General features: G+C 45.8%; 39 protein-coding genes (1 of these 39 cut by a window edge). 36 read left to right on the top strand and 3 right to left on the bottom strand.

From position 1 onward, the window contains the following. The 17 genes from ftsH to ANCC_RS17155 all read left to right on the top strand — a co-directional run. Positions 1-160, top strand: partial view of an ATP-dependent zinc metalloprotease FtsH gene (gene ftsH, locus ANCC_RS17235; RefSeq protein ID WP_006568170.1) — the end only. 1,832 nt of this gene lie to the left of the window's left edge; the window shows 160 of its 1,992 coding nt (coding positions 1,833-1,992); the start codon falls outside the window, past its left edge; its stop codon occupies positions 158-160. A gap of 113 nt (positions 161-273) precedes the next feature. Further along, positions 274-519 carry a Veg family protein gene (locus ANCC_RS17230; protein ID WP_006568171.1) on the top strand — a complete coding sequence of 82 codons (246 nt, stop codon included), beginning with the start codon at positions 274-276 and terminating at the stop codon, positions 517-519. Positions 520-608: 89 nt separating this feature from the next. Continuing rightward, entirely contained in the window at positions 609-2,168 is a 1,560-nt protein-coding gene (locus ANCC_RS17225) for a DUF3794 and LysM peptidoglycan-binding domain-containing protein (protein ID WP_006568172.1), read from the top strand. 89 nt (positions 2,169-2,257) lie between these two features. Further along, complete coding sequence (gene ispE, locus ANCC_RS17220) at positions 2,258-3,130, top strand: 4-(cytidine 5'-diphospho)-2-C-methyl-D-erythritol kinase (RefSeq protein ID WP_006568173.1); 873 nt, start codon at positions 2,258-2,260, stop codon at positions 3,128-3,130. 16 nt (positions 3,131-3,146) lie between these two features. Next, positions 3,147-3,827 (top strand): GntR family transcriptional regulator, encoded by a 681-nt coding sequence (locus tag ANCC_RS17215; RefSeq protein ID WP_006568174.1) that lies wholly within the window; start codon positions 3,147-3,149, stop codon positions 3,825-3,827. An 85-nt stretch (positions 3,828-3,912) separates the two neighbouring features. Then, a complete protein-coding gene (locus ANCC_RS17210) occupies positions 3,913-5,436 on the top strand; it encodes a spore germination protein (RefSeq protein ID WP_006568175.1) in 1,524 nt (507 codons plus the stop codon). Continuing rightward, the gene (locus ANCC_RS17205) at positions 5,417-6,475 is read left to right on the top strand and encodes a GerAB/ArcD/ProY family transporter (RefSeq protein ID WP_006568176.1); all 1,059 of its coding nucleotides are present in this window, start codon (positions 5,417-5,419) and stop codon (positions 6,473-6,475) included. Before ANCC_RS17210 ends, ANCC_RS17205 begins: the two co-directional genes overlap by 20 nt. Next, positions 6,456-6,989 carry a Ger(x)C family spore germination protein gene (locus ANCC_RS17200; RefSeq protein ID WP_006568177.1) on the top strand — a complete coding sequence of 178 codons (534 nt, stop codon included), beginning with the start codon at positions 6,456-6,458 and terminating at the stop codon, positions 6,987-6,989. The genes ANCC_RS17205 and ANCC_RS17200 overlap by 20 nt, the downstream gene beginning before the upstream one ends. A gap of 207 nt (positions 6,990-7,196) precedes the next feature. Beyond that, a complete protein-coding gene (nrdD, locus tag ANCC_RS17195) occupies positions 7,197-9,317 on the top strand; it encodes an anaerobic ribonucleoside-triphosphate reductase (protein WP_009290187.1) in 2,121 nt (706 codons plus the stop codon). 10 nt (positions 9,318-9,327) lie between these two features. Then, on the top strand, positions 9,328-9,720 hold the full coding sequence (locus ANCC_RS17190; protein WP_006568179.1) for a DUF3592 domain-containing protein: 393 nt from the start codon (positions 9,328-9,330) through the stop codon (positions 9,718-9,720). A gap of 11 nt (positions 9,721-9,731) precedes the next feature. Then, complete coding sequence (gene nrdG, locus ANCC_RS17185) at positions 9,732-10,223, top strand: anaerobic ribonucleoside-triphosphate reductase activating protein (protein ID WP_006568180.1); 492 nt, start codon at positions 9,732-9,734, stop codon at positions 10,221-10,223. 96 nt (positions 10,224-10,319) lie between these two features. After that, positions 10,320-10,484, top strand: coding sequence for a 50S ribosomal protein L33 (gene rpmG / locus ANCC_RS17180; RefSeq protein ID WP_207727542.1), 165 nt, complete (start codon positions 10,320-10,322; stop codon positions 10,482-10,484). A 27-nt stretch (positions 10,485-10,511) separates the two neighbouring features. After that, positions 10,512-10,709, top strand: a complete 198-nt coding sequence (secE, locus tag ANCC_RS17175; RefSeq protein WP_006568182.1) for a preprotein translocase subunit SecE — start codon at positions 10,512-10,514, stop codon at positions 10,707-10,709. A 15-nt stretch (positions 10,710-10,724) separates the two neighbouring features. Further along, the gene (gene nusG / locus ANCC_RS17170) at positions 10,725-11,273 is read left to right on the top strand and encodes a transcription termination/antitermination protein NusG (RefSeq protein ID WP_006568183.1); all 549 of its coding nucleotides are present in this window, start codon (positions 10,725-10,727) and stop codon (positions 11,271-11,273) included. Positions 11,274-11,350: 77 nt separating this feature from the next. Further along, on the top strand, positions 11,351-11,776 hold the full coding sequence (gene rplK / locus ANCC_RS17165; protein ID WP_006568184.1) for a 50S ribosomal protein L11: 426 nt from the start codon (positions 11,351-11,353) through the stop codon (positions 11,774-11,776). Between the two features lie 180 nt (positions 11,777-11,956). Further along, positions 11,957-12,649 carry a 50S ribosomal protein L1 gene (gene rplA, locus ANCC_RS17160; RefSeq protein WP_009290185.1) on the top strand — a complete coding sequence of 231 codons (693 nt, stop codon included), beginning with the start codon at positions 11,957-11,959 and terminating at the stop codon, positions 12,647-12,649. A 97-nt stretch (positions 12,650-12,746) separates the two neighbouring features. Continuing rightward, the gene (locus ANCC_RS17155; protein WP_233458282.1) at positions 12,747-14,078 is read left to right on the top strand and encodes an MATE family efflux transporter; all 1,332 of its coding nucleotides are present in this window, start codon (positions 12,747-12,749) and stop codon (positions 14,076-14,078) included. Positions 14,079-14,112: 34 nt separating this feature from the next. On the opposite strand, the gene ANCC_RS17150 is transcribed toward ANCC_RS17155, so the two are convergent. Next, positions 14,113-15,546, bottom strand: coding sequence for a helix-turn-helix domain-containing protein (locus ANCC_RS17150; protein ID WP_006568187.1), 1,434 nt, complete (start codon positions 15,544-15,546; stop codon positions 14,113-14,115). A gap of 267 nt (positions 15,547-15,813) precedes the next feature. Here ANCC_RS17150 and ANCC_RS17145 point away from each other — a divergent pair, with 267 nt between their 5' ends. The 10 genes from ANCC_RS17145 to ANCC_RS17100 all read left to right on the top strand — a co-directional run bounded on the left by ANCC_RS17145 (position 15,814) and on the right by ANCC_RS17100 (position 30,416). Next, complete coding sequence (locus tag ANCC_RS17145) at positions 15,814-16,620, top strand: LytTR family transcriptional regulator (protein WP_006568189.1); 807 nt, start codon at positions 15,814-15,816, stop codon at positions 16,618-16,620. 222 nt (positions 16,621-16,842) lie between these two features. Next, on the top strand, positions 16,843-19,587 hold the full coding sequence (locus ANCC_RS17140) for a DUF6603 domain-containing protein (RefSeq protein ID WP_233458283.1): 2,745 nt from the start codon (positions 16,843-16,845) through the stop codon (positions 19,585-19,587). A 12-nt stretch (positions 19,588-19,599) separates the two neighbouring features. Next, positions 19,600-20,880, top strand: a complete 1,281-nt coding sequence (locus ANCC_RS17135; protein ID WP_006568192.1) for a hypothetical protein — start codon at positions 19,600-19,602, stop codon at positions 20,878-20,880. Then, complete coding sequence (locus ANCC_RS17130; RefSeq protein WP_006568193.1) at positions 20,852-21,670, top strand: hypothetical protein; 819 nt, start codon at positions 20,852-20,854, stop codon at positions 21,668-21,670. The genes ANCC_RS17135 and ANCC_RS17130 overlap by 29 nt, the downstream gene beginning before the upstream one ends. Beyond that, complete coding sequence (locus ANCC_RS17125; RefSeq protein WP_006568194.1) at positions 21,667-25,065, top strand: PDDEXK family nuclease; 3,399 nt, start codon at positions 21,667-21,669, stop codon at positions 25,063-25,065. The genes ANCC_RS17130 and ANCC_RS17125 overlap by 4 nt, the downstream gene beginning before the upstream one ends. Beyond that, on the top strand, positions 25,005-26,354 hold the full coding sequence (locus ANCC_RS17120; RefSeq protein ID WP_233458284.1) for a hypothetical protein: 1,350 nt from the start codon (positions 25,005-25,007) through the stop codon (positions 26,352-26,354). Before ANCC_RS17125 ends, ANCC_RS17120 begins: the two co-directional genes overlap by 61 nt. A gap of 14 nt (positions 26,355-26,368) precedes the next feature. Further along, the gene (locus ANCC_RS17115; RefSeq protein WP_006568196.1) at positions 26,369-27,130 is read left to right on the top strand and encodes a hypothetical protein; all 762 of its coding nucleotides are present in this window, start codon (positions 26,369-26,371) and stop codon (positions 27,128-27,130) included. A 10-nt stretch (positions 27,131-27,140) separates the two neighbouring features. Beyond that, a complete protein-coding gene (locus tag ANCC_RS17110) occupies positions 27,141-28,229 on the top strand; it encodes a hypothetical protein (protein ID WP_006568197.1) in 1,089 nt (362 codons plus the stop codon). Positions 28,230-28,243: 14 nt separating this feature from the next. After that, on the top strand, positions 28,244-29,782 hold the full coding sequence (locus ANCC_RS17105) for a Hint domain-containing protein (protein WP_006568198.1): 1,539 nt from the start codon (positions 28,244-28,246) through the stop codon (positions 29,780-29,782). 19 nt (positions 29,783-29,801) lie between these two features. After that, on the top strand, positions 29,802-30,416 hold the full coding sequence (locus ANCC_RS17100; RefSeq protein ID WP_006568199.1) for a hypothetical protein: 615 nt from the start codon (positions 29,802-29,804) through the stop codon (positions 30,414-30,416). A 65-nt stretch (positions 30,417-30,481) separates the two neighbouring features. Here the strand turns inward: ANCC_RS17100 and ANCC_RS17095 are convergent, their stop codons facing one another. Then, the gene (locus ANCC_RS17095) at positions 30,482-31,366 is read right to left on the bottom strand and encodes a DMT family transporter (RefSeq protein ID WP_006568200.1); all 885 of its coding nucleotides are present in this window, start codon (positions 31,364-31,366) and stop codon (positions 30,482-30,484) included. A 118-nt stretch (positions 31,367-31,484) separates the two neighbouring features. Here ANCC_RS17095 and pdxR point away from each other — a divergent pair, with 118 nt between their 5' ends. The 3 genes from pdxR to ANCC_RS17080 all read left to right on the top strand — a co-directional run bounded on the left by pdxR (position 31,485) and on the right by ANCC_RS17080 (position 34,826). Further along, on the top strand, positions 31,485-32,900 hold the full coding sequence (gene pdxR, locus ANCC_RS17090; protein WP_006568201.1) for a MocR-like pyridoxine biosynthesis transcription factor PdxR: 1,416 nt from the start codon (positions 31,485-31,487) through the stop codon (positions 32,898-32,900). Positions 32,901-33,013: 113 nt separating this feature from the next. After that, positions 33,014-33,454, top strand: a complete 441-nt coding sequence (locus ANCC_RS17085) for an HIT family protein (protein ID WP_006568202.1) — start codon at positions 33,014-33,016, stop codon at positions 33,452-33,454. A gap of 184 nt (positions 33,455-33,638) precedes the next feature. Beyond that, positions 33,639-34,826: a MerR family transcriptional regulator gene (locus ANCC_RS17080; RefSeq protein ID WP_006568203.1), complete on the top strand. Its 1,188-nt coding sequence runs from the start codon at positions 33,639-33,641 to the stop codon at positions 34,824-34,826. A gap of 162 nt (positions 34,827-34,988) precedes the next feature. On the opposite strand, the gene ANCC_RS18095 is transcribed toward ANCC_RS17080, so the two are convergent. Then, complete coding sequence (locus ANCC_RS18095) at positions 34,989-35,084, bottom strand: putative holin-like toxin (RefSeq protein WP_156340705.1); 96 nt, start codon at positions 35,082-35,084, stop codon at positions 34,989-34,991. Between the two features lie 215 nt (positions 35,085-35,299). On the opposite strand from ANCC_RS18095, the gene rfbA reads away from it, so the two are divergent. From rfbA to ANCC_RS17045, 6 genes are all read left to right on the top strand, one after another. Further along, a complete protein-coding gene (gene rfbA, locus ANCC_RS17070; protein WP_006568204.1) occupies positions 35,300-36,181 on the top strand; it encodes a glucose-1-phosphate thymidylyltransferase RfbA in 882 nt (293 codons plus the stop codon). A gap of 17 nt (positions 36,182-36,198) precedes the next feature. Then, complete coding sequence (rfbB, locus tag ANCC_RS17065) at positions 36,199-37,236, top strand: dTDP-glucose 4,6-dehydratase (RefSeq protein WP_006568205.1); 1,038 nt, start codon at positions 36,199-36,201, stop codon at positions 37,234-37,236. After that, on the top strand, positions 37,233-38,078 hold the full coding sequence (rfbD, locus tag ANCC_RS17060) for a dTDP-4-dehydrorhamnose reductase (protein WP_006568206.1): 846 nt from the start codon (positions 37,233-37,235) through the stop codon (positions 38,076-38,078). The genes rfbB and rfbD overlap by 4 nt, the downstream gene beginning before the upstream one ends. A gap of 9 nt (positions 38,079-38,087) precedes the next feature. Further along, positions 38,088-38,642 carry a dTDP-4-dehydrorhamnose 3,5-epimerase gene (gene rfbC / locus ANCC_RS17055; protein WP_006568207.1) on the top strand — a complete coding sequence of 185 codons (555 nt, stop codon included), beginning with the start codon at positions 38,088-38,090 and terminating at the stop codon, positions 38,640-38,642. 355 nt (positions 38,643-38,997) lie between these two features. Then, entirely contained in the window at positions 38,998-55,884 is a 16,887-nt protein-coding gene (locus ANCC_RS17050; RefSeq protein WP_006568208.1) for an SdrD B-like domain-containing protein, read from the top strand. A gap of 79 nt (positions 55,885-55,963) precedes the next feature. Next, positions 55,964-57,541, top strand: coding sequence for an ABC transporter substrate-binding protein (locus tag ANCC_RS17045; RefSeq protein WP_233458285.1), 1,578 nt, complete (start codon positions 55,964-55,966; stop codon positions 57,539-57,541). Positions 57,542-57,671: the final 130 nt, after the last annotated feature.

The following is a 57,671-nucleotide window of genomic DNA, read 5'->3' as shown; positions in this document are numbered from 1 at the left end:
CACGGGAAAAGAGTTTATGGAAATTTTTAATGCCAAGAAAGAATCTTCTGAACAGGAAGAGGAAGATTTCAGCGAAGATGCTAAAAGCTCAGCGGCAGATGATGAGACGGTACAGGAACAGCCGTCAGAAGATATGGAAAATAATCCACAGGATATGTAACATTCTGGTTATCCCATGTATAGATTTGACAGGATTCGGTTATAATGATACAATAAAGTTTACAGTATACAGAAGGTGTCACGAGTTCTGTATAGATAGAATGGGGTGAAAGAATGACACAGATGGATATTCAATGCATTCGTAAGTCAATTCAGGAGCGCATTGGCAGCAAAATCAAGATCAGCTCAAATAAAGGTAGACACAAGTTTGTAACTTCACAGGGAGTCATTACGGAGACATATCCGAACATTTTTCTGGTAGAGATTGAAGACGACAGCAGTACCAAAAGTAAAACGGTCAGTTTCAGTTATCAGGATGTGATCACGAAAGATGTCAGGATGATGCTGCTGGAAGGCTGACACTGTACCGGATACAATTTTAATCTTGAAGGAATAGATTCCTTCCTGTCTGAATATATTTGTATATACAAGACAGGGAGGAATTTTTTATGGATTTTAACAAAAAGGATTTTTATGGAATCGTCGCAAAAGAACGAAAGCAGGTACAAATAACAATCGACCAGGACTGTAATGTGCCTGATACGAAGCCGGATGTGGAGAAGATGATTCAGACTAAAGGGCTGGTGATCATGCAGGAGACAGAGATGATGGTGGACCGTATCCGGATCAAAGGAGAATTCCATTTTTCAGGTCTGTACGGGACAATTGACGCCAGGACCTATTTAGAGTCTCTGGATTTTGTTCTCCCTTTTGAGGAGTATATACATATGGACGGCGCTGTGCCGACAGATTATGTGAAAGTTTCTTATGTCATTGATGACATCAACACAGTGCTGATCAATTCCAGGAAACTGAGTATAAGGATTCTTCTGACTCTGACCCTCCATGTCAACGAGGAGATTAAAGAGGAAGGCATTATCGATGTTCTGGGCGACGGAATATCTTCCCTGAAAAAGGAAGTCCAGGTGACAGACCTGATCGTCAATAAAAAGGATATTGCCAGAATGAAAGAGGAACTGGTGCTGCCGGCCAATAAATCCAACATCTATGAGATACTCTGGAGCCAGGTGGAGCTTGAGAATGTACAGGGAAAATTAAAAGACCACAGCATCGACATACAGGGTGATATGCATGTGTTTATCTTATATCTCGGAGAGGATGAACAGCTTCCGGTCCAGTATGCAAGATGGGAGATCCCGCTGCATACAGAGCTGGAGTGTTATGAATGTGCACCGGGAATGATCGGCAAGATCCACATTTCCCTCGGAAACCATCAGCTGGAGATTCGTCCGGACGTGGACGGAGAAGAGAGAGTGGTATCGGTTGACGCAACTCTTGAGTGTGATATTAAAGTCTACGAAGATCAGGTGCTGTCTTATGTGGGAGACTGCTATACAATGAAGAAAACACTGGTGCCGGAGTACAAAGACTTTGCATTTGAATCTCTGATTGGAAAAAATCAGGCTACGATGAAGATGGCGAAGCGTTTTTCCATCGAGCAGGAGCCGGGAAAACTTTTGCAGGTGCTTTCTGTGAAAGGAAGCTGCAATATAGACGATGTGGAAGTCAAAGAGCAGGGGCTTCAGGTGGAGGGTGTCCTGATGGCAGATGTTCTGTTTTTGTCCAGTGAGGACCAGAACCCGGTGATGAGCAGTTCCTACATGGAACCGTTCTCTTACTTTATTGAGGCTAAGGGTCTGATGAAAGAGGACGATTATCAGCTGGATGTTATGCTGGATCATATCAGTGCCACTCCGACGGAAGGGGATGAGATCGAGATTAAAGCAAATGTGATATTTGACTTCATCTCTTTCCACAAAAAAGCAGAAAAGATCATGACAAATGTAGCTGAGCAGCCTCTGGATTATGAAGAACTGCAGAAGATCCCGGGAATCGTCGGATATATCGTGAAGGACGGAGATACTCTGTGGTCCATAGCAAAACGTTATTTTACTACCGTTGACGATATCCGCGATCAAAATGAGGGTATTGAGGAAGTAAAGCCGGGTGATAAACTGTTAATTGTCAAAGAAATTGGATGGAATTGATAAATAGGATTGCATTTTTATAGGAACAATACTATAATGTTCTGTATACAATACTAAGTTTCAGCGGCAGGAGACAGTGAGGAGTACAGATGAAAAAGGTAGTTCTGAAAGCTTATGGAAAAGTAAATTTAGGGCTGGATGTAGTAAGGCGGAGAGATGACGGGTATCATGAAGTTAGGATGATCATGCAGACGGTGGGTCTTTTTGACAGGCTGGAGCTTAAAAAGACTTCCGGTGATTCCGTTACACTTTCCGCCAATCTTAGATTTCTTCCGGTCAATGAACAGAATCTTGTCTGTCAGGCCATTGCAGCCGTAAAGAAAAAGTATTCAATCAAAAGCGGCGTGGAAGCGTATCTGGAAAAGCGTATCCCTATCGCCGCAGGCATGGCGGGCGGAAGCTCTGACTGTGCCGCAGCACTGAGAGGAATGAACCGGCTGTTTGAACTTGGACTTAAGGAAGAGGAACTGTGTGAGATCGGAGCCGGGCTGGGAGCGGATGTGCCTTATTGTGTCATAGGAGGAACCGCACTGGCAGAAGGGATTGGAGAAAAGCTTACAAAGCTGCCTCCTGTGCCGCACTGCCATATACTGATCGCCAAGCCTGGGGTCAGTGTGTCCACGAAAACTGTGTATGAGAATCTGGACGTGCCGGGCCTTTTATCACACCCGGATATTACAGGAATGATATCTGCCATTGAAAATCAGGATTTGAAGGGGATCACGGGGAGGATGGAAAATGTTCTGGAGACAGTCACCATACCAAGATACCCTGTGATCCATGAGATCAAAGAGTTCCTGCTGAAACAGGGCGCCGAGAGTGCACTCATGAGCGGGAGCGGACCGACGGTATTTGGAATATTTGCTTCAGAGGAAAAGGCGCAGAGAGCCCTTTCCAATCTAAGATCTTTTGAAGATGTGAAGCAGGCCTATGTGGTAGCGCCGGTCAATAGAGAATCATAATTGGAGGGAACGAAAGATGAGCAGTGATAAATTAAAAGTGAACGTCAATGAATATCTGCCGCTGAGGGATGTGGTGTTTAATACACTCAGACAGGCAATCATTACCGGAGAGTTTGTACCCGGAGAGCGTTTGATGGAGATTGCCCTGGCAAACCGTCTCGGAGTCAGCCGTACCCCGGTCAGGGAAGCCATAAGGAAGCTGGAGCTTGAGGGTCTGGTCGTCATGATTCCGAGAAAGGGCGCGGAAGTAGCCCGCATCACGGAAAAAGATTTAAGAGATGTCCTGGAAGTGAGAAGCTCTCTCGAAGAACTGGCGGCAGGACTTGCCACGGAGCGCCTGGATGATGGTTCCAGAGAGAAGATTCAGGAAGCCCTGGACAATTTCCGTGAGGCGATCCAGACGGATGATAATCCTAAGATCGCAGACTGTGATGTGGAATTTCATGATGCCGTCTTTGAGGCGACTCAAAATAAGCGGCTGATCCAGATCATCAATAATCTGAGAGAACAGATTTACCGCTACCGTCTGGAATATGTCAAGGATACGGCATATCATGCGGTTCTTCTCAAAGAACACGAGGAACTGGTGGAAGCCATGTTCGCAGGCAACAAAGAGAGAGCGAAAGAGATCATGAAACGTCATATCGACAATCAGGAAGAGACGGTAATCAAAAAGATTCAGGAAGAAGAAAAATAGGTCCGTGGACTTTCAGACAGAACTCTGTGCGTGCGCATAGAGTTCTTTTTTTTGCTCATACTACTTTAAAAGGTGGTGTGAAAAAATGGATCGATTTCATGATAAAAATCACAAAATGAAAGGTAAAATATCAAAGGATCTGGAGCAGAATATTGCATATCTCGAAGCAGTATTTTCAGACTGCAATGATATTGTAAAAAAGAAGTTTTACGTTGGGAAGAAAAAAAACACAGGAATGTATGTGATCTACACAGACGGTCTTGCCAAAGCTGACATGATCCAGGAAAATGTATTGGAACCTCTCCTCACAGACCCTCTTCACCCTCTGAAAGAGTCTGTGACCTCCTGGGTCATTGAGAGTGCAGACCGGAAGATGGTCACGACCATGGATGAAGTTGTCATGGCCGTTTTATCAGGAGATACGGTACTGTTTTTTGACGGGCTTGATCAGGGAATTTTTATATCCAGCAAGTTTTTCCCTACCAGAGGAGTGCAGGAAGCCGACAGGGAAGTAGCCATGATCGGTCCGAAGGACAGTTTTAATGAAAGCCTCAGGACCAACACGGCTCTGATCCGAAGGCGGGTCAGGGATACGAGAATGAAGGTTGTCCAGCTCAGGATCGGAACAAGGAGCAAAACAGATGTAGCGCTTATGTATATTGAAGATCTGGCCAAAGATGAGGTAGTAAAAGAAATAAAAAAACAGTTGGATGAACTGAATATTGACGGAATTTTTGACAGCGGAATGCTGGAACAGCTCATGGAGCAGGACAGCAAATCTCCGTTTCCCCAGTATCAGCTGACTCAGAGACCGGACAAAGCGGCAAGCGGACTCATGGAGGGAAGAATTGTGCTCGTGGTGGATAATTCTCCGGAGGTCATTGTGCTGCCGGTGACACTGAACATTTTCTTTCAGGCCAGTGATGATTACTATAACCGGTGGGAAGTTGCCACATTTGCCAGAATCCTTCGATACATTTCTTCTTTTATTGCCATTGGGCTGCCGGGATTTTATATTGCCATTGCAAATTATCATCCCGAGATTCTTCCCACACCATTTATGCTGTCCATTGTGTCAGCCAGGGAGGGAGTGCCTTTCCCTGTGGTTGTGGAAGTACTGCTTTTGGAACTTGCGTTTGAACTTTTAAGGGAAGCGGGTATCCGCCTGCCTGGACAGCTGGGCGGCACCATAGGAATTGTAGGAGGTCTGATCGTAGGACAGGCGGCGGTTGACGCTAATATTGTCAGCACAATCGTGGTAATTGTTGTAGCCTTTACAGCCATCGCGTCGTTTTCTATACCAAATGAGAGCTTTTCAGGGGTGTTCCGGCTATTGAGATTTTCTATTATGCTTGTCTGTGCCATATGGGGGCTTTATGGATTCTTTCTCGGATTCCTTGCGATTGCGATCCATTTAATGAAGCTTCAGAGCTATGGGATCCCGTATCTGTTTCCGACCGTATCAGCCACGGTGGAAGAGACGGACCCCTGGGAGGACTATATGGTGCGGCTGCCTATCAGGCGTATGATCTTCAGGCCATGGTTTACGAAGGACGGGGCGAAAAAACGTCAGGGAAGGAGGAAACATCATGTGGACGGCGAATCTTGAAATTTCTAAAAAGCAGGGAAGCAGGATCTTTCTTCTGGAAACCTTCTGCGGAGTGGGCATGTTCCTTCCCCAGGCAGCTGCCCTGAAATCTGGTGAAACAGGGCTTTATACGGTACTCCTTGGAGCCATTGCCGCAGTCTGCTATCCATGGCTTGTACAAAAAGCAGAAGGCAGTCTGACTATGGAAGAAGTATTAAAAAAACACCGGGTGATTTCCTTTCTCTATTATGTGAGATTTTTTATAAACGCTGCATTTTTTTATGCATACATGCTGCTCTTGGCCAGGGTGTTCCTGCTTCCGTATATGAATATTTACTGGATCGGGCTGCCGGTTATTTTTCTGGCTTTCCGGATGAACGGAGAGGGGCTGGACGACAGGGCAAGAGTCATGGAAGGGCTGTTCTGGTTTATTCTGATCCCATTTATTTTTATCCTTCTTCTCAGCATGACGGAGTTTTCTGTGAAACCCTTTCTGATCCGGCAGTTTGAACCGAAGAACCTGGCGGTGGGCGGATTGTATGTGCTCGCACTGTTTCATCCTATGGAACTGGTGTGGTTTTATCAGGGGCATATGAAGGAAAAGGGAATGAATAAAAAGACACTGCTCGGAATCATAATTTTATCGGCGGGAGTGTTTGCCGCCACGGCGGGAAGCCTGGGGCTTCAGATGATCAGGAGGGACCCGTTTCCGGTGATTTCCATGGCACAGAATGTAGCAATGCCAGGGGGGATCATGGCAAGGCTGGACATTTTTCTGATCGCATTCTGGATTGTTGGAGTTTTTTGTGTGCTGAGCGGATACCTGTTCTATGGAAACTGGAGTTTTGAAAACACATTTCCGGGGAAAAAGAAATGGGGCAGATGGATTTCCTACGGCGGACTGTTTTTAATCACCGGATTTCTGATCCCCATGGTCCGTCTTTGGGAAAATTATATTTCTGTGTTCCTTTTTGCTAATCTATTGCTGGGAATTTTAATTCCGGCAGTTTTGTTTTGGCTGGAACGGAGAGGAGGCACTCATGAAAAAGATCATCATTAGCCTTTTGATGGCCGCAGTCACTGCAGCGGCACTTACGGGCTGCAAAGAAGCCGGGGACATCGAGGACAGCAGTTATGTTTTGGCAATGGGCATTGAAAAGACAGAGAACGGGTATCTGATCGATTATTCCTGTGCAGATTTTTCCAAGGCTCAGGACAATCAGGGAACGAAAGTGCCGTCCAAGTCTGTGGTTTACTCAGGCAGGTCTTTTAATGAGACAAATCAAAGTTTTGAGCAAACTCAGCCGAAAAAATTAAACTTCGGGCATTTAAAGGTGATCGTATTTACCAACGGACAGATTGATGATACTATGATAGAGGAGCTTTTAGATCATTCAGAAATCGCAAAATCCGTGCTGATTCTTAAAAGTAAAAAACAGTTAAAAGAGCTTTTTTCGATCGAGAAAGATCTGCCTGTCTCATTTGGTGAATACATGGCCAAAGGCATTGAAAGTTCCCCAAAAGTGAAAAAGCCCAAGGATCTGAGCCTTGGCAGGATTTACGGCAGAAAGTGACAGAAATCAGTCTTGACTTGGATCGGATGAGATGGTAAGATGGATACATTCACACAAGATATAGTAGAATAATAGATCATATTAAACAATATATAGTAATTTGATTAAGAAAATAGCGAAGAGTCCCCTGCCTGCGGTGTCTCCTGCTTTCAGCGGGATATGCCGCAGGCAGGACGATGCTCTGGGAACAGTCAGGGAGGAGAGAGTATGATACGGGTAGTAAAGAAAGATGGAACAAAAGAAGATTTTAATATTCAGAAGGTGGTGACGGCAGTAAATAAATCCGCCTACCGTGCCCTTGTGAAATTTACGGAAGATGAGCTTGATGAGATCTGCCGGTTTGTCAATGGGAGAGTGGACGAGCTTAATAAGTCAGAAGTACATATTACGGAGATGCACAATGTAGTGGAAGGGGCTCTGGAGAGGGTAAATCCCGGCGTGGCCAAAAGCTACCGGGACTACCGGAACTATAAACAGGATTTTGTGGAAATGCTGGATGATGTGTATAAGAAAAGCCAGTCCATCATGTACATAGGAGACAAAGAGAACAGCAATACAGACAGTGCCCTTGTGTCTACAAAGCGGAGCCTGATCTTTAATGAGCTGAACAAGTCTCTGTATCAGAAGTTCTTTTTAACGACCGAAGAGATCCAGGCCTGCCGGGACGGTTATATTTATATCCATGATATGTCGGCCAGAAGAGATACGATGAACTGCTGTCTGTTCGATGTGGAGGCCGTGTTAAAAGGCGGATTTGAGATGGGGAATCTCTGGTACAATGAACCAAAGACGCTGGATGTAGCCTTTGACGTCATAGGAGATATCGTACTGAGCGCTGCGAGCCAGCAGTACGGCGGGTTTACGGTGCCAAATATTGAACTGATTCTGGAACCTTACGCGGAGAAGTCTTATGAAAAAGGCATTGAAAAGTATGAAGCCCTCGGCCTTTCCAGAGAGCGGGCGGAAGCTGAGTCATTGAAAGATGTCCAGAAAGAGTTCTGTCAGGGATTCCAGGGGCTTGAATATAAGTTTAACAGTGTTTCTTCCAGCCGCGGAGACTATCCTTTTATCACAGTGACCGCGGGAACCGGCACAGGCCGGTTTGCAAAGATGGCAGCGATCACGATGCTGGATGTCAGGAGGAGAGGACAGGGAAAAGAAGGACATAAGAAACCGGTGCTGTTTCCAAAGATCGTATTTCTTTATGATGAAAATCTTCATGGACCGGGCGGAGAACTGGAGGATGTGTTTGAAGCTGGAATCCGCTGTTCCAGCAAGACGATGTATCCTGACTGGCTGAGCCTCACAGGGGATGGATATGTCCCTGACATGTATAAAAGATATGGAAAGATCGTAAGCCCGATGGGCTGCCGTGCCTTTTTATCCCCCTGGTATGAAAAGGGAGGGGCAGAGCCTCTGGACGAGCAGGACGAGCCGGTCTTTGTGGGCCGCTTTAACATCGGGGCGGTAAGTCTGCATCTGCCGATGATCTATGCAAAGGCAAAACAGGAAAGCCGTGACTTCTATGAAGTGCTGGACTATTACCTGAATCTGATCAGAGAGCTTCACAGAAGGACCTACGATTATTTGGGTGAGATGAAAGCATCCACAAATCCTTTGGCATACTGTGAGGGAGGTTTTCTGGGAGGGCATTTGGGCCTTCACGACAAGATCAAGCCTTTGCTTGCGTCTGCCACAGCTTCTTTCGGCATCACGGCGCTCAATGAACTTCAGCAGCTGCACAACAAAAAATCCATTGCCCAGGACGGCGCATTTGCACTGGAGGTCCTTGAATATATTAACAGCCAGGTAACGAAGTTTAAGAAAGAAGACGGACATTTGTATGCGATTTATGGGACACCGGCAGAAAACCTCTGCGGACTTCAGGTGAAACAGTTCAGAAAGAAGTACGGTGTGATCGAGAATGTCTCTGACCGGGAATATGTGAGCAATTCTTTCCACTGCCATGTTTCTGAAGACCTGACACCGATCGAGAAACAGAACTTAGAAGGACGTTTCTGGGAAAAATGCAACGGCGGAAAGATCCAGTATGTGAAGTATCCGATCAGCTACAATAAAGACGCTATACGGACACTGGTAAGGCGTGCCATGGACCTTGGCTACTATGAAGGGGTGAATTTATCCCTGTCATACTGTGACGACTGCGGGCATGAGGAGTTAGAGATGGACGTGTGTCCGGTCTGCGGAAGCAGCAATCTGACGAAGATCGACCGCATGAACGGCTATCTGTCTTACTCCAGAGTCAAGGGAGACACGAGGCTCAATGACGCAAAGATGGCGGAGATTGCCGACCGGAAGTCAATGTAGGGAAGCTGCCATGGTTTATATTGGAGCAGTACTTTTAGTAATCGGTTCAGGAATCCTGATTCAGCCTGTGGTAAAACAACTTTTTTACATACAGAGGTATTCTGTGAAAGTGCGGGCTGTCTGCACCGGACAGAAACCATATGTCAATTATTTGAATTTAAAAATGAAAAATCCTGTTTTTACTTATACATATAAAGACAGAGAGTACACTTCAGTACTCGGGATGTATAAATACAGGGAAAAAGAAGAATATGCAGAAGGACAGGAAGCCGAGGTGCTGCTGGATCCTTCAAATCCAAACGAAATTTATATACCGCAGCCTTGGATGTCTCTGTTTGGGACAGAACGTCTCCTGCCGTTTCTTGTCTTTGCGGCGGCGGGACTGTGGATGATATTAGCGTAGAGGTGGGAAGTATGAGGTATCACAACATTACAAAGGACGATATGCTGAATGGGGACGGATTAAGAGTTGTCTTATGGCTGTCAGGATGTACCCATCAGTGCAGAAACTGCCACAATCCGGTTACCTGGGATATCCATGGCGGACTGGAGTTTGACAGGGAAGCAAAAGAAGAACTGTTTAAGGAGCTCGGCAAAAATTATATCAGTGGTCTGACGTTAAGCGGAGGAGACCCTCTGCACCCTGAGAACCGGGAGCCGGTGGGACAGCTGGTAAAAGAGGTCAGAGAAAAGTTTCCGGAAAAGACCATATGGATGTATACCGGTTTTCTGTGGGATGAAGTCTGTACTCTGGATGCTGTAAAAAATACCGATGTTCTGGTAGACGGTCGTTTTGAGGAGGATTTAAAGGACACCGCTCTCAAATGGAGAGGCAGTTCCAACCAGCAGGTGATCGATGTGAAAAGGTCGCTGGATCAGATGAAAAAAGTGCTGTACATAAGATAAAACAAGGCTTGACGGCCTGCCTCTTCCGTGATACAATGTGTAAGCTAGACTTTAGCGTTGGAAGAGGTCTTTTTTTTATGCCTTATTTTAAAAACAATGGAGGTGGAAGTTGTGCGCACAAAAATCACATTAGAATGTACAGAATGTAAGCAGCGTAATTACGATATGATGAAGGATAAGAAAACACATCCGGAACGTATGGAAACAAAAAAATACTGCAAGTTCTGTAAAAGACACACATTACACAAAGAAACTAAGTAATGCACGTTTATTTAAGGAAGTGAGAACATGAAGAATACCAGCAAATCAAGCAAAACCAGCTGGTTCAAAGAATTGAAATCAGAATTCGGAAGAATCATCTGGCCTTCTAAAGAACGCATTGCCAAAGAAACGGGCGTTGTGGTCGTGTGTGCTATTATCATTGGTATTATTATTGCTGTTCTGGATTTGGGACTTCAATATGGAATCAAGATGTTAGTAGGGTAAAGGTAAGGAGAGCATATGACAGAAACAAATTGGTATGTAGTTCATACCTATTCCGGATATGAGAATAAAGTAAAAGCAAATATCGAAAAGACGATCGAGAACCGCAAGCTTCAAGATCAGATTTTAGAAGTCCGGGTACCGCTTCAGGATGTAACGGAACTGAAGAATGGTGTAAAAAAACAGGTTTCCAAGAAGATGTTCCCAGGATACGTGCTGATCCACATGGTGATGAACGACGACACATGGTATGTTGTCAGAAACACCAGAGGTGTGACAGGATTCGTAGGCCCTGGTTCCAAACCGGTCCCATTGACACCGGCTGAGATGAAGCCATTGGGAATCAGCGTGGGCGGTACAAATGAAGAAACGCCTAAGAAGGAAAAAATTGATATTGATGTTGAAGTAGGTGATATCATTGTTGTTACTTCCGGTGCTTGGGAAGGTACGACAAGTGCAGTTACCGTAGTAAATGAGCACAAACAGACAGTGACCATCGAGGTGGAGATGTTTGGACGTGCCACATCAGTAGAAATTGATTTCTTAGATATCAAAAAAGCAGAGTAAATGACAAAACCTCTGCACGTAACAAGGTGGGAGGGATATCTCCCGTAATTACCACAATCATCAGGAGGTTAACGATTATGGCAAAGAAAGTAGAAGGATATATTAAACTTCAGATTCCGGCAGGAAAGGCAACACCAGCACCGCCGGTAGGACCTGCACTTGGTCAGCACGGTGTAAATATCGTACAGTTTACAAAGGAATTTAATGCAAAGACTGCAGATCAGGGAGACCTGCTCATTCCTGTTGTAATTACAGTATACCAGGACAGAAGTTTCAGCTTTGTGACAAAGACTCCTCCGGCAGCAGTTTTATTAAAGAAAGCCTGCAAGATCCAGTCAGGATCCGGAGAGCCGAACAGAAAGAAAGTCGCAACAGTATCCAAAGCAGATTTACAGCAGATTGCTGAGACAAAGATGAAAGACTTAAACGCTGCATCAATCGAAGCTGCAATGAGCATGATTGCAGGAACAGCAAGAAGCATGGGAATCGAAGTGGAGGAATAGGCATTAAACACTTAATGAGGGCAAGCCAAAGGCGCAGGCCGAATTTAGTGTGAAAGCCGTTACCGAGACTCAGTGAAGGCGAGTCGAAGACGAAGCCTGAACGCTTAGTCGAGTGTAACTTCCTTAAATTTAGAAAGTGGGAGGGTTGCTCCCGATATGACCACAGGAGGTATTTTTAGAATGAAAAAAGGTAAAAGATATGCAGAGGCTGCCAAATTAGTTGACAGAACGAAACTGTACGATGTACAGGAAGCAGTATCTGTAGTAAAAAAAGCAGCGAATGCTAAATTTGATGAGACGATCGAAGCACATCTCCGTCTCGGAGTAGACGGCCGTCAGGCAGATCAGCAGATCCGTGGAGCAGTTGTACTGCCTCATGGAACCGGTAAAAAAGTTCGTGTTCTTGTATTTGCGAAAGATGCAAAAGCAGAAGAAGCAAAGGCAGCAGGAGCAGAGTATGTCGGAGCAGAAGAACTGATCCCTAAGATTCAGAAAGAAAACTGGTTTGACTTTGACGTAGTAGTTGCAACACCGGACATGATGGGTATCGTGGGACGTTTAGGACGTGACTTAGGACCAAAAGGCTTAATGCCGAACCCGAAAGCCGGTACTGTGACAATGGACGTTACAAAAGCGATCGAAGACATCAAAGCAGGTAAGATCGAATACAGACTGGACAAGAACAACATCATCCACGTGCCAGTCGGAAAAGCTTCTTTTACAGAAGAACAGTTAGCGGACAACTTCCAGACGTTAATAGATGCTATTATCAAAGCAAAACCGTCAGCAGCAAAAGGTCAGTACTTTAAGAATGTGACAATCACTTCTACAATGGGACCTGGAGTTAAAATTGACACAGGCAAGTTTGCTTAAATAAAATAGTTAAAGTTATGACAAACCCCTCTATCTTTTTAGAGGGGTTTTTGAATGCAGTAAATTGTGTGCCATGCGTGCAAAAAGAGAGGAAAATATGAAGGATTTAACGGTAGGGAAACCATTTGAAGTCATCGGAAAATTTGCGCTCCCTATGATTCTCAGTATGATATTTCAGCAGGTGTACAGTGTTGTGGACAGTATTGTGGCCGGCCGGTTCATCGGAGTCAGTGCACTGGGAGCAGTAGGTGCGTCCCAGCCTATTACAGTTATTTTTATTGCCATAGCCGTTGGGACCGGCATGGGAATTAATGTTGTGATATCGGGCTTTTTCGGAGCAAAAAAATATAAGAGAGTAAAAAGCTGTATTTCCACGGCGGTGATCACGATCGTAATTATGAGTGCTGTCCTGACTTTCTTAGGGCTGCTGGGCTGCAGGTGGATGATGGGAGCCATGTCCACTCCGGGGGATATATTTGAGGATTCTGCGCTGTATCTCAGGATTTATATTATGGGAATTATTTTCCTGATGCTTTATAACGGTGCGAATGCTATTTTCACAGCGCTGGGAGATTCTATAACTCCGCTGATATTTTTGATCTTTTCATCGGTCCTGAACATCATTCTGGATGTACTGTTTGTCACTGCCTTTTCCATGGGTGTCGCAGGGGTTGCCTGGGCTACCTTTATAGCCCAGGGCATTGCCTCTGTTCTGGCGGTGGTCACGGTATTTAAAAAGAATTCCAAAATTCAGGCCGGAAATTATCGGAGATTCAGTCCTCTTCTTCTGAAAAAAATGACATGGATCGCGGTTCCGAGTATTATGCAGCAGTCTTTTGTATCGGTGGGACAGCTCTTTGTACAGGGACGCATCAACAGCTTTGGGTCTGTGGTCGTGGCAGGATATTCGGGAGGATTTAAAATACAGATTTTTATCCTTTCGGTGCTTGGAACTGTCGGCAATGCAGTTTCAAGCTTTACGGCCCAGAATGCGGGCGCGGGAAAATGGGAGAGAACAAAGGAAGGCACCAATGCCGGGATTAAAATGATTGTGGCTATGGCCGCCGTATTTTCTGTTCTCTGTCTGGTCTTCAGCCGGCAGGCAATGGGGCTGTTTCTTTCCGGAAACTCTGCAGAGGCAGTCAGGAGCATGGGAGTGGGAGTTGATTTTCTAAGGATCAATGCTCCGTTCTTCGCACTGGTCAGTGTAAAGTTTGTATGCGACGGCATGCTTCGGGGAATGAGTGAAATGAAAGGATTCATGGCTTCTACATTTGCCGACCTGATCGCGCGAGTGTCCCTGTCCTATGTGCTGTCAGTTCCGTTTGGGGCCACAGGCATATGGGCTGCCTGGCCCGTCGGATGGGTGATAGGGACCGGCGTGTCGGTGTGGTTCGGGAAACGGGCTCAGAAAAAATATTTGAAATAAGCAAAAGGCCGGTTGTTTCCGGCCTTTTGTTTCGTTAAACAGTATGTTGTTTTTCCAATAGGAGAATATGTTTTTGTATAAACTTGGCGGTATCTGCCGCGGAATAAACTTCGTCGCTGTCGGCAATGTATTTTAAATAATCTTTTATGGAGACGGCCAGGCTCTGCTCTGTCAAAAAGAAGGGCTTTTCCGTATGAAAAAGTACTTTGTTCGTCCTGGAGTCGGAAAAAATCCTGAAACTGCTGCTGAGAGTCAGACAGTCCGGTTTCAGCAGCATTGGCGTATGTCGGATCAGTTCCTGCTTGGAACAAAATTGTTTCAGGGCAGAAATACTATCTTCCCGTTTCAGCGGATAAAAAAATTTTTTTGAAAAGCCGGACAGATAACCGCTCTTAAAAAAATCTAAAGCTCCTCTTTCGGTGAAGAAGCTGAGAAAGCCTCCCGAGTTTTGTATCATATACCTGAGTTTTTCCGCATAGGAAAGCACAGAATCTACGATAAATTCATAATTGGGAGCATCCTCCCGGACCATTTCTTTCAGCGCCTGGTCTGAGTAGTAAGGCAATAAAAACGGAGAAGCTGAAAGCTCCGCAAGAGTGGCTTTTTTGTTTGAGATACTGTCTTTGGGCCTGTTTTTGCCCGCAGTGACTTTATACTCATGAATGATTAAGTCTTCTGTACAGGCGAACATTTGATCAAAGATTGAAGTATAGAGCTTTCGCCGGTTTTTGTTTGCTGAGACATCGGCCAGAGTATAATCTGCAGACAAGGATACAGTGCAATCGGTTGTCACGATAAAAAACGGCATAACGTTCATCCTGTTAATGTGGGCCGGTATATCGTCATAATAGTATTTTACGCAGTAGGAGCCGGAACGGGACAGCATCGGATACATAGACCGAAGGCTTTCTACGTTATATGCTAACTTGTCAGCCTCAGAACCTGTCTGAAGGCAGATGATCTGAGTGATCTTTGCATCGGGGCAGCACAGGATTACAGAGGAAAGCACCTCCATTAGAAAATGGTAATCCGGCTGGGCGACGATCTGAATACAGCCGTCTTCTTTTGAACATTCGGCTTCTATGACAGATTTTACAATGTGATTTACATCTGTTTTTCCATAATAAACTGAATTGGCGGGCAGTTTGTGCTGAAAACCGCAGACGACAGAATGACTGTCTGTGCTTGAAATAGAGGAGAGAAATTTTTTTACTGCCTGGTACTGCAGAAAACGTTCTTCTCCAATAGAAGAGATTTTATAAGCGTTCCACAAATCCTCTTTTTCAGAAGGAGACAATCGGAGGCCGTTGACCAGAGGGACCAGCAGGTCTTTCTTTCTGGGAAGACGTTCTCCTTTTTTTATTTTGGATATGTAACTGACGTCAAGATCACTGACCGAAGACAAGTAAAGCAGTGTCAATCTGGATTTTTTGATATAGTGAGTAAGTTTTTCAGAAAATAATGACATTGCTTTTCTCCTTAGTTAAAGTTTTCTTTCGTATGATAACTATTATATAAAGAATACGGAATGTTTCCAATTCTATGGGAAAAAATACATGTGACTATTTGGCAAAAAAAGTGTCAAATTCTCTGGACATCATATAAATATCTATCTGACATTATACAAATTCTGGGAGATTTCCTGGATGTGATATAATGAAAAAGAGAGAATTCAGGCTGTTGACTTAAGTTTGCGGAAGAGGAACTTTCGTGGTAACGAAAAGGAGGACGGAATATGATCTCATTTTGTAATGATGCCAGGGAATTAACCAGACAGGTGATTGAAGAATTCTTTTATGGGAATCCGGAAAAGGTTCTTCAAAATTTTCACCCGGACGTGACATGGATCGGAGCAGCAAACGGGCAGTGTATCAGAGGAGCTGAAAAGGTTTCTCAGTACATCAGTCACATGGAACTGCCCAGATGTGAGGTTTTTCAAAAGGAGTACCAGGTAGTTGCACACAGTGATGATATGTATGTGGTAGCAGGCTGGATGGAGATTGGCGCTTCACAGGGAGAAAGCGGGAAATTAAGTGTGGTACAGCGCATCACTTTTATATGGAAAAAAGAAGAAGACCGGCTCAAGCTGCTGCACTTTCATGTATCAAACCCTGTTGAATTTCAGGAAAACAGTGAATACTTCCTCAGGCCGGCGGGAAAGGGAACATTTGAATATGTAAAAAAATTGTACAGTCAGAAACGGCGTCTTATCGCCTGCGGAAAGCATGATCAGACCTATGTTTTATGGAACAAGGATATTGTATATATAGAAGCGGAAAACACCAACAGCGTCATTCACTGCCTTAATCGGGATATACTTTCCAGAGAATCCATTTCAATTTTGGAAAAAAAGCTGGGAGAAGATTTCATAAAAACCCACAGGAGTTTTATTGTAAACAGCAGGTATATTACAGGGATTAGAAGATACCAGCTGGCGGTCAGACAGGGGATTGAACTTCCCATCCCCGAGAAAAAATACAGGGAGATCAAAGAAAAGGTTCTGCGCGCTGTCAGTCAGAGACAAAATGAAGTCTGCACATAAAATTTAGTTATTCACCTGCACTGAACAGTCATTGGCAGAATATGATTGAAAATGTAACAAAATCCCGATATAGTCAAAGACAAGCATTGTAACAAAACTGCGGGGTCTTTAGGAAAACAGACGACATCAGGATTTGAACAGGCAGAAATATATCGTGGTAAAAATAAAAAGATCCTTCTATGCTGAGGGATCTTTTTGTTTATTTATGGCGGGGGTGATCATGTGGCAGAAGAACCAAAACTTAAGGCGGCACTCCAGACAGGGGTGCATATAGCAGGAGAGCCTTTCCGTTCATCGATTGTCTATGGAGAGGAAGGGCTTTGTCTGGGTGCGGGATGGGAAAACGAAAATCATCACAAGCTGAGCCTGTCGGGTGTCACGGAAAGTCTGTCACTGAATCTTCCTGAATTTTTGAACTGGGAAATGGAGCTTAGAAGAGCAGGAGTCTTATACAAGGCAGGAAAACAAGAAATTTTAATGGAGATCAGCACTGCCGAAAACAGGAGACTTCTGTTTGCTGCCAAAATAAAAGAAGGAATTTACAGTCTCAGACTATATCCTGAAATCTCCTGCAGGCTTCACAACCTGCCCGTGATGGGAAAATATTTGGGGGAGCAGGATCTGATCAAAGTCCGTTATATGCAGGCCTTATACCAGAAGGAAGGGGGATTCCGTGGACAGTGCCTTATAGAGGCCAGTTTTTCGGGAAGCGGGTACAAATTCGGAGATGAGGACGTTAAGCTTCCTCAGCAGGACATTGAAGAACACAAGTCTTTATCTCCGGCAGAAGAAAAGAAATCCGGCGTACACTGGATGGAACTGAACAAAAAAATCGGCCCTTGTATTGTAAAAAGAATCGGAGGAGCGTTTCAGGACGGAACAATCCGGGTGTGTGTGGACGCAGGGCTGACGATCTCGGTACTGACGCTTGACTTCATGGAGCTTTCTCTGGGAATCAAGCCCGGTCCGAAATTTGATTTTCAGTTTGGGTTAAGAGGCATGGCAGTGACGGTGAAAAAACCTCCGCTGATGATCTCAGGAGGTTTGTATGTGGCTGAACCCGGACGGCTCTATAACGGGGAAGTTACAGTTGCGTTTGAGAAGTTCACTTTTTTAGCCCTTGGCTCTTACGGATTGACAGAACAGACAGACAAGCCTTCCTTTTTCATATATCTTATGCTGGACTACGCGTTCGGAGGATCTCCCTGTTTTTATATTACCGGATTATGTGCAGGATTTGGACTGAACCGGAAAATCAACATACCGCCTCTGTCCGGAGTTAAGGACTTTCCTTTTGTGGCAGCGGCCAGAGGCACGAGTAAAACTTTAAAGCCGGGAACAGGAGCTTCCGAGGCCCTGAATACTCTGAGTGACCATATAAAACCGTGTGAGGGCATGAACTTTCTGACGGCGGGGATTAAATTTACATCCTTTGGCATCGTAGAGTCGGTTGTGATCGTTAACGTGGAATTCGGAACGAAGTTTGAACTCTCCCTTCTGGGGACATCTGAGATCTCCCTTCCTCCCAAATGCAGCGATCCGGTTGTCTACGGATGCCTGAATCTGCGAGCGGTCTTCTCGCCAGGTGACGGGATTCTGCTGATCGAGGGAGCCATGTCAAATGACTCTTACCTGTTTTGCAGAGATGCCAGACTCACCGGAGGCTTTGCTTTTTATTCCTGGTTTAAGGGAGAGTATGAAGGAGATTTTGTGTTCTCTGTGGGAGGATACCACCCTCAGTTTCAGAGAGGCCATTATCCGGAAGTGGACCGGGTGGGGCTGAACTGGAAAATCAGCGATCATCTGGAACTGATCGGAGAAGCCTATTTTGCACTGACGCCAAACTGTCTGATGGCTGGGGGAAAACTGGAACTTAATTATCATATAGGAAAGCTTGCGGCCTGGTGTCATGCTTATGCAGACTTTCTGATCCAGTGGAAGCCGTTTCACTACGATATTTCCATAGGAGTGAGTGTGGGAGCGTCCTACCGCCTGGACCTTTTGTTTATTCATAAGACTTTTAAGATCGAACTGGGTGCGGACCTGCACTTGTGGGGACCTGAATTTTCCGGAACCGCACATATAAAATGGTTTATCATCTCTTTTACTATAAAGTTCAATACAGGAAGCCCGAATCAGCCGCCAAGGCTTAACTGGAAGCAGTTTTATACAGAATTTCTTCCGGACTTCAGCGGAGGTATAAAAGGTGAAGTTTCTTCCTCTGATATTAGTGAAAAGAGCAAAGAACCGCTGAAACTTGCAAGAATGAATCCTCAGGGAGGATATCTTGGAGAAAGGGAGAAAGGAGAGCTCAAATACCATTACATAAATGCGAGGCAGTTTCAGATGGAAATTGAGAGCGCCCTGCCGGTTGTGTCTGCACAGGTGAACAAAAAGGGTGAACAGCTTAAGGACCCGGGATATGGGATATACCCTATGGGGATTACGGGACTCCATGCTTCGCTGGACGTTCATCTTTACGGATATCACGCGGATGGAACGATGTCGGAGACAGCAGTGAATTACCGGCCCGTCTGTAAAAATGTTCCCAGGGCCCTGTGGAACAGCCGTCAGCCGGATATGAACCAGGACATGATAAAGGACGCATGCATGGGACTTTCTGTCTGGGGCGGGGAAAAGACCGGACATTTCATACCGCCGGACAAAGAAGGAAGACCGGCGTGGTATCGGCTGGCACAGCTCTTAAAAAATGAGGTGTACCGCTGTCCGGAGCATTTTATATGGGAGAAGACCAAAATTATAGAGGGAAAGGATTTTACGGGAGAAGAGATGGAGGATTCCATTGCAAAAAATGATAAGAGAAGTGAATGGCTCTTGGAATTGAATGAGTTTGGAGTCAGGGCGGAAGACCAGATCCATATGGATCATTTTGCAGCACATTTTAAAGAAGTCTTCTCGGCGCCGGTGGAAATGAGGAGTACGGGATGCAGGAGAGATAAGAATTAAGGGGGTCCGGCTATGGAAGTGAGCATGAGGTTTGCAGATGAAGACCTGCCTGAGATAAAGAGCGGGCTTTATGAGCTGGAAATAGGATTGAATACCGGGATCAGAGAAGGCGGTACGGAAAAGCAGAGCAAAGAGACGATTCATCTGGTCGCCGCGGCAAAAAGATTTTCGATGGACCCCGGAGAGGTGTATTCTGTTTATCCGGCGGCAGGGAGCGAAGGGGAGTTTTCAAACTGTCTTCCCCATATTGTGTTCAGCCGGGGGACTCTGCCGTGGGAGTTCGGGTGCCGGGACGGAAGCCCGGGGCTGGCTGTATTCCTCTGTACGGAGGATGAGGGAGTGAAGAAGCGTGCGATGAAAACGGCAGAGGTTTGCTGTCAGAAAGAACAGGGTATTTTTGTTTCTGAACACCTGCGGTTACAGAACAGCGATGCCGAAACCGGGGATGAAACATGTGAGATTGTGGATATTCCCCTGAAATTATTCCGCCGGCTGTGCACAGATCCGGAAGAGAGAAAACTGCTCACCCATGTAAGGCAGGTGAAGCTTGATGATAAGGTCACAGATCCTCTGGTCAAAAACGGGACATTTTCCTGCCTGGTGTCCAACAGGTATCCGAAAGAGCCGGAGGAAAAGGGGGGTAAGACTTCTCATAAAGTTTATGTGGTTTCTCTGAAAGAGTATGAAGGGATCACCATTCCTGAAAATGCAGAATTTGTGCGTCTGATCTGTCTGTATACATGGGAGTTTGCAGTCACAAAGGAACCCTGTGATTTTCGGGCGGCTTTGAAGAGAATTTCTCCCGGCGTGCTGAAAAGGGCAGTAAACCCGGAAGGAAAGCCGGGGGAACTTTTGGATATTTTAAGCCGGGGGTACTGTCCGGTGAACCACGATGTCAGGGATGGAAGCAAAACGGTTTCCTGGTATCGGGGACCGTGGATTCCATACGGAGAGAAGCAGATGAAACCCAGATACCGGATATTCTCAGATGAATTTTATTTTTATGACCCCGACTGCGGAATGATGGATGTGAGTTATGCATGCGCATGGCAGCTGGGACGGATGGTATCCATGAATCATCTGACGGTGTGCAGAGAGCTGGTTTCCTGGAGACTGGATCACTGCTCGGAAGCGGCAAAGAACTTTCAGCAGAGCCAGCTTCTTGACCGGATTCCGGCAGAGGGAAAAGATGTGGGGGAACAGCTGATAAACGCATGCGTCCGGGCGGCGGGACAGCTGGCAGCCGGGAAAGGAGATGAGGACGATGGGACGATGGATTCAGGGGAATTGTGACCGGACCGGCTATTTTGAGGGGCTGGGCACCGAAGAATTTCCGGAATCAGTGCTGGAAATGTTAAAAGAGGCAAGCCTGTTTTATCATGTGCCGGCGGCGTACCTGTTTCCGGTGCCGGATATGCTGAAAAAGGACAGCCTGAACTTTTTTCAGGTGGATCACAACTGGGTGCTGGCGATGCTGGACGGGATCTGCAGTGTGGGAAGGAATGCGTCCATCGATTATTCCCACGACACAGAACTGATCGTGGATATTTACCGTCAGGCATTAAGGGAAAATGAGCAGGTGCGCCTGAAACTCCAGGATAGAGAGTACATGGATACAGGAGAACAAGTCCCGGAAGTGATCAGTGGATTTTTGCTGAACTCCGTGTTAACAGAAAATTTTCGGGGATTGGAATTTCGGGCATATGACCAGCGGGAGGGAGGAGAACCTTTAAAGGCGCTTCGGATTGAAACTCTCGGGCGGCAGGTTCTTCTGGGAATTTTTAAGGGAGAAATACGGCGGCTTGAGATCGCGCAGCCTCCGGAGGGACTTCATTTTGGGTTCTTTACCGAAGACGGGATAATTAAGAAAACGGTCCGGGACATCGAAGAGGGAAAGCTGGGCGGCAGACAGGCAGAGCTTGTTTTGAAATCCAAAGAAAACAGGGTGATCGATGTAAAGGCCTCGGCGGCCAGACTGAAGGAGGCAGCAGGGCTTCAGAATATGACATCGGCGGAATTTGCCCTGGAGATGATACAAAACGCACAGACCGGAGTATTTACAATGGGGGAGGAACTTAAATGAGGATTTCAGATGATCTTGAAGAAATGCGTCTGCTCCCGATCCATGTGGAAGCCGCCGTGTTTGGCAGCGGAAATGTTCCCATAGCTAACATCAATGAAAATTACCGGAGTTTGCTGGCAGCGCCGACGGGAGATGACATGGAGAGCAAAACATTTACGGAGAAGAGCAGCACAGAGGAGCCCGGGGTACATCTGCATTTCATTCTTCCGGAGGAGTATACCCACGGAAGCCAGCAGGAGGAAGGCGGGGATATCGTCTATCCAGACCTTCCCAACCGGTGGACGGTGACAAGGATCGCGGTTTTGGAAAGCGAAGGAAAGGAACCGGTTTTGAGAAGAAAAAACTGGATTCTTGAGAGTGATCTTCTATCGGCGTTCCCAGACAGCGACAAACAGTACACGTCCATCGGATATGATGATCCCAAAAAGCCGTACCGGTTTCTGGGCAAAATGAGAGACTGGGACGGGGTGGTGACTTCTCCTGGAGAGCACTTTTCACATCTTTCGGCAGTGAGTACGGGGAAACCTCATTTCAGCGGATATTATCCGGAGTGTAAAAATGTCCTTGGCTGCTATGATAGTCTCTCTGATCTTGAGGTCAAAAAGGGGACAGAGGATTTTGTCAGGCTTACTTATATTGTGTGCGGCTGGACAGAGAATGACGCCCCCAAAGATCATACGGTGTGCCATGGAATTGTCACCGGAATCAAATGGACGGGTCCTTACGGCAGCTATGAGACAGGGATCCCAAGCGGCACCAATATGCCCAATGTGGCGGTGGGGAATTCGCTGGAAGAGGCGGCAGCAGCCCTCGGAAGCTATTATCTGAAGCAGCCGGAGATGGAAAAAGTGCTGAAGCATTTGTTTTTCGGGACCCTGTCCGATTGGGAGAAACTTGACGGGGCTCTGGAGGGGGAGAAGAAGGTCAAACAGTACCAGTTCCGCCCGGAACCCTCCAGGGAAGAGCTTAAAATTCAGGGAAAAGAAGCCGGTTGTTTTCGGGAAAGAGAGGAGATCCTTTATGAGATTTCCCGCAGCAGAAAACATCAGGAGGAATATGAGGAACAGATGAAAGAAAAACGGCAGGAGATCTATCTGCTCTGGCGAAAATACGCGATGGACCCCAAATTTCTTGAAAAGGCAAGGAGCGGAATTTCACAGAGAATGGAAGCGGTTACTGGTCTGGAAAAGAAAAGGGAACATGAGGAATTTGTGGAGCAGGAGGCGGTAAAAAAACTCAGAGCTCTGCTTGGAGACGGGGAAGCGCTGATCGAAACGCCCGGAGAGAGATACTGGAGGCCGAGAGACCTTACGTTCCTGCTGGAAGGGGCGGACCAGAGCAGCATCTATAAGCGGCTGGAAAAATATAAAATTGACGGTAAAATACCAGAGCGCAGGCGGAAAGATCTCATTTCCGAAGTCATAGTGAAGATTTCCGGAGTTACGGAGGGGGAAGAAGCCAGGATTTCAGGCGAACATCTTTTAGAGGGAACGGAGCAGATCAGAGAGCCGGTCATAGAACAGCTTGTACGGGAGGGGGTACTGACTGCCCGGGGCAGTATTTTCTACACGGCAGACAAGCTTCTTCGCCGGTATAAAAAACAGAGAGATACAAGGCTGATGTCTCATACGGTCACGGCATATGAGGACTGTCTTAACAGACAAGAAAATCTATGCGGGGGGACATTGGCCAGCCCCGTTGGAAATTATATCTGGTGTCCGGCGTGGAATCCCCTGATCCTTGAGTGGAGCATGAAGTATTATCCTGACCCGAAGATAAAAGAGGGGGCTTTGGGCCTTGAGAACTGGAGGCTTAGCGAGACGGATTTTGACTATGAAGGAGAAACCATCGGGGAGGAAGTCTTTGAGCCTTTCACCGGCAGATGTATTTTGTCGCCATATGGGTCTGACTATCTGTCAGGGATGTTCAAAAAATATGTCTCAGACGAGAAGTACAGGGATATAGGCAATAAGATGGCGGGAATGAAGATTTTGTCACAGAATCTGGACGGTTTTCATGACAAACTGATCACCAGAAAGGAGAGTGTGGTTGTGGCTCCGTGGATGAACCGGACGTTAGATCAGGAAATCACGGCACTGACTTCCCGGGCCGTTCAGGGGACAGAGCTTTACGAGGACCTGAATCAGTCGAAGAGAAACCAGAGAAAGCCGGAGGAGGCCTTTTATCCTATAAGGGCTGGTTTCGGAAAGATTGACAGGGTCCGGGTGATCGACAGCTTTGGGAGGGTGCTGAAGTACGATGTAGGGGATGTCATCGTGCCTGAGAACCTTCGTATGGGGAAGGATAATCCTGCACCGAGATTTCTGCTGAGACCGAGAATTCTGGCGCCTATGAGGATTCAAAGCCGCTGGATTATGGAGGAGACAGGTATAGTCGATGAACTGTCACCGGTTTTTGGATGGCTGTGGGTGAACCTTTTGGATTCCTGTCTGCACATCTATCATCCGGACGGCACCATGGCCGGAAGTATTCAAAATACCATAAGGATGGACGGCAGCGGCATGTATGAAATTTCTCTGAGAAATCCGCCTGGACAGACAAGAAAAGAAGAGGAGATTTTAGACGGGATGGGACCGAGCCTCCGGGGATTTGCGGAAGGGCTTTTAGAAGCCGGCAGGAGAGAACCGTCCGCGCTGCCGGAATTTTTAAAGGCTCTCGATGACAGTATGTGGACAAGCAGATCCGGAGGGGGTACCGCCAAGGAGCAGATCCAGGCCGGCATGGGAAGGCCTCTGGCTCTGGCAGGAATCGAGATTGGGGTGGATGTGAAGGGCAGCAGTCCTGTGCCTATGATTTACGATGACAGTGAAAGGGCCGAGTCTCTCCTGGAACGGTTTTCGATCCCCCTCCGCATCGGAGATGAAGTCCGCCAGACAGACGGCACTGCAGGATTTTATCTGCACGGAGAGGGCGGCGGATTTTCTGTATTTCATCAGTGCCGGAGAGAGAAGGGAGCGAAGAGCAGGACGGCATATCTGGATCAGAATACAACACTGAACATGAAAACCGCAAAAGACGCTTTGCCTGCAAGACTGACTGTTTTGTTTCATCCGGCAGGAAATATCAGCATGACGACAGGGCTGCTTCCGGTCAGGGAAATGAAGCTCAGTGAAGCATGGACAGAGCGGGCCATGGAGAATATTTATCTTACGTTATTTTACGGCCCTTTCCTGACGCCGCAAAGCCAGCTGCAGATGTTTCTTCCCAAAGCTATGGAAAAAGAATGGAGTTTTTTATCCGTTGAAAAACCGGGAATAAAAAATGAGGAACGGGACATCAAGCCTCCGTGGCTGGATACGGACCAGGAAGAAGAGTGGAAACAGATCAAAGAAGGCTGGCTGCTGCTGAAGGCCGGTGTGCAAGAAAAGGGGTGACTGTGGTGGAAGGAAAATTTACATTTGAGACTGTGGGAGAAAATAAATTGATTGTTTCTGACAGTCAGATATCTCCGGTCAAAAACAAGCTGGAGATCAAGGTGACATTTGATCAGGATGAAGAACCGCTGATCAGCCAGATTGAGTATGCGTTCCCGGCGGGGGTGAAAAGCACTGATTTTGCGGAAATGAAGAACCTCAGACAGATAGAATTCAAAATAGATGACTGGACTGTGGTGGATGTTTCAAAAGAAGAATTTATAGAGTTGAAAAAACAGAAAAAAAAGCGAAGCGGAAATGTGGGGTGGTATGCATGCAGGTTTGAGGAGGAAGAAACATTTACTTATGCTTTAACACCGGGCGAGGCGTGGACAATGAAAGATCAACAGATTATGGATCTGACCATGGAAAACGTGGTGACCACTGCCGCAGAAGGTACTGCTGCCATCCGGTGCACAGTCGGGATTCTTGCAGAAGATCCGCAGGAATATGGACTGGAAATAAAAAAAGAACAGGATCACACAGTGAAGGTTCAGGATTTTTATCCCGAGTCGGGATGTGCTCTGTCGGGAGAGCAGGTCAGGCTCAGCTGGTTTGTCCAAAACGCCCAAAAGCTGTTTTTGTATACCGGAGCGTCAAAGAAGGAAATCGATCCGGCAAAGAGCAGTGAGTTAGTGACTGTTTCTGATACGACGGAATATACGCTGGAAGCAGTTAACGGTGAGAAGAAGGATACAAGAAAAATTTCGATCCAGGTACTGCCGCTCTGCCTGAGACAGTTTTGGGCCGACTATGAGGAAGAAAAGATTAAGTGGGACGTATGCTGCGGGGATCACATTAAAATAAACGGTATTTCCACAAGCTTTGCATCCGGGTCGGCGAATCTCAGTGAGTATACGCCGGGACGCCCTGTTGCTCTGACCGCAGGGGGAAAAAATACATCTGTGGAAAGTGCTGTTTACTATGGAACAGAGGATGAGAGAATGGATGTCGTACATTTCCAGAAGACCATTACATTTTATAAAGGCTTTCAAATTTTGGATGTGCTGTGGAAGCTTTATGAACTGAGAAGTAATAATACAGCCAAATCCATCCGCATTGTTTTTCAGGACCGTGAACGAAATGAACTTTACGACATAAAGGGAGGTGAGGATCTGGGTACGGAGGGAAGCTGGCAGCAGATCTTGACGGGAACAGACCCGGCAAGGGCCGGAGAGAATATTTTGGTGACGATGTATGTAGAAGGCTACGATGAAGGTACAGGAAAAGAGTATCAGATCACGATTTAAGAAAGGGGAATGCCATGGAAGTGAAGTTATTTAAGATAAACGGCACTGGCCCGGGTCAGACATACGAGGCGGCTGCAGGAGAACTTCTGAAGATTGAATGGGATTGTCCGGGCTGCGATTTCTGTATAATTTATCCATACAACTGGAAAGTTGACTGTAATGGAGAGATGGAAATCTATATTTATGAAACAATGACCGTAATTCTCAGAGCAGTTAAGGACAGGGAGAGTGTACAAAAAGAGATTACAGCCAAACTCAGCGGGGGAGAGGATGTTAAAGGAATTTCTGTGTCCCCTGCTGGCCCTGCTGGTTCCGGTGAGGAGACGAAATTTGATTTTCAGCTGACCAAAACTGCTTTTGGGTATTTGGATCATGGAATCGGCAGAGTTGAGGGGCGTTCAGGAAGTTATGTGTTAAAGAACCAATACACCGTATACAGATACGATATTCTGACAGCCGGCGGAGAAACCGGATATAAAGAAAAAACGGTTAAGGCGGGAAGGTCGGATGCACCGGAAATCCAGAGGCTCAAATATGTGATGATGAAGAACGGAAATGAGCAAAAATATGAGCTATCGTGGAGGGTTGCGAACAATGATGGAAAGGACGTCATCATCGAGGCGTCGGATCACAAGACTACATTTGCCAAAAATGCTTCCGGGCGCGCTTCTTTTGCCAGGACAGGCGGAGAGACTGTAACACTTTCTGTCCGGTGCGATGCAGGAGAAAAGGGAAAGATTGAATTTGCGGACATCTATCCATTTGAATTGAAATAAGGAGGTTCATATGGCTTACGAAAGTATTACGATCGGTACGGAACAAGAGGTAAAAGAAGTATATCTGTTTCTCGTCAATGAGGATGGTTCGCCGGCTGAGATGGACCAGGACAGCAAGACCATTGCTTCTATCTGGAATGGCGAGGAGAAGCTCGTCGATGTAACCGCAGATACAAGGATAACGATTCCCGGATTCGGGACATGCTTTCAGCTGGAGCTTGCCACCACGCCTGCAGGAAACCATGAAGCGGATCGGTGGAGAAAAAGAAAAGAAGCGATAAAACTTTTTGTCAGGGAATTTGTTCCTATGCAGAAACATACAAAAAAACCGGCGGACGCTGACTTTGCAGTCAGTGGGAAACACTATACTGCCGGTGAATTCTCGGCAGAGATTCAGGGAGAAGGATCGGAGACGTATAAAATAAAAGGAAAACCGGGCGACCGAAGAAAATTTTATTTTTTCCGGAATGAGTACCACTCCGTTATCCGATGTGCCAATCAGATGACAATCGGGATCGGGAGAGATGATCTTACAAGTGAATTTTTACAGAAAGCACTTTGGGATCAGCGAAAATGGGATATGCCATGGATGAAAGACCTGTCGGAAGAACTTGCTGATCCGCTGGGGGCTGTCAGTCCCACGGCGGAGCAGAAATTTATGTACAGTTACGCCGGATCGATCTTTGACTGGTCAGTAAGACTTTATGTCAGGCAGCATCCGGATCACGAGCATTTTTCAGACTTTGACAGAAATCACGCAGATGAAAAAAACATGTGGGGTGTGCTTCCCAGGTCACCGGTATATAAGCTGGTGAATTATTTGAAAGTAAATGAAAAAAGTGTTTTTAACTTTCTCAGAAGCAGAAAATATAATGACGGAAACAGTCCTGAAGAAACGGCAGAGAATCGTATTTACACAGAACTCGCAGAGGAATTCTGGAATCTTTATGACAGCGGAGACGGGCTTTTTGCGGACTTTCTGCTCCGGGCCGGAGTGATCTCCAATACGGGTAATCAGTATTTGTTTGAATTTCGTACCGTTAGGACGAAAATTGAAAATATTTATGAGGACAGCAGTCAGTATATTTACAGAGGGTAAGAAAGGGGTATATTATGCGGGAAATACAGACGGAACTTTTTAAGGGGAAAGAAAAAGAGATCCTCGTCAGTATATTTGGAGGAGAGCAGAAATTAAAAGAGGAATACCCGGCATTGTATGAAGACATGAGAACGGCACAAAAGCAGTCCGGAAACCGGAAGGAAGAGGGAAGGACAAGTTCACAGGATGCCGATTTTGACGGATGGGAGGAATTTGAAAAATTAAAGCTGTTTTATGATCCAAAGAAAAAGATACTGACCGTAAATGGAAAGATCCATAAATCGGGCGGACCCGATTATTTGATTGCAAAGCTGAAAGTCTGGAATGGGCAGGGAAAAACATGGACTTTTTCTTATTCGGTACCACAGTGCAGCTTTCTTATGATCAAGGAAAATATACATATGGAACAGGACGAACTGTCCGGAATACAGGCAGAAATCAATTATATGTTAAGGGTTCCTGACATCTGGAAGCCGGTTAAGTCAGGAAATATGAAGGGAACCGCGGTTATTGGTGCGGGTTTGGATATTATCGGGAAAGGCCAGGTTCTTCATCCGCAGCCCAAAGCCGGGAGATCCAAGATCAACATTGTTTATTTTCGTACAGATGCCATGGGTACATCGGACTACTTTTATGCCAACCCCGAGAGAAGGAACAGTAATTTTTGTGTTTATCTGCCGATTGCCGTGCAGTTTGAGCTGGACGCAGGAAAGCAGGCGGCCCAAGCTCCCAGAGTACAGGGAGACATTTATATTTACAGCGCCAGACATTCCACAGTGCAGTTTCAGAATTTTCAGCAGATTAAATTAATCCCCGCATCTCAGTGGTACAACATGTTTCCATATTATCCTCAGATATCGCAGAGCTTTACAAAAGGATATCTGTTAGTTCTGCCTCAGGCGTGGAACAGTTTTATCAGCCAGGGCGGCGTGGCAGGGGAAGATGATTTTTATTTATCTATGGATATAGAGTTTTCATGTACAGACGGGTATCGATATTCTTTGCAGATGGACAGCTATTTGGTTCCTAAAAAATATGAGGGAGGCAATGTTGTAGAGATCCCATGTATGCACCTGCTCTGGGGCTGCCTTGAAAAAGAAGCTGTGATCAAAACAAGGGACCGGGGCAGTATACCGGTGTGCGATGTAAAGAGTGGGGATTATGTGGCTTCTGCCAAGGGAAATTATGAAAAGGTCAGCAATATTTATACTGGAAATGAAGAAATTTTGAAATATATAAAGGCTGGAGAAAAAACTATCATGATGACAATGGACCATCCGGTCATGACAAAGGAAGGATGGAAACAGGCAGGGGAACTCACTGGGTCAGAACAGATCTGTATGGATGGAGAACTGTACAGTCCGGTGGATGAGGTTTATGACGAGCCTTATTATGACCGGGTATATTCTTTGGAACTGGAAGATGGAGAAGGTTTTTTTGCCAATGGTTTTTATGTGGGAGACTTCGGAAAGCAAAACAGTATGGAGAAGCCGGAACCGAAGCTTTCACAGGATATCCTGAATGATTTAGAGAAGTTTAAAAATTTATCATAAAAGAGAAAGGAGAAACATTATGCCAGATCCAAAAGAACCAAGCGAGGTAGTGCCAAAGGAACCGGAAATAGTTATGGAAGGAGGGACGGGGACCAGTGTGGCGATTCCTGTACGCATCAATGCGGGAGTGAAATTTACGCTGCTGAAAAATCATTTTGTGGCGGCGCTTGAAAAAGATGGGGACGTCATGATGCTCCTGCTGGCGCCGACGGATTCTGCCGGCCAGGAGGGAATGACCATACAGGAGATGGTGGAAGAAGTCAGGAAATTGATGGGTGCCAAAGAAGGAGATAAAGAGGTTGCGGATATGGAGACTCAGCTGAATAGTACCGTGAACAGTATGAGCGATCCTAAGAAAGCAGGCGGCGGCTTTAATCCAATGTCTATCCGTATCTATGTACAGCAGGCGTTTTTGTATTACCGTTCTGCTAAAAAGGAGGATGGAACAGAGGAAAAAGAGCTGGAATATGCTTTCAGCCTGAAAGCGGATACTTCTAAGCTTCTTGGAAGTATAGACTTATTCACTCTCGATGAGATCTATTTTTCCGTGTGGAAGACAAACCGTAAAAAAGTCACAGACACGATGAACATGTTTATGATTGAAGACTTCTTGAAGGAGACGGCACAGGCCTGAGACTAAAAAGCCAGGTATGCCGCGTGAGTCAGAAAAAGCCTGCATATACAGGCTTTTTTTGCTTCTTATTTCTTGATTTTATTAGAATACTGGGCTTTTACTAAATATACACCGGCAATCACAATGGCAATTCCCAGGACTTCCCTTAGAGAAAGAACTTCGGAAAAAATAAAATAAGAATAAAGTGAGGCGATGACCGGCTGGCATAAACATACGATCGAGGAAAGGTTCACACTGAGCTTTCCCTGGCAGTGGGCCAGCAGGTTATGTCCGATGACCTGAAGGCAGAGGGTCAGTCCCAATAGCGGCCAGAGCTGCTCTGTCCCATGGGGAATCTGGATGCCCTCTGTTAAAACTGAGGTGACCCCCAATGCAAGGGCACTTCCGAACCCGCTTACAAACATGATGACACTGCTTTCGTATCTGTCTCTTAAACGATAGGAGATCAGGATAAAAACCGCATAGAAAAAAGAAGCACTAAAGGCGAGAAAATCTCCAAAATAGTTTGACTGGAGTGGGCTGATCTTTCCGCCCAATAAAACAAAGACTCCGATTAAGGTTACCGCAGCTCCTGCTAAAAATAACTTCGGTATCTTTTCCCGGAATAAAAAGTATGAGACCGGTATCACAGTAAAAGGCGTCAGATTTGTAAGTAAGTTTGCATTTGCTACGGATGTATAGCTGAAAGATAGGTTCCACAATGCTACATCACCGGCGAGGAAAACTCCGGCCAGAAATAAAATGAGTACATCCTTTTTGGTTAAAATGCGCAGGCCCCTGAACGCCAGAGGCAGCAGCAGAGGGAGTGAAAAAAGAACTCTGTAAAACCCGGTGCTGACAGGAGTCAGTGAGCTGAGTTTTACAAAAATGCCTCCTGCTGCAAGGAATGCAACTGCTAAGAGCTCAAGCAGTACATATTTTGTTTCGTTGTTCCGTTTTATAATCTTCAAGAGTCTGTCCTCCGTCTGTGCAGGTTTCCTTTGTGTTTAAAACATGATACACTTACACTGGAACTATGAAAAGACCCACTATATACTAAAAAAATAGTACCACCGGGAGAGGGATTTCATGATTATTCTTGACAGAAAAAACAATGAACCTTTGTATATGCAGATTTATGCACAAATAAAAGAGGAAATATTAAACGGCATTATCAAGGAAGGTCAGGTATTAACCGGCAGCAGGGGGTTAGCCGGTATCCTGGGGGTTAGCCGGAATACGGTAAACAGTGCTTATGGCCAGCTGGCCGCGGAGGGATATATCATACCGCAGAAAGGGATTGGATATACTGCCGCAAAGGTTCCGGAACTTACTGTCAGCAGGGAGAGACCGGTTCAGGCCCGTTTAAAACAAGCGATGCCTGTGGAAAGAAAACAGCCTGACATTCTGTACGATTTGACAAACAGCAGTCAGACAAGCGATCTGTTTCCGAAGAGATTTTGGAAACGCTGTACGTTAGAATGCCTGGATATGCTGGAAAACGAGGCCAGAATATCATCCTGTCAGGATAAGCAGGGAGAATTATACCTGAGAAAAAATCTGCTGTCTTATCTGCAGCGGATCAGAGGTGTTTCCTGTGACGAAGATCAAATCATTATCACATGTGGGATACAGCAGTCTTTAGACTATCTCTGCAGGCTGTTCCCGCCTGGAAGGCAGACGATTCTGATGGAGGAACCGGGATTTCATAAAGCGGCAGCGGTATTTTCTAATAACAATATAAATGTGCAGAAGGTTCCTGTGGATGAACATGGAATCGTAGTATCCAAGCTTCCACGTGTGTCTGATGCCTGCGCCGTTTACTCAACTCCGTCCCATCAGTTTCCAACCGGTGTCACCTTATCCGCCGGCCGCCGGTATGAACTTCTTGAATGGGCGCAGAAGAATGATGCCTTTATTATGGAAGATGACTTTGACAGCGAGTTTCGATATTACTCAAAACCTATTCCGGCGCTGCAGTCCATAGACAGAGATGACCGTGTCATCTACCTTGGAACATTTTCAAAAGCGCTTTCCCCTTCAGTGCGCATGGGATATATGATATTGCCTCCAAAGCTGCTGAAAGCTTATTTTCACAGGTTTGAAAATTACAACAGTACGGTTCCGCTCCTTAATCAGTATGTCATTGCACGTTTGATAGAAACGGGTCAATATGACCGCCATGTCAGGAGGCTGAACCATATATTCCGCAGGCGGCTGGAACGTTTTTCAGAAGAATTAGCCGATGTAAAAGACAGGATTGAAATATCCGGAAACGGTACCGGACAATATTTCCTCTTAAAGTTTGCCGGGCAGGCTGATCAAAATGAGTTAATAAGAAAAGCACTTGAGCGTGGGGTAAAAGTGTATCCGACCATGCAGTTTTGGCAGGAAAAGGCTGCCTGTCCGCCCAATTCTCTGTTTCTAGGCTTTGCCAAAATTTCTTTAGAGGATATTCCTGATTGTGTGGAACGGCTGAGAGCAGCGTGGAAAGAATGGATTTAATGGCAGATTCCATCTTTGATCAAAAAATAAATATAAAGTTGCTGGAATTATATTCATAAAAGGAATATAATATAACCATAATGTAATCAGTTTATAATCAAAAGGAGAATGCTATGGCGGTAAAGGAAAAAGGTTGTTTTTATTGTGACCCGGACCATCAGGGGCGAAAGGATCTGATGATCGAAGTGGGGCAGATGAAGGAGGGGGTTTTATACCTGTTTAAAGATCAGGCTCATTTAGGACGCTGTGTAGTCGCAGTGCCGGAGCATAAGAGTGAGCTGTTTGACCTGGAACCAAAACAGAGACATGATTACATAGATGATGTAGCGGCAGCTGCAAGAGCTATAAAAAAACTCTGGGGATGTACAAAGATCAACTACGGCGCTTACGGGGACAAGCTGCCTCACCTGCATTTTCATCTGGTTCCCAAATATGAGGGCGGATTTGAGTTCGGAGGAGCTTTTGCCATTGGAAATGATGAACCAAAATTTCTCGCCGATGAAGAATATGAGACAATGATCGGTCAGCTTAAAAAGGAATTAAATATAAAATAATGAGTGATGCTGAACAGATTCCGGTGAAAGGGTTCTGTTCAGCTGTTTTATTTCATAGGAAAATTGAAGTGGTCCTGCCCGCGTTGTTCCGCCACAGGAAAGTTCGTGCGGGTACACGGGCTTGTAGGCAAAAGCGGAATCACTTATACTGGTAGATAGAAACTGCGAGGGAGGCGGGAATCTTATGCAGAAGTGTTATACTACCGGTGAATTTGCCAAAAGGGCGAAAGTGACCATCCGGACGATAAGGTATTATGATAAAAAAGGTATCTTACAGCCCAGCTTCCGCAATGATGCGGGATATAGGATGTATACTGATCAGGACTTTTTAAAACTCCAAAAGGTGCTGTCTTTAAAATATCTGGGATTTTCGTTGGAAGAGATCAAAAATATGACAATCAACGATGATGTATCAGATATTACAAAATCGCTTCAGATGCAGGCGGACTTGCTTCATAAAAAAGCAGAGCATTTGAAGCTGATGGAAGAAGCTTTGCGAAAGACGACAAAAATAATTGAAGAGACCAGCGAGGTAGACTGGAATGAGATTCTCGGCCTGATCCATATGACGAGTATGGAGCGGACTCTGGTAGAACACTATCAAAACTCCACAAACCTGGATATCAGAATCAGCCTGCATGACAGGTTTTCTGTAAATAAACAGGGGTGGTTCCCGTGGCTTTTTTCTCTTGTGGATTTCAAGGATGCGGATACAGTGCTTGAGGTCGGCTGCGGCAATGGACAGATGTGGAAAAATGAACAAACAAAAGAATTGTCAGGTATGAAAGTCATACTATCGGATATCTCGGAAGGGATGTTGTCTGATGCCCAAAAGAATCTTGGAGGGGTGAGGGGACCTGATTTTTTATTTCGGAGGTTTGACTGCCAGAACATACCGTTTTCTGATAAGACCATTGACCGGGTTATTGCCAATCATGTGCTGTTTTATGTTGGCAGTCTTCAAAAGGCACTAGAGGAAATATGCAGAGTGATGAAAGATGACGGGATTTTTTACTGCAGCGCTTATGGAAAAGAGCATATGAAGGAAGTCACGATGCTGGTCCAGGAGTTTGATCCGCGCATTAGTCTGTCGGAAGTAAATCTTTTTGATATGTTTGGCCTGGAGGAAGGGGAAGCTGTTCTTAAAAGGTATTTTGCGGATGTGAAAAAGATAGGGTATGAGGATGCTTTAATCGTTACCGAGGCAGAGCCTCTGCTGGATTATATTCTTTCCTGTCATGGGAACCAGAATGAGATATTAAATAACCGCCAGATGGAATTTAAGAAGTTTCTGAAAAAGAAAATAGATACACAGGGACAAGTAAAAATTACAAAGCAGGCTGGTGTATTTGTGTCAAAGAAAGAGAAATGACAAGAAAATAGATGGAAATAAAAGGAGGATCGATGGTTTACAATAAGCTAAAATAATGTTATATTAAAGATAAAGAAAGGAGCAAACTGCCCACGTTGGTGGTTAGCCTCTTGGGTATAAAATAAACCTACCTTGACTGGCTAAGTACAAAGGTAGGTTTATTTATTTGCGCTTGTTTTTCCTATCAATATAGGCAAGCAGTGCCAAAATGAACATTCCAAACGTTATCATTAAAGATAAAGCCTCATATGTAGTCATCAGCACCACCTCCCCTCTTTATCAAAAGTTGGGAGGCTACCACCTTGTACACAGATTGCTCCGTCTAAACATCATAACATTTTCTGTATTTAAAAACAATATATTTACAATAAAGAAGATATTTAGAATATAGAATCAAGCCTTGACGGTTACGTTACGTCACCCATTATAATGACACTAACTGATAACGGACAAAGAGAAAGGGAATATTCATTATGAAAGGAATTATTTTAGCAGGCGGTTCCGGGACAAGGCTGTATCCGCTGACCATGGTTACGTCAAAGCAGCTGCTTCCCATCTATGACAAGCCGATGATCTACTATCCGCTGTCTGTGCTCATGGACGCAGGCATCCGGGAGATTCTGATCATTTCCACTCCAGACGACACACCCCGGTTTGAGGCGCTTTTAGGAGACGGGCATCAGTTTGGAATCGAGCTTTCCTATGAGGTTCAGCCTTCACCAGACGGGCTTGCACAGGCATTTATCATTGGAGAAGAATTTATCGGTGATGATAATGTGGCGATGGTTCTGGGGGACAATATTTTCCACGGACACGGGCTTAGGAAACGTCTTCAGGCGGCAGCCAACAAGAAGAGTGGGGCTACGGTATTCGGCTATTATGTAGATGACCCGGAGAGGTTCGGCATCGTGGAGTTTGACTCTGACGGAAAAGCCATTTCCATAGAAGAGAAGCCGGAACATCCAAAGTCCAATTACTGTGTGACGGGACTGTATTTTTATGACAACAGGGTTGTAGAGTATGCAAAGAACCTTGCACCTTCGGACAGAGGTGAGTTAGAGATTACAGATTTGAATAAAATCTATCTGGAAAATGGAGAACTGGAAGTTACCCTGCTTGGACAGGGATTCACATGGCTGGACACGGGGACACATGAATCTCTCGTGGAGGCGACCAACTTTGTCAAAACAGTGGAGACACACCAGCACAGGAAGATTGCATGCCCGGAGGAGATTGCATATCTTCAGCACTGGATCACCAGGGACCAGCTGTTAAAAGACATTGAGCCTCTGAAAAAGAACCAGTACGGACAGTACCTCTTAGACGTTATGAATGGAAAGTATATAGACAAGTAAGACAGGAGAAAACATTTATGAAGATTTTAGTGACCGGCGGCGCCGGATTTATCGGAGGGAATTTTGTGCATCATATGGTGAACAAATACCCCAACGATGAGATTGTGAATCTGGACCTGCTCACCTATGCGGGGAATTTAGAAACATTAAAACCAGTTGAGGATAAACCGAACTACAAGTTTGTAAAAGGTGACATTGCAGATGAAGCATTTATCATGGACCTGTTTGAAAAAGAACAATTTGACATGGTCGTAAACTTTGCGGCGGAGAGCCATGTAGACCGCTCCATCACGGATCCCGGTATTTTTGTGACCACCAATGTGATGGGAACGAGAGTGCTTCTGGATGCCTCAAAAAAATATGGGGTAAAACGGTATCACCAGGTATCGACGGATGAAGTGTACGGGGATCTTCCTCTGGACCGTCCGGACTTATTTTTTACAGAGGATACACCTCTCCACACCTCCAGTCCATACAGCAGTTCCAAGGCCAGCGCAGATCTGTTTGTCCTGGCTTATTACCGCACATACGGACTGCCAGTGACGATTTCCAGGTGTTCCAACAACTATGGACCGTATCATTTCCCGGAAAAGCTGATTCCGCTTATTATAAGCAGGGCGCTGGCAGATGAGGAACTGCCGGTATACGGAAAAGGAGAGAACGTCAGAGACTGGCTCCATGTGTCTGATCACTGTGAGGCCATCGATCTGATCCTCCATAAAGGAAAACCGGGAGAAGTCTACAATGTAGGCGGACACAACGAGCGCACAAACCTTGAGGTCGTGCAGACCATACTGAAAGCACTGGATAAGCCGGAAAGCCTGATCAAATTTGTGACAGACCGCCCGGGACATGATATGCGCTATGCCATCGACCCGGCAAAGATAGAGACAGAGCTTGGATGGAAGCCAAAGTATACATTTGATACCGGAATTCGTCAGACAATTGAATGGTATCTGAACAACAAAGAATGGTGGCAGAATATTTTGTCCGGTGAATATGCAAACTATTTTGAGAACCAATACGGAAAAAGGTTAGAACAGGAGCAGGTATGAAGATATTAGTCACAGGGGCAGCCGGACAGCTGGGCCATGATGTCATGGACGAACTGAAAAAGAGAGGCCATGAAGGGATCGGTGTGGATGTGCAGGAAATGGACATCACAGACGCCGAAAAAGTACGGCAGGTGATAACGGCTGCAGATGTGGATGCAGTAATCCACTGTGCGGCTTACACTGCGGTGGATGCGGCAGAAGACAATGCAGAACTGTGCAGGAAGATCAATGCGGACGGCACTGAACATATAGCCCGTGTATGCCGTGATCTGGATCTTAAGATGATGTACATCAGCACAGATTATGTGTTTGACGGACAGGGAGAAAGACCGTGGGATCCGGATGATGAGAGGAATCCGCTGAACGTATATGGGCAGACAAAGTACGAGGGAGAACTTGCCATTGAACAGAATCTGGACAAGTTTTTTATTGTGAGGATTGCCTGGGTGTTCGGAGTCAACGGTAAAAATTTTATCAAGACAATGCTGAACCTGGCTAAAAATCATGACAGGCTTACCGTGGTGAACGATCAGACCGGATCTCCTACTTATACTTATGATCTGGCAAGGCTTTTAGCAGATATGATAGAGACAGATAAATATGGCAGATATCACGCTACAAATGAAGGACTTTGCACCTGGTATGAATTTGCCTGTGAAATATTTAAGCAGGCGGGCATCGAAATCGAAGTAGCTCCGGTGGGCAGCGATGAGTATCCGGCCAAGGCAAAAAGACCGGAAAACAGCCGGATGAGTAAGGACAAACTTACACAAAACGGTTTTGAAAGGCTGCCGGCATGGCAGGATGCTCTTGCCAGATATTTAAAAGAAATCGGGTATTAGGAGGAACAGATGGGAAAGATTAAGGTTACAAATTGTGAGATTGAAGGACTGCATATCATTGAGCCGGCAGTGTTCCCGGATGAACGGGGATATTTCATGGAGACATATAACCAAAAGGATTTTGAAGAGGCAGGGCTTGGCATGACCTTTGTACAGGATAATCAGTCCATGTCGGTAAAAGGAGTTTTAAGAGGGCTTCATTTTCAGAAGCAGTATCCACAGGGAAAGCTGGTGCGCGTCGTTCGTGGTAAGGTATTTGATGTGGCGGTGGACCTGAGAAAAGACTCTCAAACTTACGGAAAGTGGTTTGGGGTAGAATTATCCGCAGAGAATAAAAAGCAGTTTTATATTCCGGAAGGATTTGCCCATGGCTTCCTCGTCCTCTCAGAGGAGGCAGAATTTTGTTATAAGTGTACAGACTTTTATCACCCTGGAGATGAAGGCGGGATCAAGTGGGATGATCCTGACATCGGCATTGAATGGCCATTTGAGGAGGGTACGGAATTGGTGATCTCAGAGAAAGACCAGAAATGGTCCGGATTAAAAGACACTTTTAAGTTTTAAAAGACATTTGTTATCATAGCGGTATGATAGGAAATATAGACAAAAATATAGAAAGGCCGATGTATGGGCTAACCATCCTGTACATTGGCTTTTTTATTATATTTTTTGGGGTTTTAACAAAGTAGAGTGTAAAATAAATCATCTTAAAATTCTGTACATAGTGCACAAATAAAAGGCGGAATTGTTATTAAATTGACAAAACTTTGACATTATAATTGACATTATCTTTCGATGGGCATACAATCAAGGGGAATTAATATGTTCTATATCAATCTGTGGGTTAGATGAAACACAGATTTTTTGCATTTATATCAAAATAAAATAAGGGGCATTAGTCCGTAGGGGGAACGGAGTTATGAAAAAACGCATTAGGCAGATCATTTCTATCATTCTGTCACTTTTAATGGTGGTACAGAGTCCAAATTTTTCAGCAATTATTAAAAATGTAAAAGCAGATGAGTCGCCGGGGCTGCAGGTCAGCTTTTCCTGTAAGCAGGAGCCGGGGACCAATGTTACGATGCTTAAAAACGGGGCATCTGAAGAACTGACAGGACAGGTCAATGTCACAGCCACGTCTTCCGGCTATGCAAAAGGAGCAAAAGTCACCGTCGCATTGCCGTCTTTTTTCTATGACAGCGACGGAAATCTCCAGGTTTATGATGAGAATGTCAATCCGGAGGATGTAAAGCTTGGAATGCAGGCCAACGTCATAGAGGCGGACAGCTGGCAGACAGTGGAGGGAAAGGCATTTGACCAGGACACAGTTTATAAAGGCAAGATCGTATTTGTAGCAAGCAATGACCTGAAGGCCGGGGAATCTCTGACCTTCCGTATTAAGGTGAAGTTTTTCGGAGATGTGCCTGAGAAAACACAGGGAAAGATTACCGGAAGCTCATCTTACCAGGAGTACTACGATAAGAACGGCAATAAGATCGCGGACGAATGGAAATCTCCCGGGGTAGATGAAAATGCAATTAAAGTGTTTGTAAACACGAATCTTTCATGGGAGACGGTGTTTGAAGACTCCCCTGCCATTCCGGTATGGAAAGAGTATAATTATGCCGATCACTATGTTACAGTTAAAAACACCTCAGAGTCAGAGGATAAGGACGGTCCGAAAGATGTTTCATTTGATAAGATCAACCTGATGTTTGAGCTTCCGTTCTGCTCCTCCGAAGGCGGGGTAGACGGGATCTTTACACGGGATATCACAAAATGGATTTATAAAGACGGGCAGATCATCGAAAATACAGAGCCGAACAATCCAAATTCATGGAAGAACACGGAGTTTATCGGGAAAGAGGATAAGGGAGGTGTTCTCGTCTACGATGTCACAGATCTGACAGATGAAGAGATCAAAGATGGGAAGCTTGGAAAACCTATCCCTTATTCTTATACCGGAAACGGTCAGATTGCAGTCATTCATGAAGAAGAAATACACTCTCCAAACTACGCAAAAGAACACCCGGATAAAAACCTGCACCACCAGGCTAAGTTTCTGGTAAGGCTGCCGTTCACAAACAATATTCAGTTTAAGGGCAGCAGCACGACCAACGAACTTCAGACGAAGCTGGTATCCACGATTATTTTTGGAAAACCGGAGATTTACTGGTCTAAGACAAATACAGCTACGGCTACCTTTATGAAGCCGCAGCCGGATTACTCTGCGAAAAAAGTTTCAGAATCAGAAGCTCCGTATAATAAACACGTTTATGTAAACAGCTTATCCGAATTTTATATAGAGAGCATTACAAATAAAGGGAATATCCCGCTGTTTTCACCGAGAGTGACAGATACGGTGCCGGGTCAGTTTATGTTGGACGGACTGTTTTATGAGGTTCCGAAAAAAGATGCAGACGGCGGAATAGAAAAGTTTCTGGCGAAGGAGCATCCGTTCCAGTATGAGGTTACCAATTCCGCTACAGGAGAAAAGCAATGGATTGACTTTACCCAGAGTGTGACAGAGAAGAGTACCGATGATGAAGTGAGGTGGGGAATCTCAGGAATTAAAGGCAGGCTTCCCGGCAATGCCACGGGAAGAGTCCGTGTGAATCTGAAAGAAAAGATAGATGCCGGAACTACACTGCCAGGCAAGATCGTGATCAGCGGTTATCCCAAAAACAACGTTACGATTCAGAATAAAGCAGAAATCCAGTTTGACTACAAATACTACAAAGTTGGCGACGGTGATACGGAAGGCGAATGGATGGTCAAGGAGCAGGAGCCGTACAAGATCCAGGCAGATATGGTACTGACTCCTCCTGAAATCGACACTGTCGTCACAGCAGTACATACAGAAAAGAAAGAAGGGGAAAGCCAGGCAGCAGTGACCGAAGGCGGTAGCAGCCGGTCACCGTATCATCAGACAGTATACGGAAAATACAACCGCCAGGGCATGGACGGGTATATTCTGAGGGCAGGAACCCAGTCAAAAGGGCCGATCGCGCCCGGATATCTTCAGCTGGATGTACCGGGAGCTGCCAATGACAGAGGATATGTGACAGAAAATATCCTGCTGAAAAAGGATCTTCTGGATGCCATGATCAATGTCTCTGTGGGAACGAGCGAAGAAGATCAGCAATATCCGTCCGGAAATCTCATTCTTAAAGATGTGAATAACCAGACAAAGAAAATCTCTTTGAAGACGCTCGTTCAGGGCTACGCAGACGGCGACGGAAATGTGGTGATTGAACGCAGTCTGTGGAAGGGCGATTTAGATAACCTTAAAAGTGTAAGGATTGAATACGACTATTTTGCCGGAGACCAGAAAATTGTAAACGGAGATGAACTGGCTGCGGAGACCTATCTGAAGGTTATGGGAACGTTAAAGGATTATGGTTCCCTTACCGCCACCGGTACAGTTTCCACAAACTATCCGGGGACATCCACGAGCTCTGTGACAAAGACAGGGACAGGGACGATCACGATTGAAGGGGTGAATCCGGCCATCACAGGAAATGTCTACAATGAGCCGGATCATCCGCAGGCATCCAATCTGACATCCATTACGGTGCCATATAATGAAGACAGTGCTAAGGCTGTGTTCCATATAGGTAATAAGTCACACTCAGAAATGAACCCCGGGGAATTTCTGATGACGTTGCCGACAAATGTGGTCGATGAAAAGACGGTGGGATTCCTGGCAGATGAGATCACCATCAAAGATTTGAAAAAATTCGGAAAGATTTCAAAAATAGAATTTTATGATATTTCCAACAACACTTATGCAGGAAACTCCAAGGAGCCGGATTTTGTTCTCCCGGCGGATCAGATCCCGGCAGAAAAAGACGGATTGATTACGATTCCTGAGAGTTTGTGGAAAAGTTCTATGGCAAACGGACTGAAATATGTAAGGATTATATTTGAGCCGTTTAACGGAATGGAAACTGCGGAGAAACTGGACATCACCGTAGGCGGAACCGCAGACTTTTACGGCGCGGCTTCTTTCAGGGGTGAATGGGCATGCAAAGATGCGCTGAACATGAACAAACCTGCTCAGACAGCGGGCATGACAATGAATGTCAATAATCCGAAGCCTGAAGTGAATGCACATTTAAATCCATACTATGATAAGACAGAGATCAATACAGAAAACAACGGCAGTATGGTGGACGGCAATGTGATGGGGCTTGCGGTTCCTTATGAAAAGGAAGCTTCCTTTTCCTTCTGGTTTGGAAACAGTGCGGCAAATGATGCACATGATTTCCATACGGTGATCGATTTTACGGAATTAAATTCCGCCAACCAGCTTTCTGCCGAGACAGGAAAAGGTTTTTATGCAAAGTCTGTACTGATCAGGAAAGAGCTTCTGGATATTGCCGATGTCAAAGAAATTACAGTGACAGGTTCCGAAGGCAGCTTAACTCTTGTCTATGACAAGGATGCCAAAACATTCAAAGAAAAGGGCCAGCCTTCCAAGACCTATACTTTAGAAGGAGAGGGCTGGAAACTTCCGAAAAGCAGCGTTAAGGATCTGGGAATTCTTAGCGGGATCGAGGTGACCGGAGGGACAATGAAAGGCGGGAAGGTGCCGAAAGCGTCACAGTCCATCGAAGTAACCGGATTTTCCGACATTGAAATGCGCAAGGTTAATCAGGCGGCTGCAAAAATTACGAGCAAACTCTATACCACCGACAGGTCCTTTGAACTTACGAATCAGGATGCGGCAAGGCTGATGATCAGCCCGATGTATTTTGATACGGTCGTAGACGCACAATTTGTAACGCCGGATAATAAAACAACCAGATATAATAATGGTGCAGAGCCTTCCGAGCATTACCGTTCAAGCTATGGATACAGTGATGATACGAATCTTGAGATCGGCTATAAAGCGGTCGGCAGTATCGGAGTCGATTTCCGACAGTACCTGCAGGATTACAGCAGCGGGCCCCCGGAAAGACACAATAATCAGGAGCAGTATAATGATTCTGCATACAGCAGATATCAGATAAAGAATTATGCCTACAATACACCGGCAGATCTGAAGATGACAGTGAATCTTCCGTCTGAGGGCTTTGAGACATACTATCTGAAAGTGGATCCGAGAGTAAAGGACTATGTAAAAGAGATTAAATTATACCGTGCTGATGGATCTTCCTATACGATCGATGATCCGAAGGCGGTCTGGGCTGCCAATGAAAATGCCAAGAGCTGGGACGGACAGAATGGATATTGGAGAATCAATCTTCTGGACGGGGAGCCGAATTACGAGGCAGAAAAAGAAGGGAACTACTACCGTCATCCAAAAGAAGAGCCGGACGGGAAAGAGGCGGTCAAAAAAGCAGAGATTCGTTTTTCTGTTAACCAGCAGGAATACGAGGAGATCGGAGGCGTAAAAACTGCCAAATCACCGGATTACGGCACATGGTATAACCAAAGCAATGTAAATACACAAAATACCTTCGAATTTGTGGGAAGGTATTATAAACTTGGAAATTATAAGGCCTCTGCAGAGACAGAAATGACGATCGGCGGCACTGAAAAACCTGACGGAACGAAAACCGAAATAAAAACTGAAAATACAGACACTACGAAGAACAGCAGCTACCGTTCCGGCTGGTCATTTAAAAACTACTATTATACATATGACTGGTATGGAAGTTATACCGGTTCACAGGAATACACAGCAAGACATATGAGATCGGAAGTGCCGATCACTGTCTATGACGATGCAAGAATGTACTCTCTAAAAGGAGTCAACCTGCATCCCGAGACGGACAGAAAAGAGTCCTATCCATATGGTGCAACCGGATGTTACAGCATGTCTTTCTACCGGGACAAAACCGGGGCTTCCGGAAACTGGAGCGGCTATTATCCGTATATCGACAATGCGGTGCTGGAAGACACACTTCCTCCGATCACAAAAAGTGACGGGGAGTATAAAGGATTTAAGAGTACGTCTGTTCAGATCAAGAAAAAACTGCTGAACCGGACAGACGGGGATATTATGCTGACGCTTTCCGACGGAAGCACAGTAAAAAGAGCAGCAGCGGATTTCAGCGATGCAGCAGACGCAGATTATAAAGAGATCAGGGTGTTTTATGAAGGAGAGGACAACGCGGGAGAAGCTGTGGACGGAAAAGATATCGTTCTGAATTCCGGACAGTATCTTACGAAGGTTAAATTGTTTGTCAAGGACATTGCCGGTGACGGTGATTTCAGCAAGACTGAGATCGACGGAATATCCAAAGACACGGTATTTGACAACCGCACGGAACCGATGATCAACATCTACGGTGAAATACTGGCGCTGAACGGCGACGGAAATAATGCCGGAGTCAATACGGTTAACACCAAGACGTTTAAAGACTATGATCCGGTCAATACAGTAATCGAAGGAAACACAGAGACGGGTACTCTGCTGGCAAGAAGGATTCCTTTGAAGCCGGGTTATAAGCTGACTGCCAACAATACAAAAGGATGGGATTATCAGGCATCCAAACTTGATGCCGGTAAACCGGAAATGAAGCCGGAGTCTTCAGCGTTTACCATCCATCTGGAAAACGCCGGTACAGACGACGGAGGCAGCGATCCTGCCAACTCTGAATCCAGGGACGCAGATATCAGCGGTTTTGCCTTTGACCAGGCTCTTGACAGCCGGTTCCGGCTTCAGACAATTAAGATTCCGAAAAGTGTCTTTGACTCTGACAAGTGGAATGTGACTCAGTTCAAGATCAATGACGGAACCCACTCCGGTGATGATAAAGGAGTGGACGTAAAAGACAAGTTTAGGCTGGAGACAATCAATGATGAAGAATACTATGTTTTAGATGTCTCCAAACTATTCGTGGGGGACGATGCCTTAAATACATCCACCTATACAATAAGTGGTACAGAATTTACAAAATGTTATATCCAAAGTTTTACTGTAAAAATTGAGGCCAAGGAAACCGATGGAAACAAGAATGAAAAATTCCTGAGACCGGGCCAGGCATTAGAGGATATTATCTACGACGGAATCTTTGTGGACCGGACAAAAGAAGATTTGGAAAAGGATGAGTGGAACGAGAATTCTGTGCCTACCATAGGAGGAAGCGGTACACATGATTATTTCTACACTTATTACATCCGAAACAGCATTCAGAATTTTAAGGCAGAATCAGCTACATTCGGTTATCAGCAGAGTACGATAACTGCCGCTCCCCATGCCGATCAAACAGTTTATAACAGAGTTTCCCATGTGGAAATGAAACAGAAGCGGGAGGATGAAGAGACGAAATCTCCTGCGTATGATGAAAAAGACGGAATAAAACTGGAGGTAGATAAGGATCATATCATTCCAGGCGACAGAATTGAATATCAGGTGACGGTTTCCAACAAATCCGAAAAGGAGTCTGACGGTTCTGAGACGAATACGCCGTTTAAAAATCCGGCGGTTCGGGTGACGGCACCTGTAGGAATGAAGATCGTGGGATGGAAGTATGCGAAAAAGACAGATTCGGGCATTGGAGATCTGAAGGGTGAATTTGTAGACAACAGCAGTTCTGTATCAACGAGGACACCTGTGGTAAATGGTGCACTGGAGGCACCGGAATCAAAAAATACATACCGGAATCTGGTGATTACAACCGATACAGATCATGGAGACCAGTATCTGAAACTGAACAAAGACTATACTGTGACTGTTGTTCTGGAGGCGAAGGATGAATTTTCCGGAGCATTTGAAGGAAAAACAGTGAATACAAGCGTCTATGCGGGAGGCGGTCAGAGAAATCACTATTACCCATATTATTTCGGAAACAGAGACACGAATCCGACCTATTCTTACTCCTCATGGTGCAGCGATGCGTTTGGAAGCGCCAGTTTCATTAAACGCTGTGTGGAAAACAGCTCTGCCGTCGATCTGGCACTGAATAATACACCTGTGCCGACAGGAGAGCTTACAAGTTCTGTTTCTTATATGGATGCGGGAACACCTGCAATGAAGTTTTCCAATCCATCTTCTGTGGAAGGGGGAACGGCATGGGTCAATGATTTGATGGATGTAGATCTGACGGTTTCCGACATTAAAAACAATACGATGCATGATCTTAAGGAAACAGGAATTGAAATTGACCTCTCCAACCAGACAGTAAAAAATGAACAGAATTTCTACCTCAGAAAATGGCCGGAGGCAAAATATACGGTTGCGGGAACAGAACATCAGGCTGTCTTTTACTATAAAGAAGACGGGGACACACACTGGAAAGCCATGGATGCGTCCTTCCGGTCTGATGACAGCAACCTGAAAAAAGTAAAGCAGATCAAATGGGTCTACGAGGATGTTCCTGCCAAAGATGGTACAAATATTTATAAAATGCCGGATGTCATTCTTCATGGAACGGCGAACTACGTGGATGAAAACGGAGCATCTTCTGTCAACCAAAATTACAGTACAATGAATGGTATTCTGGATATTGACTATGGCCATGAACACTATAAAGTGTCAGATGATGACAAGATGGAAGCCCATCTGCTGGCAGATACAAAGAATACATTTACCGTATACCGGCTGCTGCCGAATATGCTGGCAGACGTCCAGGCGTTTGACAAAGAAGAAGACGCAAAGAGCGCCTATGCTGAAAATAACAGCAAAAACAAAGCAGTGTACCGACCGAATGAAAGTTTTTGGTATAAATTGACTGCCTGGAACAAGCGCACAGACGACAGTGCCAGAAGAGGGGCCCTTGATCATCCGGTGCTCTATGACAAGATTCCGGAATATGTAGATGCACCAAATCCGGATGATGTTGAAATCATATGGTATGACAAGGACGGACATGCGAAGGATTCTTCAGCTTACCAAAAACCAGCAGTCACGGTGACTGACATGAAAGATTTTGATATCGGAGGAAGTCAGGAATTTGAAAAAGTGACTTCAGGCACAGACAGGAAGCCGACAGATACAGCGAACAATCCTGCAGAGGAAATTAACTTTAAGATCTACAAATACGACTTCGGTGATCAGGAGCTGTCCAGAGGCGAACGGATCGAGATCGTCTATAAGACCAAGGCGAGAAAAGAAGACCTGCCGATGGCATCATGGAAGGATACAAAAGAAAACGCATACCTTCCGCGCTATGGAGAATATGCAGACGGTCCTGCGCCGAATGCAAACAATACAGCCGCAAAAGCTATGGATATGGATAATCTGATCCATGATTTCGGAGTTACCGGAACACCCGGAAAAGGCATTGATCCGGGAGAATTCCTGACGGATTCTTATGCATATATTCCGGGCCAGACGACCAGTGACGGAGGCAGATTTTTTGATTATGATATCAATTCTTCTTCCAGGCAGATGTGTTTCACAAATATGACTGTGACAGACCCGTCCAAAGAGGCCTCAGCTGTATCCTACCGCACCGGTGCCGGAGGGGGAGGCACGGACAGTGCCTATTACAGGTATCTCACATCCGGAAGGGTCGTATCCGGAACGGGCTCTGCCAATATGAATAAATGGAAGAACATCATTGGTGATGAATACCACAATATTATCTGGGCAGAACATGCACTGCATCTGCAGAAAGCGTGGATTACCGGAAGCAGTGATATGATAACGGATCAAAAATACTACGATCAGGCAGATATCAATTATTCCGGCGGTTCCGGACACAGAGATGACGTTCCAAACTACGACCAGCAGACTGCGGCATTGGAAGCTGAAGAAAACTATGTAACAAGGCTTTATGCGCTGAACTATGGAGACTGGGACACAGACGGAGCGGAGTTTACTTACGTGATGCCAAGAGGTACAAGACCAGTGCTGAAAGACGGCAGACTTGAAGTGAAGGCCGAAATGAAGGACGGTACAAAGATTACTGTTCCAGAAGAAAATATTAAGATACTTCAGCAGCCGGGAGATACGGATATCGGCGCTCTTGCGCCGAAAGAACTGGCAGACCCTGTGCATAACGGAGCATATACCGGAAAAACATATAATGCAGCAGATGCAGATTCAAAAGCATGGGTGATCCGAATTACAGTACCGGAGAAACTTACGCGGTTCTGGAACAGAGGAAGTCTGGATGCATCCAAACAGCAGCATTACCAGATGTCTGTAGAATTTAAATCCGAAGTGTTCAAAGAGAACATGAATGAAATGTGGTATGACCGTCTGTATGTGCGGCCGGTCGATATAGAATCCAAGGACAGCGAAGTTCCGAATACGATGTATCACCAGATTTATGACAAGAACGACAGCATGGATATGTCCGAGGCAAACAAAAGCGGAACTGTTCAGTGCAATGATTTGGAAACCGGTATTTGGTATTGCTCATACTGTAATACAGAAGCCTACTATAATCTGCTCTCACCGTGGCCTCTTTACCTGAAGGGAAGGAATACTTATTCTCAGGCAGTGGACAGAAAAGATATAGGATTTAACATTGAAGCTTCAGACGGAAGTACAGACTCCACCAAATATGCGGTCACCGGAACGAGGGCAAAACAGAGGAAACCTTTGGTCCGTTTCTGGGCGGAATACGGCAGGAGGGATGAAAATGACGTCCTCAGTGCTGACCAGTGGTATGCTCAGGCAGAGACAGAGGTGAAACAGCTGAATGTCCGCCTGGAAAATGAGTATATCCTGTCAGACTATCACCACGGAAACGGAAGCGGTGCCGACAGCGGAAGAAGCTATAACTACACTACGAACGGAGGAGCCAGGGGAACCCTGTTTAAACCGGTTGTGACCGTTGTGCTTCCTTATGGCGTACAGCCTGTGGATGAAGACGGTGAAGTGATTCATGCAGATTCTGATGGATCAGTTGTACAGAACTTTGACTGGGAAATGGAACAGAAAGTCTGGTCTTCCGGAGGCAGACTGGCTGCCGACACAGATCCGGACCTGCCGGCTGATTTAAAATCCAAGTTTGACACAGAGATCCGGTATATGGATGTGGATGACGACGGAACAGCGGCAAAACGGTATGTGATCCGGTTTGTTCCGAAAGCAGGAACCTCCACAGAGGATGTCAGAGTGCTCTCAGGACGGTCCAGAAACATAAAAATGAATGTAATTGCAGCAGATTACGCCGGAAACTGGCCGGATGATGCGGATAAGACAAAGGATTGGGACAGCACGAGAGTCTACCTGGGAAGCCAGCATAATCTTTTCCGATATATCACGGACGAACAGATCGGCGGCGAAAACGCAGGCTATGCGGTCGGCGTGGACACAAATCAGGGCTATTATAATCAGGACCCGCGTCTGGATGCAGTCAGCCCGGATTATACGTACAGCACGTACCGCACAGGAAAAACCATATATGACAACAAGGCGATGGCAGACAGGGCGATTGGCCGGATGACTCCTTATTTTGAAGGCGACAAGATCAGTCTTCAGGATACAGGACTGGCAGATTCCCTGCTGTTCTGGCAGACCGGAAACGGAGAAGACAAATACACAGACCTTAACTATGATGGAAAGAAAGAAACTGGGGACGGCGCGGAAGAAGCCGTGCTTCAGGATCATGGAGTCATGAATACAGCAAGCCTGTATTCGAAAAATCCGAGAATCAGTCTGACCGCAGGCATTTCCGGCAGCAGAACAGGAACATATTATTCCGCAGAGCCGGAAAATAACACTGGAAGCCCGGCAAAACTGGCTCCGATCCAGTTTGCCTATGGCGACAATCTGTGGTATCAGCTGAAAGCGGCCAATACTCCGGCTGAGAGGTCAGGGTACTGGGGACCGCTGACTGATTACGGTACAACAGGGGATATAACACATTCAGCCTTTACGGTTAATCACACGCTCCCGAAAGCACTGGTCTATGATGACAGCGGCGATCTGGAAAGTTACTATATCGAATATGTGGACCGGGACGGCATCAAACAGACCTTGAACCAGTCAGATCTGGAAAGCAGTGATCCGTCCAAAAACAAAGGCTGGAAAATACAGCTGGAAGTAAAAAAGGTGAAAGACAAGGACGGAAACTATGATCACCAGGAAATTCTGGCGAATATTATTCCGGGACAGGAAGCAGATGTTACTTCCGGGAATATCCATAAAGGAAAGCTGCCGTCAGGAGCGCTTAGATCGGGCAAAGACTTTACACTGTTTTTGAGATCCAGGATTGCAGAGCTTCCGGAACCGGAAGATATTCTGAAAGATCCGGATTACTGGCAGTATAATTCAGAGTCCAGCTACCTTGATCTTCACCGCATGGACGGAGACTTCGTGCCGGGCGGTAATTTCAAAGAGCGTCCAATCGAGACGGTCAGCTACACAAACCAGGTGAAAGACAGCCAGGAAAATGATTATGACTTCGACGGAATCTTCGATGAGCGGTACAGCATGGCAAAGGCTGCCGGAATCAGAGTGACAAAACCTTCGGTTTCTATGCGCACAGACACAAAAGACCCAAGGAGAATTTACCAAAAGGATGACATCACTCAGGATATCCGGTCTTCCGATGCACTCTATAAGACAAAAGACGTATTTACCTTACTGGTCGATGAGGCTACTGTGCATAAGGGCAACCTCAATCAGTTCATCGTCCAGTATAAGATTCCAAACCGGGCTCCGAACACTGTGAAAAACGGACCGGCAGAGCCGACTGATCCAAGGATCGCTGTCTCTGTCAAGCGGGTCCAGACAGGAAAATGGGAGATTCCGGCCGATACGAAGTGTAATGTTGATATTGGCGAACTCAGAAAACACCTGAGAGTTTATGTAGAAGTCCTGGATATTGACAGCGGAAGCTCTAACGTCACAGACGAGACCGACAAAGATATGAACTGGGTGCGCCTGAATCCGGACGGAGCAAAAATTGATGAAAACCAGGTGATCGAACTGACGGGGGCTCTCAAAAAATATTCTGAAAAAGGAGCCGTCGACGAGATGCGCTGGATCGTCACTTCCGACGATCCGGCACACTATCCGGTACCTCAGGGGTTCCGGCTGGATCTGGATGCGGATGACAGTACTGCAGACAAAGAAGATGTCTCTGCCGTAGAAAAGAAGAAAGCAGAAAACAACGGATATAAGACCGACAAGATGCATGCAGATTCCTTTACGGACAGTGTCAACAAAAATGCGCTGCAGATCGCCGTTCAGGTCGGTTTGGAAGAGCAGACAGAAATCAGTAAATTCCCGAGCTTCTTTGTGAGCGGATGGGGCAAATACAGCGATACACAGTATGCAGGGCTTACAGCCCAGGATGACCGGGCAGGAGTGGAGATTTCCTCCCAGAATCCGAGCATGGATTTGAAACAGAATCTGCTGTATCTGAAAAAACATGTGGACGCAGACAAGAATATTTCCTATGAGTGGGATAAAAACATCGCGATCAACCTGAAGAACAGTTCTAAACTGAAACAGACGGTACAGCTGATCAATGCCAGTGACGAGATGATGAACCTGCCGTCCGACGATCCGGAGAAATCCAAAGAGGACAATATGTCCAGGCCGGAACTCACGGTAGGACTTCCGTTCATTGCCAACATCGATGAAATGAAGTTTGACTATGTGCCGTATGACCAGGTGATGAGTGACAAAGACTGCCCGCTTAATCCGGATTATTCAGCAAAGAATGCCGATACACAGAACCGGTTTTACTGGACGTGGCGCATCATAAATGCAGAGGATGAGACATTGGCGCCGCATATGGAAGAGCTGAAGCTGAAAGAGGGATCACCGGTATTTTACCGGAAAGCGGTTGATACGAGCAGAGACCGGAACCTGGTGACCTGGAGGTTTGACAACGATTTAGCGCCGGGAGATAAGATTGTCATCGACTACACATACGAGATTCGGGAGCCAAACATCGGAGTACCTTTGGAAGATATGACCACAAAAGTATACGGAACGAAAGACGGTTCCTTCCGGTTCTTCATCACAGATGACGAGGACGAGGAACAGGCTTCTCTGAGAGTCGATGTCTCAGATGTCAACGATGACAGCAATAAGACCGATAAGAATCTGGCAATTTCAAGCAATAATATTGCATTTGAGGCATTCAGCACACTGACCAGAGGCAAGAAGGTCGTCACAGATGTGGATGACTCTTACCTGCTGAACACCAAGCCGCTGCCGGTACAGGAGGGAGGAAATTATACATTCTCAGATATCCTGACCAATACCGATACAACATCCAACTACTCCGTTCCAATTTTCTTTGATGTGCTGCCGTATGACGGTGACAAGGCCATTACAGGAAGCAAAAACGCCGACGGTTCCTATACATCTCTGACCCGTGAGTCCAAGTGGAACGGCTGGATCGATTTAGACAGCTTCAGGATTGAAAAAGCGGATACGGGAGGAACCCACACGCTGGATGCAGGAAAGTATGATGTGTATGTGGGACCGGTGAAGAAGAATGCCGACGGAAGCTACGCTCTGTATGACATGAAGGATATGCCGGATGTAAACGAGAGAAGTACAAAAGAATACTATCAGGCCATTGCCGATGACGAGACGAAGTTAAATCAGCATTTTGTAAAGGCAGAAGATCTGATAAGTGCAAATCCTGACAACATAGAAGAAATCCGCAAGGGCGTCAGAATGTTTATGGTGCGGTTTAAAGATCCGACTGCGGACTTTGGCCCTGCTACCAGCTATGTTTTGAAATATGACATGGAAGCTCCTCTGAACCTTCCGTTTATGAAGGGTTCCGCGGATGCAGCTAAAAATGGAAACGACAGCGATCCGTTTGTAGGCTGGAATACCTTCGCCTTCTGGGCAAAACGGGATGCTCCGGTTGACTCCGCAAGATCAGGAGTCGTGCTCCAGGCACCAACAGGCCGCGGATATGTGGGTGATTACGTGTGGAATGACTTAAACGGCAACGGAAAGCAGGATGAGGCCGAGTACAAAGAGGCCAAAAACGGAAGAATGCTTCCAAGCAAATGGACCACAGATCTGGATGGAGACGGAAAGGCCGACGATCCGGGAATCAACGGAGTCAAAGTCGAACTCCTGACGGAGAGTGGAAATCCGTGCAATGTAGACGGCGAGGCCGTGATTAATAAAAATGGCCAGGATTACGTCATGGATGAGACGACAGGAGATGTGAAGCTGGATGAATACAACGGAACTGTGACGACAAAGAAGAAGCCTTATTCCACTGTAACCAGAAGCGATTACTGGGGCAACCAGGGCTATTACATTATTGCAAATCTGAAGCCGGGCAAATACCGCCTGAGATTTACAATGCCGAACAAATATGACGACTATCAGCTCTCCACGCCGATTACCAAGACTAACACGAAGGTTTCTATCGGACATAAAGGAGATAATGGTCTGACTGCGGAGACTTATACTACCGACAGCTTTGGCGTAAAGGCTATTGACCTGTCTTCCGAGGCGGCTGTAAAGGCCTATGACAAACAGGCTGTGGATGCGGATATCGGAGTCACGAAGCCGGTACGCTACAAAGGTATCGTTTGGAAAGACCTGATCGATGATGACGGACAGAATCATGAAGATACAGACTTCAACGGAAAGATCGATCCGGGCGAAAAGCTTCTGGAAGGAGTAAAGGTCACTGCTTATGAGAAGGGTAATCATTCCCCAGCCGTGGGAATGGACGGAAAACCTCTGGAAGTAATGACAGACGCAGACGGTGTGTATCGTTTTGACATGCTCTGGCCGAACAGGGAATACTACTTTACCGTGGAAGATCTGAGCATAGACGGACAGTTAATGAAGACATCGCCGGTGCGGCTCACAAAGAATCCGCTGAAATACAGCAATGACAATGATGGAACGATGATCGTTTCCGGAAATAAAAACATTGCCAAAACTGAGAATTTTAAAGCGGTTATTCCGACCGATGAAAACACCGGCCGGCCGGTATACGACAATGACGGCAAACAATATGCGGTCTGCGACGGAATCAATTTTGGCCTGGTGCTGGCAAAAGCAGGATACATCGGTGATTATGTCTGGGATGACAAGAACAGAAACGGTATTCAGGACGAAACAGAGAAACCGCTGAAAGACATCAAAGTAAAACTGGAAGCTTATTATTATGATTCTGATCAGGACAAATGGATCAGGATTGAGAAATATGACAAGGAGACGATATCATCTGAGGAAGGCGCATATTTCTTCTCCAATCTTCCGGTGACTGCGGCAGTCTCTTTCGACGGGGGACCGGACATTGATTATCTGATGGGTTACCGTTTAAGCGTTCCGGAGATGAAAGAAGGGTATATTTATACAAAAGCAGCCCAGGGAAAGGATAAGACGAAAGACAGTAATCTCTATTCCGACGGACGCGTAAAAGACGCTAAGATTCCGTATATCATTCTGGCAGAGGAGATTAAGAAAGAGGACATCACAGAGGCCAACAAGAATACGGTGATCTCTTACCAGAATAAGTACTATGACACATTAAATGCGGTCTTTGACAGAGACTATGACATCGGACTCCTTCCCTATGACAAGGGAGAAATCGAGGGGCTCATATGGGACGACACGGATGATAAAGACGGCCTCCAGTCAAAGAACAAAAAAGCCGTCAAGGGAAGGACTGTATGGCTGGAAAAGAAGGTAGTGCCAGAAGAGGAGCCCGTTCCGGAAGAACCGGAAGAGGAAAATAAGGAGGAGACAGACGATCATACTCCTGCCACGGCAAAGAGCAGAAAGAAAGGAAGGGATGGAACGATCCGGACCGGAACCGGAAGCTATCAGGAGCCGGTAATGCCGGAAGATGACACTTATGAGACGATAGCTTCTGTAAAAACTGACAGCAGCGGTGTCTTTAAGTTCAAAGATCTGGATGTTTATAACAAAGAACTCAAAGTTCCGGAAAAATACCGGATACGCACAAAGAAAAATAACGACGAGGATCTGACCCTTTTAAAGGTTGGAAACGGAAAGAATGCAGAGATCGACAGTGATTTTGGTCTCTTTGACGAAGATGACCGGCTGCATGCTATCTCAAACAGTTTCCTTCTGGTCAATACGCTGGAGTCAGAAGATGCCTACGGAAATCTCTATGATTATGTGACTGCACGGGACGAAAAGACGGTGGACTGCGGTATCATTAAATATGAAAACCGCGTAAACCTTGGAGATAAGGTGTGGAATGACGAGAACCAAAACGGCATTCAGGACGAAGGCGAGAGGGGCATTAAAAATGTTAAGATGAATCTTTACCGCTATGATGCAGAAGGTGATACATGGCAGACGGTGAAAGATCTCCGCGGAACGAGCAGTATCAAGACCGATAAGAATGGACATTATAAGTTTACTGTTCCGGTGACGGACCTGAATCCGGAATCCAAAGATTATCTTAAACCTTACCGTTATAAAGTGGAAGCTGAGACACCTTATGAGGCCTTTCTCACAAAACGAACTGCAGGAAACGACAAGGAGACCGACAGCGACGGCTGGTACGTGGACGAAAACGGACAGCCTTCTGAAGAAGAGACGATCACGGGAATTGCCGGGGCAAAAGAATTCGAGTTTGTGAGCACAAGAATGCTGAAGCTGAATGCAGAAGAGGCTGAGAAACAGGGGTTTGAGGAAGATGCAGACAGAATGATGGAAGTGGCTGATCTGAATACGGTAAAAGATGATGAGAGCATTGACTTCGGATTCTTCTATAAACAGGAGGAAGTGCCTTATTATAAGGAAAACAAGAAAACTCCGAAGCAGGAACCAAGACAAAAGAGACAGCCGAGACGTCCGCTTCGCGTACTGAGGACCGGGGATGACAGGAATCTTTTCATATTTATTATACTGATCGCATCATCTGCCGGGGCAGCAGCTGTCCTGTACAGAAAGAAACGGAAGGACGAAGAAGCATAAGAAAAAACATCCATCATAAGCGATTTTAAGTTTGTGGTGGATGTTTTTCTCAATGACAAAGACAACAGGAGGGAGAACGTTGGAAAAGGCAAAAGACTTTTTACAGAAAAAGAGAAATCGAGTGGCCGTGGCCTTTGCCGCCGCGGTGATCCTGGGGATTGCCGTATATTTTATGACGAACAGTGGAGAAGATTCCGCAGAGGTGCTTTACAAAGCGGAAAAGGAACTTGCGGGACAAAAAAGAGAGGAAACTGCAGTAGGTATCCAGAACTACCAGGGAGGCCTTCATCCGGCGTTTGCAGAATATTCAGGAGAGAAGACCCTTTCCGATCTTTTGTTTTCTCCTCTGATCAGGATTAAGCAGGACGGCTCAATAGATTATATCCTGGCAGAAGACATCGATGTTTCTTCGAAAGGGAAAACATATACAGTCAGATTAAAGGACGGACTGAAATACAGTGACGGATCAAAACTTGCCGCCGCCGATGTGAAAAAAGATCTTTTGCTGCTTGGAGACGGGAGATCTTCCTTTGGTTTCCGTGACTGTTTTGCAAGGCTCAAAGGCTATGATTCAAATAAACTGACCCAGTCAGAGGATATGGAAGGGATTGAAGTCAAGGATGATACAACGCTTGTATTTCATTTTACCGAGCCGGACCCGGCCAATATGTATCTGTTTACGGGAGGAATCGGCAGAACGGCCAACAGGGCAAAAAACAAGTACTTATATACCGGCGCATTTATGCTGAAGGGACAGCCGGCCAACCTTCCGATGACTCTGGAAGCCAACCCGAATTATTATGACGGGAAAGTCAAGGAGAAAAATATTCTTGTCAAAAATATAAACAGCAATAATATCGAGGCAATGCTCACGAAGGGAAATGTGGATATCACACAGTTCCAGGCCAACAAAAGCCTGATCTCCCGCCTTAAGAAATCCGGGGTGATTACCCTGTATCACGGAAGCAGTGATGTACAGGCAGTTTTGGATTTTAAATCGGACAGCAAATCGGCAGTAAACAAAAAAGAAGTGCGGCAGGCAGTCTGCTATGCTTTTCAGAAAGAGAGATTTGTGACAGACTCTCTGGGAGACAGCGGGCAGGCAGCTTTTTCTAATTTTAAGGAAGGAAGCTTTATGGCCGGAGCGGAAAAGGAAATGTATCCTTACTCTAAGGAAAAGGCAGAGGAATGTCTGAAAAATGCGGGGTATGAGAAGAATAAAAAGGGGATCTTTGAAAAAGGCGGAAAGGAGTTGTCTCTCACTCTGAAAGCGGACGGCATCCTGTATGCGGATTTATTTGTACAGCAGTTTACCAAAGATATGAAAGCGGCAGGCATCATTGTCAAGACGACGGATTCCGGAAACTATGACCTCTATTACCGCAATGCAGCCATACCTTCTCTGACCTCAGTGGGAGCGTTTCTGGACGAAAGAAACTTTCAGGATGAGAAACTTGTAAGTCTGAATGCCCGGCTTAAAAAGGCGGAAGATTTAAAAGAAGCAGGGAAAGTGTGTAAAGAGATCGATGAAAAAATTCTCAATGAGAGTCTTACAATGCCGGTATATACAGAAAGAAAGTTTGCTGCTGTGGGAAATGGCAGTCATAAGATAGAAGTGAAGGATATTGACCGGCCCTTCAGTGAACTGTTAAAATAACAGGAAGAGCAGAACCAGAGGGGGCAGCATAGGATACTGCCTCCTTTTTCTCTGTTTCACAGAGGGAAAGTTTTACATAACGAACTTTCTCTTGAAAAAGGCATAGACTAAAGGAAAGAAGTGAATACAA

The sequence above is a fragment of the Anaerostipes caccae L1-92 genome, assembly GCF_014467075.1.
In the GTDB taxonomy this organism is placed as follows: domain Bacteria; phylum Bacillota; class Clostridia; order Lachnospirales; family Lachnospiraceae; genus Anaerostipes; species Anaerostipes caccae.
Note: the sequence above shows the minus strand (reverse complement) of the source record. Positions and strands in the feature narration are given on the sequence as shown.

Bases quoted from the DNA above. Each gene is read 5' to 3' on its own strand.
- ANCC_RS17230 (WP_006568171.1), top strand. From the start codon at position 274: ATGACACAGATGGATATTCAATGCATTCGTAAGTCAATTCAGGAGCGC.
- ANCC_RS17225 (WP_006568172.1), top strand. From the start codon at position 609: ATGGATTTTAACAAAAAGGATTTTTATGGAATCGTCGCAAAAGAACGA.
- ispE (WP_006568173.1), top strand. From the start codon at position 2,258: ATGAAAAAGGTAGTTCTGAAAGCTTATGGAAAAGTAAATTTAGGGCTG.
- ANCC_RS17215 (WP_006568174.1), top strand. From the start codon at position 3,147: ATGAGCAGTGATAAATTAAAAGTGAACGTCAATGAATATCTGCCGCTG.
- ANCC_RS17210 (WP_006568175.1), top strand. From the start codon at position 3,913: ATGGATCGATTTCATGATAAAAATCACAAAATGAAAGGTAAAATATCA.
- ANCC_RS17205 (WP_006568176.1), top strand. From the start codon at position 5,417: ATGTGGACGGCGAATCTTGAAATTTCTAAAAAGCAGGGAAGCAGGATC.
- ANCC_RS17200 (WP_006568177.1), top strand. From the start codon at position 6,456: ATGAAAAAGATCATCATTAGCCTTTTGATGGCCGCAGTCACTGCAGCG.
- nrdD (WP_009290187.1), top strand. From the start codon at position 7,197: ATGATACGGGTAGTAAAGAAAGATGGAACAAAAGAAGATTTTAATATT.
- ANCC_RS17190 (WP_006568179.1), top strand. From the start codon at position 9,328: ATGGTTTATATTGGAGCAGTACTTTTAGTAATCGGTTCAGGAATCCTG.
- nrdG (WP_006568180.1), top strand. From the start codon at position 9,732: ATGAGGTATCACAACATTACAAAGGACGATATGCTGAATGGGGACGGA.
- rpmG (WP_207727542.1), top strand. From the start codon at position 10,320: ATGGAGGTGGAAGTTGTGCGCACAAAAATCACATTAGAATGTACAGAA.
- secE (WP_006568182.1), top strand. From the start codon at position 10,512: ATGAAGAATACCAGCAAATCAAGCAAAACCAGCTGGTTCAAAGAATTG.
- nusG (WP_006568183.1), top strand. From the start codon at position 10,725: ATGACAGAAACAAATTGGTATGTAGTTCATACCTATTCCGGATATGAG.
- rplK (WP_006568184.1), top strand. From the start codon at position 11,351: ATGGCAAAGAAAGTAGAAGGATATATTAAACTTCAGATTCCGGCAGGA.
- rplA (WP_009290185.1), top strand. From the start codon at position 11,957: ATGAAAAAAGGTAAAAGATATGCAGAGGCTGCCAAATTAGTTGACAGA.
- ANCC_RS17155 (WP_233458282.1), top strand. From the start codon at position 12,747: ATGAAGGATTTAACGGTAGGGAAACCATTTGAAGTCATCGGAAAATTT.
- ANCC_RS17150 (WP_006568187.1), bottom strand. From the start codon at position 15,546: ATGTCATTATTTTCTGAAAAACTTACTCACTATATCAAAAAATCCAGA.
- ANCC_RS17145 (WP_006568189.1), top strand. From the start codon at position 15,814: ATGATCTCATTTTGTAATGATGCCAGGGAATTAACCAGACAGGTGATT.
- ANCC_RS17135 (WP_006568192.1), top strand. From the start codon at position 19,600: ATGGAAGTGAGCATGAGGTTTGCAGATGAAGACCTGCCTGAGATAAAG.
- ANCC_RS17130 (WP_006568193.1), top strand. From the start codon at position 20,852: ATGGGACGATGGATTCAGGGGAATTGTGACCGGACCGGCTATTTTGAG.
- ANCC_RS17125 (WP_006568194.1), top strand. From the start codon at position 21,667: ATGAGGATTTCAGATGATCTTGAAGAAATGCGTCTGCTCCCGATCCAT.
- ANCC_RS17115 (WP_006568196.1), top strand. From the start codon at position 26,369: ATGGAAGTGAAGTTATTTAAGATAAACGGCACTGGCCCGGGTCAGACA.
- ANCC_RS17110 (WP_006568197.1), top strand. From the start codon at position 27,141: ATGGCTTACGAAAGTATTACGATCGGTACGGAACAAGAGGTAAAAGAA.
- ANCC_RS17105 (WP_006568198.1), top strand. From the start codon at position 28,244: ATGCGGGAAATACAGACGGAACTTTTTAAGGGGAAAGAAAAAGAGATC.
- ANCC_RS17100 (WP_006568199.1), top strand. From the start codon at position 29,802: ATGCCAGATCCAAAAGAACCAAGCGAGGTAGTGCCAAAGGAACCGGAA.
- pdxR (WP_006568201.1), top strand. From the start codon at position 31,485: ATGATTATTCTTGACAGAAAAAACAATGAACCTTTGTATATGCAGATT.
- ANCC_RS17085 (WP_006568202.1), top strand. From the start codon at position 33,014: ATGGCGGTAAAGGAAAAAGGTTGTTTTTATTGTGACCCGGACCATCAG.
- ANCC_RS17080 (WP_006568203.1), top strand. From the start codon at position 33,639: ATGCAGAAGTGTTATACTACCGGTGAATTTGCCAAAAGGGCGAAAGTG.
- ANCC_RS18095 (WP_156340705.1), bottom strand. From the start codon at position 35,084: ATGACTACATATGAGGCTTTATCTTTAATGATAACGTTTGGAATGTTC.
- rfbA (WP_006568204.1), top strand. From the start codon at position 35,300: ATGAAAGGAATTATTTTAGCAGGCGGTTCCGGGACAAGGCTGTATCCG.
- rfbB (WP_006568205.1), top strand. From the start codon at position 36,199: ATGAAGATTTTAGTGACCGGCGGCGCCGGATTTATCGGAGGGAATTTT.
- rfbD (WP_006568206.1), top strand. From the start codon at position 37,233: ATGAAGATATTAGTCACAGGGGCAGCCGGACAGCTGGGCCATGATGTC.
- rfbC (WP_006568207.1), top strand. From the start codon at position 38,088: ATGGGAAAGATTAAGGTTACAAATTGTGAGATTGAAGGACTGCATATC.
- ANCC_RS17050 (WP_006568208.1), top strand. From the start codon at position 38,998: ATGAAAAAACGCATTAGGCAGATCATTTCTATCATTCTGTCACTTTTA.